The 57455-nt window shown below is 70.4% G+C and carries 51 protein-coding genes and 2 pseudogenes (1 of these 53 running past the window's edge); 30 read left to right on the top strand and 23 right to left on the bottom strand.

Annotated elements, in window-relative coordinates; all coding sequences use genetic code 11:
- Positions 1-156, top strand: the 3' portion of a protein-coding gene (gcvH, locus tag IF64_RS0105295) for a glycine cleavage system protein GcvH (RefSeq protein WP_030530872.1). It extends 219 nt beyond the left edge of the window; only the last 156 of its 375 coding nucleotides appear in the window; the start codon falls outside the window, past its left edge; the stop codon is at positions 154-156.
- Positions 157-159: 3 nt separating this feature from the next.
- Positions 160-1431 (top strand): serine hydroxymethyltransferase, encoded by a 1272-nt coding sequence (gene glyA / locus IF64_RS0105290; RefSeq protein WP_030530871.1) that lies wholly within the window; start codon positions 160-162, stop codon positions 1429-1431.
- 77 nt (positions 1432-1508) lie between these two features.
- On the opposite strand, the gene IF64_RS0105285 is transcribed toward glyA, so the two are convergent.
- The 4 genes from IF64_RS0105285 to IF64_RS0105270 form a co-directional block, all read right to left on the bottom strand.
- Positions 1509-2171, bottom strand: a complete 663-nt coding sequence (locus IF64_RS0105285; RefSeq protein ID WP_030530870.1) for an O-methyltransferase — start codon at positions 2169-2171, stop codon at positions 1509-1511.
- Between the two features lie 65 nt (positions 2172-2236).
- Entirely contained in the window at positions 2237-2458 is a 222-nt protein-coding gene (locus tag IF64_RS0105280; protein ID WP_030530869.1) for a hypothetical protein, read from the bottom strand.
- A gap of 131 nt (positions 2459-2589) precedes the next feature.
- Positions 2590-2892 (bottom strand): YrhK family protein, encoded by a 303-nt coding sequence (locus IF64_RS0105275; protein WP_030530868.1) that lies wholly within the window; start codon positions 2890-2892, stop codon positions 2590-2592.
- Positions 2893-2959: 67 nt separating this feature from the next.
- The gene (locus IF64_RS0105270) at positions 2960-4180 is read right to left on the bottom strand and encodes a Bcr/CflA family multidrug efflux MFS transporter (RefSeq protein WP_030530867.1); all 1221 of its coding nucleotides are present in this window, start codon (positions 4178-4180) and stop codon (positions 2960-2962) included.
- Positions 4181-4460: 280 nt separating this feature from the next.
- Between IF64_RS0105270 and IF64_RS0105265 the strand changes: the two genes are divergently transcribed.
- Both IF64_RS0105265 and IF64_RS0105260 read left to right on the top strand, forming a co-directional pair.
- Positions 4461-5369 (top strand): hypothetical protein, encoded by a 909-nt coding sequence (locus tag IF64_RS0105265; protein WP_030530866.1) that lies wholly within the window; start codon positions 4461-4463, stop codon positions 5367-5369.
- On the top strand, positions 5369-7144 hold the full coding sequence (locus IF64_RS0105260) for a GMC family oxidoreductase N-terminal domain-containing protein (protein WP_030530865.1): 1776 nt from the start codon (positions 5369-5371) through the stop codon (positions 7142-7144). Before IF64_RS0105265 ends, IF64_RS0105260 begins: the two co-directional genes overlap by 1 nt.
- A gap of 71 nt (positions 7145-7215) precedes the next feature.
- On the opposite strand, the gene IF64_RS0105255 is transcribed toward IF64_RS0105260, so the two are convergent.
- Positions 7216-7923 carry a hypothetical protein gene (locus tag IF64_RS0105255; RefSeq protein ID WP_145600386.1) on the bottom strand — a complete coding sequence of 236 codons (708 nt, stop codon included), beginning with the start codon at positions 7921-7923 and terminating at the stop codon, positions 7216-7218.
- Entirely contained in the window at positions 7914-8567 is a 654-nt protein-coding gene (locus tag IF64_RS25900) for a hypothetical protein (protein WP_145600385.1), read from the bottom strand. The genes IF64_RS0105255 and IF64_RS25900 overlap by 10 nt, the downstream gene beginning before the upstream one ends.
- A gap of 160 nt (positions 8568-8727) precedes the next feature.
- Here IF64_RS25900 and hrpA point away from each other — a divergent pair, with 160 nt between their 5' ends.
- Positions 8728-12639 carry an ATP-dependent RNA helicase HrpA gene (hrpA, locus tag IF64_RS0105245; protein WP_030530862.1) on the top strand — a complete coding sequence of 1304 codons (3912 nt, stop codon included), beginning with the start codon at positions 8728-8730 and terminating at the stop codon, positions 12637-12639.
- Between the two features lie 59 nt (positions 12640-12698).
- On the opposite strand, the gene IF64_RS0105240 is transcribed toward hrpA, so the two are convergent.
- Complete coding sequence (locus IF64_RS0105240; RefSeq protein WP_030530861.1) at positions 12699-13061, bottom strand: MerR family transcriptional regulator; 363 nt, start codon at positions 13059-13061, stop codon at positions 12699-12701.
- Positions 13062-13116: 55 nt separating this feature from the next.
- Between IF64_RS0105240 and IF64_RS0105235 the strand changes: the two genes are divergently transcribed.
- The 3 genes and pseudogenes from IF64_RS0105235 (at position 13117) to IF64_RS0105225 (ending at position 16030) form a co-directional block, all read left to right on the top strand.
- Positions 13117-14055, top strand: coding sequence for an NAD(P)-dependent oxidoreductase (locus IF64_RS0105235; RefSeq protein ID WP_051757494.1), 939 nt, complete (start codon positions 13117-13119; stop codon positions 14053-14055).
- Positions 14056-14118: 63 nt separating this feature from the next.
- Positions 14119-14702, top strand: a pseudogene (locus IF64_RS26440) (transposase family protein); the annotation flags it as partial.
- A 137-nt stretch (positions 14703-14839) separates the two neighbouring features.
- On the top strand, positions 14840-16030 hold the full coding sequence (locus IF64_RS0105225) for an HNH endonuclease signature motif containing protein (RefSeq protein WP_169741923.1): 1191 nt from the start codon (positions 14840-14842) through the stop codon (positions 16028-16030).
- Positions 16031-16069: 39 nt separating this feature from the next.
- On the opposite strand, the gene IF64_RS0105220 is transcribed toward IF64_RS0105225, so the two are convergent.
- Genes IF64_RS0105220 through IF64_RS0105205 form a run of 4 tightly spaced genes read right to left on the bottom strand, consistent with a single transcriptional unit; the run spans position 16070 to position 20203 of the window.
- Positions 16070-16990 carry a PfkB family carbohydrate kinase gene (locus tag IF64_RS0105220; RefSeq protein WP_030530858.1) on the bottom strand — a complete coding sequence of 307 codons (921 nt, stop codon included), beginning with the start codon at positions 16988-16990 and terminating at the stop codon, positions 16070-16072.
- On the bottom strand, positions 16987-18456 hold the full coding sequence (locus tag IF64_RS0105215; protein ID WP_030530857.1) for a purine-cytosine permease family protein: 1470 nt from the start codon (positions 18454-18456) through the stop codon (positions 16987-16989). Before IF64_RS0105215 ends, IF64_RS0105220 begins: the two co-directional genes overlap by 4 nt.
- Before the next feature lie 23 nt (positions 18457-18479).
- Positions 18480-19481, bottom strand: coding sequence for an ADP-ribosylglycohydrolase family protein (locus IF64_RS0105210; protein WP_030530856.1), 1002 nt, complete (start codon positions 19479-19481; stop codon positions 18480-18482).
- A complete protein-coding gene (locus IF64_RS0105205; protein WP_030530855.1) occupies positions 19478-20203 on the bottom strand; it encodes a GntR family transcriptional regulator in 726 nt (241 codons plus the stop codon). The genes IF64_RS0105210 and IF64_RS0105205 overlap by 4 nt, the downstream gene beginning before the upstream one ends.
- A 216-nt stretch (positions 20204-20419) precedes the next feature.
- Here IF64_RS0105205 and IF64_RS0105200 point away from each other — a divergent pair, with 216 nt between their 5' ends.
- Entirely contained in the window at positions 20420-21178 is a 759-nt protein-coding gene (locus IF64_RS0105200; protein WP_246134735.1) for an SDR family NAD(P)-dependent oxidoreductase, read from the top strand.
- Between the two features lie 34 nt (positions 21179-21212).
- Here the strand turns inward: IF64_RS0105200 and IF64_RS0105195 are convergent, their stop codons facing one another.
- Complete coding sequence (locus IF64_RS0105195) at positions 21213-22148, bottom strand: LysR family transcriptional regulator (protein ID WP_030530853.1); 936 nt, start codon at positions 22146-22148, stop codon at positions 21213-21215.
- A 93-nt stretch (positions 22149-22241) separates the two neighbouring features.
- Here IF64_RS0105195 and IF64_RS0105190 point away from each other — a divergent pair, with 93 nt between their 5' ends.
- The 6 genes from IF64_RS0105190 (at position 22242) to IF64_RS0105165 (ending at position 28404) form a co-directional block, all read left to right on the top strand.
- On the top strand, positions 22242-23651 hold the full coding sequence (locus IF64_RS0105190) for a CitMHS family transporter (protein ID WP_030530852.1): 1410 nt from the start codon (positions 22242-22244) through the stop codon (positions 23649-23651).
- Positions 23648-25024: an acyclic terpene utilization AtuA family protein gene (locus IF64_RS0105185; RefSeq protein WP_030530851.1), complete on the top strand. Its 1377-nt coding sequence runs from the start codon at positions 23648-23650 to the stop codon at positions 25022-25024. Before IF64_RS0105190 ends, IF64_RS0105185 begins: the two co-directional genes overlap by 4 nt.
- On the top strand, positions 25021-25362 hold the full coding sequence (locus tag IF64_RS0105180) for an AtuA-related protein (RefSeq protein ID WP_030530850.1): 342 nt from the start codon (positions 25021-25023) through the stop codon (positions 25360-25362). The genes IF64_RS0105185 and IF64_RS0105180 overlap by 4 nt, the downstream gene beginning before the upstream one ends.
- 76 nt (positions 25363-25438) lie before the next feature.
- A complete protein-coding gene (locus IF64_RS0105175; RefSeq protein ID WP_030530849.1) occupies positions 25439-26161 on the top strand; it encodes a ribonuclease domain-containing protein in 723 nt (240 codons plus the stop codon).
- 120 nt (positions 26162-26281) lie between these two features.
- Positions 26282-27493 (top strand): FAD-dependent oxidoreductase, encoded by a 1212-nt coding sequence (locus IF64_RS0105170; protein ID WP_051757492.1) that lies wholly within the window; start codon positions 26282-26284, stop codon positions 27491-27493.
- A 77-nt stretch (positions 27494-27570) separates the two neighbouring features.
- The gene (locus tag IF64_RS0105165; RefSeq protein ID WP_030530847.1) at positions 27571-28404 is read left to right on the top strand and encodes an HpcH/HpaI aldolase/citrate lyase family protein; all 834 of its coding nucleotides are present in this window, start codon (positions 27571-27573) and stop codon (positions 28402-28404) included.
- A gap of 48 nt (positions 28405-28452) precedes the next feature.
- Here IF64_RS0105165 and IF64_RS0105160 read toward each other — a convergent pair whose 3' ends face one another.
- From IF64_RS0105160 to IF64_RS0105145, 4 genes are read right to left on the bottom strand one after another with little or no spacing between them, the layout of a single operon-like run.
- Entirely contained in the window at positions 28453-29853 is a 1401-nt protein-coding gene (locus IF64_RS0105160; protein ID WP_030530846.1) for an MmgE/PrpD family protein, read from the bottom strand.
- Entirely contained in the window at positions 29850-30671 is an 822-nt protein-coding gene (locus IF64_RS0105155) for a cyclase family protein (RefSeq protein WP_030530845.1), read from the bottom strand. The genes IF64_RS0105160 and IF64_RS0105155 overlap by 4 nt, the downstream gene beginning before the upstream one ends.
- Entirely contained in the window at positions 30668-31516 is an 849-nt protein-coding gene (locus IF64_RS0105150) for an HpcH/HpaI aldolase/citrate lyase family protein (protein WP_030530844.1), read from the bottom strand. Before IF64_RS0105150 ends, IF64_RS0105155 begins: the two co-directional genes overlap by 4 nt.
- Positions 31513-32700: a CaiB/BaiF CoA transferase family protein gene (locus IF64_RS0105145; RefSeq protein WP_030530843.1), complete on the bottom strand. Its 1188-nt coding sequence runs from the start codon at positions 32698-32700 to the stop codon at positions 31513-31515. The genes IF64_RS0105150 and IF64_RS0105145 overlap by 4 nt, the downstream gene beginning before the upstream one ends.
- Positions 32701-32923: 223 nt before the next feature.
- Here IF64_RS0105145 and IF64_RS0105140 point away from each other — a divergent pair, with 223 nt between their 5' ends.
- The 9 genes from IF64_RS0105140 to IF64_RS0105100 all read left to right on the top strand — a co-directional run bounded on the left by IF64_RS0105140 (position 32924) and on the right by IF64_RS0105100 (position 42642).
- Complete coding sequence (locus IF64_RS0105140) at positions 32924-34165, top strand: ABC transporter substrate-binding protein (RefSeq protein ID WP_030530842.1); 1242 nt, start codon at positions 32924-32926, stop codon at positions 34163-34165.
- 2 nt (positions 34166-34167) lie between these two features.
- Positions 34168-35151, top strand: a complete 984-nt coding sequence (locus tag IF64_RS0105135; protein ID WP_051757523.1) for a branched-chain amino acid ABC transporter permease — start codon at positions 34168-34170, stop codon at positions 35149-35151.
- The gene (locus tag IF64_RS0105130; RefSeq protein ID WP_084705666.1) at positions 35148-36224 is read left to right on the top strand and encodes a branched-chain amino acid ABC transporter permease; all 1077 of its coding nucleotides are present in this window, start codon (positions 35148-35150) and stop codon (positions 36222-36224) included. The genes IF64_RS0105135 and IF64_RS0105130 overlap by 4 nt, the downstream gene beginning before the upstream one ends.
- The gene (locus IF64_RS0105125) at positions 36221-36958 is read left to right on the top strand and encodes an ABC transporter ATP-binding protein (protein WP_030530839.1); all 738 of its coding nucleotides are present in this window, start codon (positions 36221-36223) and stop codon (positions 36956-36958) included. The genes IF64_RS0105130 and IF64_RS0105125 overlap by 4 nt, the downstream gene beginning before the upstream one ends.
- Positions 36945-37646 carry an ABC transporter ATP-binding protein gene (locus IF64_RS0105120; RefSeq protein ID WP_030530838.1) on the top strand — a complete coding sequence of 234 codons (702 nt, stop codon included), beginning with the start codon at positions 36945-36947 and terminating at the stop codon, positions 37644-37646. Before IF64_RS0105125 ends, IF64_RS0105120 begins: the two co-directional genes overlap by 14 nt.
- Positions 37646-39031 (top strand): MmgE/PrpD family protein, encoded by a 1386-nt coding sequence (locus tag IF64_RS0105115; RefSeq protein WP_051757491.1) that lies wholly within the window; start codon positions 37646-37648, stop codon positions 39029-39031. Before IF64_RS0105120 ends, IF64_RS0105115 begins: the two co-directional genes overlap by 1 nt.
- Entirely contained in the window at positions 39031-39711 is a 681-nt protein-coding gene (locus IF64_RS0105110; protein WP_051757490.1) for an aspartate/glutamate racemase family protein, read from the top strand. Before IF64_RS0105115 ends, IF64_RS0105110 begins: the two co-directional genes overlap by 1 nt.
- Entirely contained in the window at positions 39708-41099 is a 1392-nt protein-coding gene (locus IF64_RS0105105) for an FAD-dependent oxidoreductase (protein ID WP_030530835.1), read from the top strand. The genes IF64_RS0105110 and IF64_RS0105105 overlap by 4 nt, the downstream gene beginning before the upstream one ends.
- Positions 41100-41172: 73 nt before the next feature.
- Positions 41173-42642 carry a dihydroorotase gene (locus tag IF64_RS0105100; protein WP_030530834.1) on the top strand — a complete coding sequence of 490 codons (1470 nt, stop codon included), beginning with the start codon at positions 41173-41175 and terminating at the stop codon, positions 42640-42642.
- Positions 42643-42663: 21 nt separating this feature from the next.
- Here the strand turns inward: IF64_RS0105100 and IF64_RS0105095 are convergent, their stop codons facing one another.
- From IF64_RS0105095 to IF64_RS0105075, 5 genes are all read right to left on the bottom strand, one after another.
- Complete coding sequence (locus IF64_RS0105095) at positions 42664-43464, bottom strand: IclR family transcriptional regulator (RefSeq protein ID WP_030530833.1); 801 nt, start codon at positions 43462-43464, stop codon at positions 42664-42666.
- 159 nt (positions 43465-43623) lie between these two features.
- Entirely contained in the window at positions 43624-44529 is a 906-nt protein-coding gene (locus tag IF64_RS0105090; protein ID WP_030530832.1) for a GntR family transcriptional regulator, read from the bottom strand.
- 29 nt (positions 44530-44558) lie between these two features.
- On the bottom strand, positions 44559-45605 hold the full coding sequence (gene pdxA, locus IF64_RS0105085) for a 4-hydroxythreonine-4-phosphate dehydrogenase PdxA (protein ID WP_030530831.1): 1047 nt from the start codon (positions 45603-45605) through the stop codon (positions 44559-44561).
- Positions 45602-46870 (bottom strand): four-carbon acid sugar kinase family protein, encoded by a 1269-nt coding sequence (locus IF64_RS0105080; protein WP_030530830.1) that lies wholly within the window; start codon positions 46868-46870, stop codon positions 45602-45604. The genes pdxA and IF64_RS0105080 overlap by 4 nt, the downstream gene beginning before the upstream one ends.
- On the bottom strand, positions 46867-47877 hold the full coding sequence (locus IF64_RS0105075; RefSeq protein WP_030530829.1) for a 2-keto-3-deoxygluconate permease: 1011 nt from the start codon (positions 47875-47877) through the stop codon (positions 46867-46869). The genes IF64_RS0105080 and IF64_RS0105075 overlap by 4 nt, the downstream gene beginning before the upstream one ends.
- 163 nt (positions 47878-48040) lie before the next feature.
- On the opposite strand from IF64_RS0105075, the gene IF64_RS0105070 reads away from it, so the two are divergent.
- Positions 48041-48733, top strand: a complete 693-nt coding sequence (locus IF64_RS0105070) for a DJ-1/PfpI family protein (protein ID WP_048808123.1) — start codon at positions 48041-48043, stop codon at positions 48731-48733.
- Between the two features lie 82 nt (positions 48734-48815).
- Here the strand turns inward: IF64_RS0105070 and IF64_RS0105065 are convergent, their stop codons facing one another.
- A complete protein-coding gene (locus tag IF64_RS0105065) occupies positions 48816-49934 on the bottom strand; it encodes an AraC family transcriptional regulator (RefSeq protein ID WP_084705665.1) in 1119 nt (372 codons plus the stop codon).
- Positions 49935-50197: 263 nt separating this feature from the next.
- Here IF64_RS0105065 and IF64_RS0105060 point away from each other — a divergent pair, with 263 nt between their 5' ends.
- From IF64_RS0105060 to IF64_RS0105050, 3 genes are read left to right on the top strand one after another with little or no spacing between them, the layout of a single operon-like run.
- Complete coding sequence (locus tag IF64_RS0105060; protein WP_030530826.1) at positions 50198-51325, top strand: NDMA-dependent alcohol dehydrogenase; 1128 nt, start codon at positions 50198-50200, stop codon at positions 51323-51325.
- Between the two features lie 52 nt (positions 51326-51377).
- The gene (locus IF64_RS0105055) at positions 51378-52337 is read left to right on the top strand and encodes an alpha/beta hydrolase (protein WP_030530825.1); all 960 of its coding nucleotides are present in this window, start codon (positions 51378-51380) and stop codon (positions 52335-52337) included.
- Positions 52334-53929 carry a flavin-containing monooxygenase gene (locus IF64_RS0105050; RefSeq protein ID WP_030530824.1) on the top strand — a complete coding sequence of 532 codons (1596 nt, stop codon included), beginning with the start codon at positions 52334-52336 and terminating at the stop codon, positions 53927-53929. Before IF64_RS0105055 ends, IF64_RS0105050 begins: the two co-directional genes overlap by 4 nt.
- A gap of 90 nt (positions 53930-54019) precedes the next feature.
- On the opposite strand, the gene IF64_RS0105045 is transcribed toward IF64_RS0105050, so the two are convergent.
- Complete coding sequence (locus IF64_RS0105045; RefSeq protein WP_030530823.1) at positions 54020-55489, bottom strand: MDR family MFS transporter; 1470 nt, start codon at positions 55487-55489, stop codon at positions 54020-54022.
- Between the two features lie 373 nt (positions 55490-55862).
- Here IF64_RS0105045 and IF64_RS0105040 point away from each other — a divergent pair, with 373 nt between their 5' ends.
- Both IF64_RS0105040 and IF64_RS27615 read left to right on the top strand, forming a co-directional pair.
- Complete coding sequence (locus tag IF64_RS0105040) at positions 55863-56726, top strand: M15 family metallopeptidase (protein ID WP_036875808.1); 864 nt, start codon at positions 55863-55865, stop codon at positions 56724-56726.
- A gap of 339 nt (positions 56727-57065) precedes the next feature.
- Positions 57066-57455: pseudogene (locus IF64_RS27615) on the top strand (hypothetical protein); the annotation flags it as partial.

Here is a 57455-nt window from a genome sequence, read left to right as displayed (position 1 = left end):
GGTGAGGTCACGGAGGTCAATCAGGCCGTCGTGGACAACCCGGAGTCCGTGAACTCCGATCCGTATGAACAAGGGTGGCTGTTCAAGGTCCGGTTCGAGAGCATGCCGGAGCTGATGGACGCCGCCGCCTACACCGCGCTCACCCAGGAGGGCTGACCATTGAGTTCGTTCGAAGCCGATCTGTCCACTGTAGACCCGGACGTCGCGGCTGCCGTCAAGGCGGAGCTCGGCCGTCAGCAGTCGACGCTGGAGATGATCGCCTCCGAGAACTTCGCGCCGGTGTCGGTGCTCGAGGCGCAGGGTTCGGTGCTGACGAACAAGTACGCCGAGGGCTACCCGGGCAAGCGCTACTACGGTGGTTGCGAGCACGTCGACGTCATCGAGAACCTGGCGATCGAGCGCGCCAAGGCGTTGTTCGGCGCCGAGCACGCCAACGTGCAGCCCCACTCGGGTGCGCAGGCGAACGCCGCGGCGATGGTGTCGCTGCTCAACCCGGGCGACACGATCCTCGGTCTGGACCTCGCCCACGGCGGGCACCTGACGCACGGCATGAAGCTGAACTTCTCCGGCAAGCTCTACAACGTCGCCGCCTACCACGTCGACAAGGAGACCGGCCGCGTCGACATGGCCGAGGTGGAGCGCCTCGCGAACGAGCACAAGCCGCAGCTGATCATCGCGGGCTGGTCGGCCTACCCGCGTCAGCTGGACTTCGCCGAGTTCCGCCGGATCGCCGACTCGGTGGGCGCGAAGCTCATGGTCGACATGGCCCACTTCGCGGGTCTGGTCGCGGCCGGACTGCACCCGAACCCCGTGCCGTACGCCGACGTCGTCACCACCACGACGCACAAGACGCTCGGTGGTCCGCGCGGCGGCATCGTGCTGTCCACGCAGGAGTACGCCAAGAAGATCAACTCGGCGGTGTTCCCCGGCCAGCAGGGCGGCCCGCTCGAGCACGTGATCGCCGGTAAGGCCGTGGCGTTGAAGATCGCGGCGAGCGAGGAGTTCGCCGAGCGGCAGCGCCGCGTGCTCGAGGGCGCGAAGATCCTCGCCGACCGGCTGTCGCAGTCGGACGCCGCGGACGCGGGCGTGCGCGTGCTCAGCGGCGGCACCGACGTGCACCTGGTGCTGGTCGACCTGGTGAACTCGACGCTCGACGGCAAGCAGGCCGAGGACCGGCTGCACGAGATCGGCATCACCGTCAACCGCAACGCCGTGCCGTTCGACCCGCGGCCGCCGATGGTCACCTCGGGGTTGCGCGTGGGCACGCCCGCGCTCGCCACGCGTGGTTTCGGGGCCGAGGACTTCACCGAGGTCGCCGACATCATCGTGCGCGCACTGCAGCCGAACGCCGACGACGCGGTGCTCGGCGAGCTGCGTGGCCGGGTGGAGCTGCTGGCCAAGAAGCACCCGCTGTACCCCGGCCTGTCCTGACCGGTCACAGCCGCGATCCGGCCCGCCTGCACCTCGGTGCGGGCGGGCCGGATGCGTTCCGGGGACCGCGGCGCTCGTCAGCCGGTGACGAGCGCCAGTGCGAATCCGTCGTAGCCCTTGCCGGCCACGGTCTGCAGTGCGGTGGCATCGACGCGGGGATCGGCCGCCATCAGCTCGAACATGTGCTGGGTGCCGCGCACGCCGGGGTCGTCGGAGGCGGGGTCGGCGATCGTGCCGCCCCGGACGACGTTGTCCACGACGAGCACCGTGCCGGGCCGCGCGAACTCGAGGGCCCAGCGGAAGTAGGCGGCGTTGTTGGCCTTGTCGGCGTCGAGGAACACCAGGTCGAACGGTGCGTCGTCGCCGAGGGTGGGCAGGGTGTCGAGGGCGGGGCCGACGCGGATGTCGACCCGGTCGCCCACGCCCGCGCGGTCGATGTTGCCGCGCGCCACGTCGGCGAAACGCGGTTCGGCCTCGAGCGTGATCAGTGATCCGTCGTGCGGGAGTCCGCGGGCCAGGCAGATGGCGCTGTACCCGCCGAGCGTGCCGATCTCGAGGACGGAACGGGCGCGGACCATCCGCACCAGCAGGGTGAGGAACCGGCCCTGCGGTGCGCTGACCGCGATGTCGGGCAGGCCCGCCTCCGCGGACACCCTGGCCGCGCCCTCGAGCGCCTCGTCGTACCCGAGCAGGTTGGTGGTCAGGTAGTCGTCCACCGTCGTCCACGTCCGAGGATCCATGGCACGCAGGCTATGCGCCTGCGGCAGCGCGCGCTCGCGCAATTGCGGCCTGTGCCGCCCGTGCCTCAGACGAGATCGCCCGCCTGGTCGGCGTCCGGTTGGGCGATCTGGACGACGGCGTCGCGCAGCGCGGCGCGGAACCGGCCGACGTCGAGCGGTCCGAGCACGGCCGTCTCCCCGGGCGGAGCGACCACGACGACGTGCTCGTCGCTGGTGAACACGGTGAGTTTGCGCTTGCGTCCCGCCAGGTCACGGCAGGGAACCACCCATTCGTTGTGTGCAGACACGCCGACCGCCTTCCTCCGATGCCGTTCGTGCTGAGCGGGGGTGGGACGCGGCGGCGACCACGCCATGACGCGGAAAGCACACGGATTGTCACGCCGGATTGTCACGCCGGATCGTGATGCCGGGGTGCCGGTCAAAAGTCGTGGGCCGCCTCCGTGGGGCCGTCACCGCTGAACCGCCGCAGGTGAACGCGCCTGCTGAGGCGGATGATCGGGCGGATGAGCAACTCGATGCTGCCGAGGAGGAACAGCCATGTCCCCACCGTCTCGGTCTCCGGGGAGAAGAACAGCACGCTGCCGACGACGAACCAGACCGCGATCAGCAGATCGTTGACGATGCTGGCCACCTCGTAGCGCCTGCGGACGATCAGTTCCTCGTTGCCGATACGGATGACGACCGGTCGCTGATCGTCCGCCCGTCCCGCCTGCTCCGTCATCGCTCTCACGGTGCCACCGCGGCGACACCCGTGCAGGCCGGCGAGGGCCGGGCGCCGCACGGCGCGCTCAGGCGCGGGGCCGCACCAGGGTGAGGAAGCTCGTGAGGCCGAGGGCCAGGAACACGGCCATGATCGCGGCCATCGGCACGGCGGAACTCTCGCCGAACAGCCCGACCAGCGGGGACGAGGCGCCCGCGACGATGAACTGCAGCACGCCGAGCAGCGCGGAGGCGGATCCGGCCTTGTCGGGGTGGTCGGCCATGGCCAGCGCGGTCGCGTTCGGCATGATCATGCCGCTGCCGCCGAGCACGAGGTAGATCGCGGGCAGGACCACGGCCAGGCCTAGGCCCGCGGCGGCGGCCACGGTGGCCACGACGGTGCCGGTCAGCGCGACCGTCAGCCCGGTGCGCAGCAGGCTCCGCTGGGAGAACCGGCCGACCAGCCGCGCGTTGACCTGGGTCATGAGCACCAGGCCGACCGCGCCACCGCCGAAGACGAAGCTGTAGGTCTGCGGGTCGAGTCCGTAGATGTCCTGCAGCACGAAGCTCGAGGCGGAGATGTAGGTGAACATGCCCGCGAAGGCCAATCCGACCGTCAGCGCGCAGCCGAGGAACACCGGGTGCCGCAGCAGGCCCAGGTAGGTGCGCAGTGCACTGCCGAGCCGGGCGGGACGGCGTTGCGCCGGTGCGAGTGTCTCGGGCAGCGCGAATGCGGCGACCAGGAACAACAGCCCGCCGAAGGCGGCAAGGACGGAGAAGATGCCGCGCCACGACGTGACGGCCAGCAGCTGCCCGCCGATGATCGGCGCCAGGATCGGCGCCACGCCCGAGACCAGCATCAGGGCCGAGAAGAACCGTGCCATGGCGACGCCGGAGAACAGGTCACGCACCGTGGCACGCGCGATCACGATGCCCGCCGCGGCGCCGAGCGCCTGGAGCGCACGCGCCGCGATCAGCACCTCGACCGTCGGCGCGAGTGCGCACAGCACGCTCGCGGCGATGTAGAGCGACACTCCCACCAGCAGTGGCGTGCGCCTGCCGTAGGCATCCGACAGCGGGCCCGCGACGAGCTGCCCGGCGCCGATACCGACCACGAACGCGGCGAGGGTGAGCTGGACCATCGCGTTGGCCGCCGACAGGTCCTCGGCCATCGCGGGCAGTCCGGGCAGGTACATGTCGATCGACAGCGGACCGAACGCGGTGAGACCGCCCAGGATGAGCGCGAACCGCAGTCGCCCGCTCCGGCTGAGCCGCGCTCCCGCATCGGCCTCGGGGGTCGGGGTGGTCACTGCGGTCACGGGTCCTCCGATTCGTGGTGGGTTCAGCTTGTCCGGTGTCGCGCGCCGCTGCCGGCTCCGGCCGCCGACACGCTCCCTGGGGTTCAAGTGCCTAGCAATGCTTACTATTCCCTCGGCCGAGGGTGAGTTTCGACGGGTGATCGGCCGCCCGTCGACGGATTCCGTGCGCCCACCGCACAGGCGTGCTTCGGCCAGCCGCGCCGGCAGCTGTGCTGGTAGTCACATCTCCAGCCAAGCCATCACGGCTCCACCCGTGTGCGGAGGTTCAACGATGAACGGCACGCCTGATTCCACCGTGGGCCTGGGCAGGAGGACCTTCCTCGCCCGGCTCGGCCTGCTCGGCGCCGTGGGTGCCGGCGGGCTGCTCACCCGCGAGACGCTGGCGCCGCAGGCGGCGGCCGCCGCCCCCGGCGACCCGCTGTCCGGCGTCGTCGAGGCGCTCAGACCCGTCCTCGCCGAGCTGGCGCGGGACACGCTCAACGGGCTCTCGGTCTTCACGATGCCGGGGCCCGACCCGTACTCGCGGGCGCAGGGCACCCCGAGCGACACCCCCGGCGCGATGGAGGCCTGCACCACCGACTTCCTCATCGACGCGCTCGACAACTTCGTCCCGATGCCCGACGAGGTGGTCCGGCCGGTCGCCACGGCGCTGGCGACGGGACTGTCGGACACGGGGATCGCCCTGCCCGGCACCGAGCTGGTGCCCGCCGAACTCGCCACCCTCGACAAGGCGCTGGCGACGGTACTGCAGGGGGACGCGACGATCCCGTTGTCGCTGCCCATCGCCGCACTGCTCAACCTCCTCGCCACGCAGGTGAACCCGGCAGCCGTGAACGGTCCGTTCGTCTCGCCGTTCGCGCGGCTGACCTACGCCGAGAAGGCACGGGCGTTCGCGTTGCTGGAGGGTGCGAACTCCGACCTCGTCGCGGTGCTCGACGTGCGGCTGCCCGAACCGCTCAAGGGGTCGGTCTCCGGACTGTTGAAGTTCGTCGGCGGCGCGCTCATCGAGTTCGCCACGTTCGGCTCCTACTCGGAGTACGCGGTGTTCGACGCGAAGACCAAGCAGTTGACCGGCCGTCCCGTGGGCTGGCGGCTGACCGGATACCAGCCGGACGGGCCCGTCGAGGGCTGGGACGAGTTCATCGGCTACTACCAGGGCCGCACGGAGGTGCACGACTGATGCGAGACGTGATCGTGATCGGCGCGGGCGGCGGAGGTCCCGTGGTCGCCAAGGAACTGGCCGCGAAGGGGCTCGACGTGCTTGTGCTCGAGGCGGGTCCGCGTCACGACAAGCCGCGTGAGCAGTGGACGACGTTCGAGAACGACGCCAACAACCCCCTCACCGGATATCTGCGCTGGGGACAGCAGGACCGGTCGAAGCCCGCGTGGTTCCGGGAATGGAGCCAGAACTCGTTCATGTGGCAGTTGTCCGGCGTCGGCGGGACGACCCAGCACTTCTACGGCAACTATCCGCGGGCGTTTCCCGGCGTGTTCAACGATTACGACGGCCCGGACGCTGCCGAGTACGACGTGAACCACCGGTTCCCGTTCTCCTACGGCGAGCTCGTGCCCTACTTCGAATGGGTCGAGGAGACCGCGCCGGTCATGACCGCCGCGATGGGCACCAGGGAGGAGGTGTTCTTCCGCGGCTGCGAGACGACGGGCCTGCCGGTGCAGACGACCAAGACCACCCACGGTCCTTCGTACCGGCCCCAGGAGAACGCGATCCTGCAGCCGGGCGGCACCGCGGGACGCACGTCGGATCCGAACCTGCTGTCGTACCCGCAGGCCACCGGCTGCACCTTCTGCGGCTACTGCTTCCAGGGCTGCATGCGGCCGGTCGGGGCGCCCCGCAACCAGTACGCCAAGCGCTCCACGGACAACAGCTACGTGCCGATGGCGCTCACCGCCGACGTGTGGGCCAGGGGAGGAAAGCCCGCCGAGCTGGTCACCGACGCGTTCGTCACCCGCGTCCATACCGAGTCGCGGGCGGGTACGGTGCGCGCCACCGGAGTGACGTGGCGCGACAACGGATCGGGCGAGGAGCACCGGGAGGACGCCGCGGTCGTGGTGATGGCGGGCGGGTGCACCGAGAACCCGCGGCTGTGGTTCAACAGCGGCCTGCCCAACCCGAACGGCTGGGTGGGGCGGGGCTACACGGACCACTCGTTCGACTGGGTCGTCGGGTCGTTCGACACCTACACCGGCAACCCCAAGGGCACCGGGTCGTCGTCGCGCCTGGACTTCCCTCCGTACGGCGGCATGGAGAACGTCGGCGTGCCGCCCGCGCTCAACGCGTTCGCGACGACGCTGTCCGACAGCGGAATCCGCGGGCAGTACACCAATGGCCGCGGGATGACCGGGCCGTGGGACGGTCCGGCGGGCAGGCTGATGGGACCGGACATGAAGGAGTTCCTCGCCGGCGGACTCGACCATGTCCTCGCGATCCTCGTCATCACCGACGACGACGTCGAGGCGGGGAACCGGGTCGTGCCGTCCGCGTTGCCCGCCGACGAGAACGGGCCCATCCCGAAGGTGCAGTTCCAGCCACGCACGCGCTCGGCCAGGACGCGCCGCAACCGGGAGTTCATGGCCCGCAAGACCGCCGAGGTCCTGCGTGGTGCGGGAGCGAAGTCGGTCTACCGCATCGACTGGGCACCGCTGCTGCTGCACGTCCAGTCCTCGATGCGGATGGGCGAGTCGGAGCGCGACTCGGTGCTCGACTCCGACGGTGAGGCCCGTGCGGTGAAGGGCCTGTTCATCGCCGACAACTCGGCGTTGGCGAACTCGCTCGGCGGTCCGAACCCGACGTTGACCACGCAGGCGCTGGCCACCAGGACCGCGGAGAAGATCTTCCGGCGCTACTTCGGCGGCGATCCGTGGGTGCGCAGCGAGTCGCCGGTCGTGTCCACCGATCCGCGGGTGAGCACCCGACTGGGGGAGCTGGGGCTGTAGCGGCCTCTCGGCCCGGTGGCGCTCTGCGGGGCTCACCGGGCCGACCCCGCTCGGCAGGGGAGCCGACCCGGTCAGAACCAGGCGGTGCGGATGTCGACCTCGCGCAGCGCGGACTCGGCGTCTCCGGTGCCGCCGGCGGTATCGGTGTCCTGCCGGTTGCCGATGGTCCACACCGGCGCCGACGTGTCGGGCATCCCGAACAGGTGGTCACCCTTGCCGCATGTGTAGGTCGGCTGCTCGGCCGGGTCGGTCGGGTCGGGACGCGGGGCGAGCACGCAGCGCCTGCCGTCCTCCAGCTGCAGGTACCAGGGCCGCTGGGTGATCTCCTCCGGCGGCAAGGGCCCGGCGTCCTCGACGAGGTGGATGCGCACCGCGTCCGTACTGTCCGGTTCGCGCAGGCACAGAGCCGTGTCGGGTGTCGGCCCCGGACGCACGTAGCAGGGGTCGTACAGCAGGTACCCCTCGGTCGTCATGCACCGCCTGGCCGTGGGATCGGACAGGTCGACGCCGGAGGCCGAACACTTCGCGTCGGCCTCGTCGGTGACGGTGAGCCGCGGTGACGGGGCGCCGTCCGGCGTGAACGGCTCCACCGTCACGCGCTGGGTCGCCGTGACCGGAGCGGCCTCGGGGTGCGCCTGCTCGGCCGCGTCCCCGCTGCACGCCGCCGTCATCAGCACGAGCGCCAGCACGGCCGTCAGCAGTGCGGACCGAGCCGGCGCCGCCGGCCGGGCAGGGGAGTGCCGGTGGAAGGTCATGCGCATCGGCCGCCTCAGAACCACGCGGTGCGGATCTGCACCTCGTCCAGTTCGGGTCCGGGCTCGATCCGCGTGTCCGCCTCACCGTGGCGGTTGGCGATCGTCCACACCGGGCGGCCGGTGTCCGGTTCGCCGTACAGGTAGTCGTTGCGGCCACACGCGTACGTGGGGATCTCCGCCGGGTCCACGCCCTCGTCGGGGCTGAGGTAGAGCACGCAGTGACGCCCGTCGCCGAGTTCGAGGAACCACGGCTTGTGGGCCGCCTCCTCCTCGGGGCGCGGGCCGTCGTCGGAGACGACGTCGAAGCTCACCGCCTGGCCGGTCGTCGGGTCGGCCAGGCAGAGCGCGCGGTCGGCGCCCGCCTCGGGGTGCAGGTAGCACGGGTCGTGCACGGGCTTGGAGGTGTCGGGATCGCCCTTCGGCACCGGCGCGCACCGGCGTGCGGCGTCGCTGTCCACGCTCACCCACGACTGCCAGCACGTGCCGTTTCCCTCGTGGACCACGTCGAGGCCGGAGGCCGGCCTGCCGTCCTGCGTGAACGGATACACCGAGACCTGTTCGGTCGCGTGCACCGGCGCCGGGTTCTCGACCGGATCGCTGCCGGGCGGCCCGGAGCATCCGCCGAGCACGACGAGTGCCATCGCGAGTCCCGGGAGGACCTTTCGCACGTCCCGCTGCCTTTCCGTGTCCGCGTGTCGGCCGGCCGCAGAGAGCCGGTACGGCCATGCGCAGCCTAGAGGGCGCCGGCCCCGCCACGATGGGGGCCCGCCGCGCGAGCCGATAATCACGTCGGTCGATCGCGGCCCGCCCGGTACGCTGGTGGGCGGTATGTCTGCACGTTCCCCCCTCGATGAGCTGCGCTCGCGCCTGTCCGGACTGACCCTGCGCGACGCCCACCGTGTGCGCCGCCGGATCGACGGTGCACGCAAGGCGCGCGGTGCCACCCCGGCGAAGACCGAGAAGATCGCCGCCGAGATCTCCGCCGACATCGACGCGGGCGAGGAGTGGGTGCGCAGGCGCAGGGCCGCGGTACCGCGCATCACGTATCCCGAACAGCTGCCGGTCAGCGCTCGTGCCGAGGACCTCGCCGAGGCGATCCGCGACAACCAGGTCGTGATCGTCGCCGGCGAGACCGGGTCGGGCAAGACGACGCAGCTGCCGAAGATCTGCCTCGACCTCGGACTGGGCGTTCGGGGGCAGATCGGGCACACGCAGCCGCGGCGTATCGCCGCGCGCACGGTGGCCGAGCGCGTCTCGTCCGAGGTCGGCAGCGAACTGGGCGGTGCCATCGGATACAAGGTGCGGTTCACCGACACCTCGAGCGACGAGACGCTCGTGAAGGTCATGACCGACGGCATCCTGCTGGCCGAGATCACGCGCGACCGCATGCTGCGCCAGTACGAGGTGCTGATCATCGACGAGGCACACGAACGCAGCCTCAACATCGACTTCCTGCTGGGCTACCTCAAGCAGCTGTTGCCGAAGCGGCCCGATCTGAAGGTGGTCATCACCTCCGCCACGATCGACCCGGAGCGGTTCGCGCGGCACTTCGCACGTCCCGACGGCACCCCCGCGCCCGTGCTGGAGGTGTCCGGGCGCACCTACCCGGTCGAGGTGCGCTACCGGCCCGTGGTCGACCCGGACGATCCCGACGCGGACCCGGACCGCGACCAGCCGCAGGCCATCGTCGACGCCGTGCGCGAACTGATCGCCGAGGGGCCGGGCGATGTGCTCGTGTTCGCCTCGGGGGAACGCGAGATCCGGGACGCGAGCGAGGCGCTGAACGCGCTCGAACTGCCCAACACCGAGGTGCTTCCCCTGTACGCGCGGCTGTCGGCAGCCGAACAGCACCGCGTGTTCCAGCGGCACACCGGAAGGCGCATCGTCATCGCGACCAACGTGGCCGAGACGTCGTTGACGGTGCCGGGCATCAAGTACGTCGTCGACCCGGGAACGGCCCGCATCTCGCGGTACAGCCACCGCACCAAGGTGCAGCGGCTGCCCATCGAACCGGTGTCGCAGGCGTCGGCGAACCAGCGTAAGGGCCGGTGCGGGCGCACCTCCGACGGCATCTGCATCCGGCTCTACTCCGAGGACGACTTCGACGCCCGTCCCGAGTTCACCGACCCGGAGATCCTGCGCACGAACCTGGCGTCGGTGATCCTGCAGATGACGTCGCTGGGACTGGGCGACATCGCCGCGTTCCCGTTCGTCGAGCCGCCCGATCGCCGCCAGGTCACCGCGGGTGTGCAGCTGCTGCAGGAACTGGGCGCGCTCGAACCGGGCGGCGGCAAGCTCACCGACGTCGGAAAACAACTCGCGCAACTGCCGGTCGATCCGCGCCTCGGCAGGATGATCCTGGAGGGCGCGCGCAACGGCTGCGTGCGCGAGGTCATGATCATCGCGGCCGGTCTGTCCATTCAGGATCCCCGGGAACGGCCCGCGGACAAGAAGGAGGCCGCCGCGCAGCAACACGCGCGGTTCCGCGACAAGGACTCCGACTTCCTCGCGTACCTGAACCTGTGGAACTACCTGCGGGACAAACAGAAGGAACTGTCGGGCAACCAGTTCCGGAAGATGTGCCGCGCCGAGTACCTCAACTATCTGCGCGTGCGCGAGTGGCAGGACGTCCACGCCCAGCTCCGCCAGCTGCTGAAGCCGTTGGGCATCACCCCGAACGACGTGCCGGGTGATGCGCAGCGGATCCATACGTCGCTGCTCGCCGGGTTGCTCTCGCACGTGGGACTCAAGGACCCAGAGAAGGGCGACTACCTCGGCGCGCGCGGTACGCGATTCTCGGTGTTCCCCGGCTCGGCACTGTTCAAGAAGCAGCCGCGGTGGATCGCCTCGGCCGAACTCGTCGAGACCTCGCGCCTGTGGGCGCGGGTCAACGCGCGGGTGGAGCCGGAGTGGATCGAACCGCTCGCCCAGCACCTGGTCAAGCGCACGTATTCGGAGCCGCACTGGGAACGCAAACAGGGCGCGGTGATGGCGAACGAGCGCGTGACGCTCTACGGCATTCCGCTGGTCGCGGGCAGGAAGGTCAACTACGGGCGGATCGACCCGGAGACCTCGCGCGAACTGTTCATCCGGCACGCGCTCGTCGAGGGCGACTGGGACACGCGGCACCGATTCTTCGCCGCCAACCGCGCGTTGCTCGACGAGGTCGAGGATCTGGAGAACCGGGCCCGCAGGCGCGACATCCTGGTGGACGACGAGACGTTGTTCGCCTTCTACGACGAGCGCATCCCCGAGCACGTGGTGTCGGCGCGGCACTTCGACTCGTGGTGGAAGAAGACGAGCCGGCAGGATCCGGACCTGCTGAACTTCGAGAAGACGATGCTGATCAACGTCGGCTCGGACGAGATCAGCGCCGCCGACTATCCCGACACGTGGGTGCAGGGCGAGCTGCGGCTGAAGCTGACGTACCAGTTCGAACCCGGCTCCGACGCCGACGGGGTCACCGTCCACATTCCCCTCGCGGTGCTGAACCAGGTCGGTGCGGACGGTTTCGACTGGCAGGTGCCCGGACTGCGGGAGGAACTGGTCACCGCGCTGATCAAATCGTTGCCGAAGTCGTTGCGCCGCAACTTCGTTCCCGCGCCGGACACCGCACGCGACGTGGTGTCGCGTGTGGACCCCTCCGAAGGCCCGTTGCTGGACGTGCTCGGCCGCGAACTCGAACGGCAGCGCGGCGTCGCCGTGCCGTACGAGGCGTGGCAGCCCGAGACGATTCCCGACCACCTGCGGATGACGTTCCGGATCGTCGACGAGAAGGGCCGCACGGTCGCCGAGGGCAAGGACCTCGAGGCGCTGCGGGACAAGCTCGGGGACCGCGTACGGGAGACGATCTCGAAGGCAGCCGACGACGTCGAGCGCGCCGGACTGACCACACCCGCGTTCGGCGAGCTGCCCGAGGTGTTCGAGGCCCGGCGTCGCGGCCACTCGGTGAAGGCGTACCCGGCGTTGGTCGACGAGGGTGAGACCGTGGCCGTGCGCATGCTGGACACGCCCGCACAGCAGGCGGCGGCGATGTGGACGGGCACGCGGAAACTGGTGCGGCTGAACCTGCCGTCGCCGATGAAGTACATCAACCGCAACCTGTCCAACACGGCGAAACTCGTGCTGGCGCGCAATCCGCACGGCAGTGTCCAGGGTCTTCTCGAGGACTGCGTCGACTGCGCGGTCGACAAGTTGATCGCCGAGGCGGGCGGCCCGGTGCGCGAGCAGGAGGCGTTCGTCGCGCTCACGAAGGCCGTCGGCCAGCGGCTGAACCCGACGGTGTTGTCCGTGTTGCGTGAGGTCGAGTCCGTGCTCACCGCCTACCACGAGACCGAGGCGACTCTGTCCGACATGGACGGACCGGCCATCGCCGAATCGCTCGCCGACGCACGCGCGCACCTGGACGAACTCGTCCACGACGGATTCGTCACCGAGACCGGCTACGACCGGCTGCCCGACCTGGCCCGTTACGTCCGCGGCATCGGCCGCAGGCTGGAGAAGCTCCCCAGCGACCCGGCACGCGACGTCGAACGACTCCGCGACATCGCCTGGCTACGCGACGAGTACCGCGCCGTGCTCGCCGAGGTGCCCACCGGCGCCGACCCCAGTCCCGAACTCCGCGAGATCCGCTGGATGATCGAGGAACTCCGGGTGAGCTTCTTCGCCCAGACCCTCGGCACCGCCTACCCGGTCTCCATGAAACGGGTCCTCAAAGCACTCGACAACGCGCCTCTGTAACGTCCGGCGAGTCGTCGGGTCCGTGGCGTTCCGGGTCGGAGGGGTGGCAGCGGCCGCCGCTACCGGTGCGCGGTGTGTGCGGCGGCGATGATGCCGGCGAGGGCGGTACGGGCGGATTCGAGCTCAGCGATGCGATCGGCGATGCGGGTCTCCTCCCGTTCGAACTCGGCGACGAGATCCGCACACGCCGGCACGAGGAAACCCTCGTCGTCCACCATGCACGGCAACACCTCACGAGCCATCTCGGTGTTGATGCCTGCGGCGAGGAGGAACCTGATCCGGCGGACCTGCTCGACGTCGTGCTCACCGTAGGAGCGGTAGCCGTTGGCGAGTCGTGACGGTTCCAGGAGCCCTTGTTCCTCGTAGTACCGCAAGGTCCTCGTGCTCACGCCCGCTCGACGGGCCAGTTCACCGATTCTCATCCCACACCGCCGAGGATTGACCTTCACGTGGACGTCAATGTCTAACGTAACAGGCATGACCTCTCGAACAGCTCCGCAGAGCGTCGCCGGTCCGAACTCGGAGGCCGTGACCGTCGTGGGGCTCGGACCCATGGGACGCGCCCTGGCGAGCGCCCTGCTCAAGGCAGGTCACCGCGTCACGGTCTGGAATCGCACCCCTGCCAAGGCACGCGAGGTGATCGCCAAGGGCGCCACGCTCGCCGGGTCTCCCGCCGACGCCTTGGCCGGAGCCGAGGTGGCGGTGTTCTGTGTGCTGGACGACGACGTGGTCGCTTCGGTCGTGGAGCGGGCCACCCAGGACGGTGGCGACCCGAGCGGGCTGACGCTGGTGAACCTCACCGCCGACAGCCCGGCCCGTACGCGCGACCTGGCCGCTCAGCTCGACGCGCTGGGCATCACGCTCGTGGACGGTGCCGTCATGACCACTGCCGGCAGCATCGGGACCGCGGCGACCCGCATTCTGTACGCCGGCCCGCGGGAGGCGTACGAGACCCACCGCGATCTGCTGGCTGCCTTCGGGGGCACGGCCCACCACCTCGGCGCCGACGTCGCGGCAGCGGCAACCTTCGACGTGGCCCTGCTGTCCCAGTTCTGGACGTCGATCGCAGGCCTGGCCCAGGCGCTCGCGCTGGCCCGTGCCGAAGGACGCGACGTGGGGGAGTTGGTCCCGCACGCCGTCGCGATGAGCCAGCTCGTCGTGGACCTGCTGCCCGGTCTGGCCGCCGACTTCGCCGCAGGACGCTTCTCGGGTTCGGACAGTGCGACCATCGACTCCCTGTCGACGAGCCTGGCGCATCTGCGGTCGGCGTTCGCTCGCTCCGAGGTCTCCACCCCGGTGCTCGACGCGATCCATTCCGTGGTCGACGACACCGCACGCGCCGGATACGGACAGGATGCCCCGATCAGGATCGCCGAGGCCTTCACAAACAGTGGTTCCGGTTCCGGCCGGTTCTAGTCGTACTCGGCGGGGACGTTGGTGACGTGTCGCTGCTTGTCATGGGAGGACCTTCCGTTCCGAGGGCCGGCCGGGCTGGCCGATCGCTCGTCGCGACCGCATCGCAGCCCACACCGGACACCACCGGCGGTCGAGCAGCTGGTGCTGCAGACGCGTCGGAAGGAGCGCCGCGGGCAGGACTGGATCGGAGCGGAGATCGGTGTCGCGCCGCGGACGGTCTCGGCGATTCTGCACCGCCATAAGGTGCCCAAGCTCGCAGACTGCGATCCGTTGACCGGCCAGGTGATCCGGGCGTCGAAGACAACCACCCTGCGCTACGAACGACCGGTTCCGGGTGACTTGATCCACGTCGATGTGAAGAAGATCGGCCGGATCCCGGACGGCGGCGGTTGGAAGGCCCACGGCCGCGGGACACGTCCCCATCACAAGCGCGGCCTGGGCTACGACCACGTCCACGCCGCCGTCGACGACCACTCGGGTTGGCTTACGCCGAGATTCTGGGCGACGAGAAGGGTCCGACCTGCGCCGGATACCTGTTGCGCGCCGCCGACTTCTTCGTCGACCATCGCGTCACGATCCGGCAGGTGCTCAGCGACAATGCCAAGAACTACACGCTCTCCCGTGACTTCACCAGCGCCATGGCAGCCATCGGTGCCGAGCAAAGCGCTCGGAGGAAACCCCCGATCAGCCGACTGTCATGCACCTACATGCCGGTCCTAGCCGAAAAGAACCATCACGCTATCGTGTGGTGTATTTCGTACACGTGTGCGGTAGATTTGTGGTTGTGAATGGTACTGGGGATGTGGTGTCCACTGCGCGGGTGCTGCGTGAGCGGCGGGCGCGGTTGGATGCCGACGAGGTGGAGTTTCTCGCCTCCGTTGCCGCTGACACGGAGGATCTTCCGGGGCTCGCTGAGGAGTTGGCTCCTGAGTTGCGGGTGTCGGTTCGCGAGGTCGAGAACCGGATTCACGCTGCGCTCGATCTGACTACGCGGATGCCTCGGGTGTTGGTCGCGATGCGGGACGGGCTGATGGATGCCTACGGGGCCCGGCGGGTCTTGCATGTGACCGCGCCGTTGTCCGACGAGCACGCTCGCGAGGTGGATGAGCTGTTGGCGGAGAAACTGGCTCGTGCTCCGGTGTCGACATGGCAACCGGTCAACATGGTCCGGCACGTATCGCGGTTGGTGCATCAGATCGATCCCGGCGGTGCGACTGCCCGTGCGCGGCAGGCGAACGCGGGACGAAAGGTCGAGCTTCTGCACGGCGAGCACGCCCAGTCCCGGCTGACCCTGGATCTGCGGTCCGAGGTCGCGTCGGCGTGTTATGCGCGGATGGACTCCATGGCCAGGCGGCTTCGCCGCAACGGCGAGACTCGCACGTTGGATCAGTTGCGTGCGGACATTGCTGCGGATCTGTTGCTGGGCAACGATCCCGGTGTGGCGGTGCCGGAGGCTGCGGCACAGGTGTACCTGCACATGCCCATCGACGCGGCCCTCGCCATCACCGACAACGGCTGCGAACTCGACGGCTACGGACCCGTTCCCGGCCCGGTCGCACGGGAGATCATGACCAACACGGCCAGCATCTGGCGCAAGGTCATCTGCGACCCGGCCACCGGCGGCCCGGTGGACCTCGGCCGGACCCGGCGGCGGCCGTCGGCGACGATGCGGGAACTGGTCCGGGTGCGGGACAGGGAGTGCACCGTGCCGTGGTGCCACAGGCCGGCGCGGCACTGCGACATCGATCATGAACGCGAATGGGCGGCGCACCAGGGCGGCACGTCCATCGACAACACCGGACCGCGTTGCCGCCGACACCACCGGCGCAAGAACGCACCCGGCTGGATCACCCGCTACGACCCGACCCACGGGACCACCGCGATCACCACGCCACGCGGAGCCACCCACACCGGACACCGCAGTCCGATCCTCACCCCGCGGGCGCAGGCAACGGACGAACCACCACCGTTCTGATGCGAATCGTCCGCCGAGAACGTCGCACCGTTGACGGCGTCACCGCTCGGCGAGGAACGCGTCGATCTCGCTCGCGGTCGGCGCCGTCGCGGGGCCACGGCGCAACACCGACAGTGCTGCGGCGGCGTTCGCCCGGCGCGCCGCGACCTCCAACGTCGAGCCCGCGAGCAGCTCCGCCACCAGCACGCCGCAATGCGTGTCTCCCGCTCCGTTCGTGTCGACCGGCGAGACCGGGAAACCCGGGATGCGCTCGACCGTTCCGTCCGACGCCACCAGGCACCCGTCCGCACCGTCGCGCACCACGACTGTCGACGACGGACGTAGGCGGCCGGCGAGCGTGGCCGCGGCCGTGGACAGATCCCGCGCGCCGGTCAAACCACGCGCCTCGCGGGCGTTGGCACTCAGTACATCCACCCGCGACAACGTCGCATCGAGCACCTCGTGAGGGATCCGAGGTCCCAAGGGGCCCGGATCCAACAACACCGTTGCACCCGCCGCGGACGGCAGCCAGCCCTTGAGCGCCGCCCGGTTCGGTCCGTGCATCAGGCTGTAGCCACTTAGATACACAACATCTCCGGTGCCCGCCTCGACCGGCGCGAGCCGTTCGGCCGTCAATCCGGCCTCCGCGCCGCTACCCGTGACGAACGTACGTTCTCCGGAGCCGTCCACCACCGCGACACAGACGCCCGTATCGCCCTCGTCGCTTGGCGGGCCCGCCAGGCCGACGCCCTCCCCACGCAAGGCCGCCCGAACCCGGTCTCCGAACGGACCCGAGCCGTGCGCGCCCGCGTACACGACCCGCGCCCCCGACCGCGCGGCGGCGGCCATCACGTTGAACCCGCCGCCCGGCAGTAACGTCGTCTCCGAGGCCAACACGTCCCCACCCGGCTCGGGCAACGCGTCGACGCGCATGACGAGGTCGAGAATGACCTGTCCGGTGTGGACCAGCCTGCCCGTCACCGCACGTCCTCCTTCGTGGGCCGGCCTCCGCGTGCACCACCGAGCGCCGCATACAACCCACCGGCCACGACGAACGCGACGATCCAGCCCAAGCCGTTACGCCCCAGCCAACTGTCGGCCCACACACCGCTGAACCACACATCGCCCTGCGGCCCGGCGACGATGAACTGGTAGCCGACCACGATCGCCACCGCCCACGCTCCGAGCGCGCGAGGTTCGACGCCGCCGCGGTACCAGTACGAACTCGACCGGCTCAGATCCATCAGGCCGGCCGCGTCGTATCGTTGGCGTCGCATCATGTCGACCAGGAACACGCCGACCCATGCGGTCGTGGGAATCGCCAGCAGATTGATGAACGCGATGAACGGCGTGTAGAAGCTGTCGGCGATCAACATGAAGTAGATGGCGCCGAGGGTGGTCACGACGACGTCGAGTACGACCGCGTACACCCGTTTCGTGCGGATGCCCAACGTCAGGGTCGTCAATCCCGCCGAGTACACCGACAGGTGGTTCGACAACAGCAACCCACCGAACGCGGCGATCAGATACGGAACCGCCATCCACGGAGGCAGCATGTCGCGGATCGCGGCCACCGGATCACCGGCCTCGGCCAACGTGGGATCGCCCGCGGACAGCAGGCTGCCCAACGAGATCAGCAACACCAACGGAATACCCGCCCCGGCGGCCGCGGACGCCACGAGCGACCCCGCGCGCACCGACGGCCGCTGATAACGCGACATGTCCGCGGACGCATTCGCCCAGCCGATACCCGTACCCGCCGCGATCGTCCCCACCCCGGCGATCATCGCGCCGACGGACGCGGGCTGCGCTGCACCGACCGCGGCCCAGTCGACCGTTGCGATGAGGTTGCCGGCCACGACGACGTTCAGCGCGCCGAAGATCCAGGTCGACCACCGTTGTACCGCGACCAACACTCGGTGGCCGAGCCCCGACACCACCACGGTGGCAAGGACGAACACGCCGATGCACACGAGCGTCAACGCCGGAGCGTTCTTCGCTCCCGCCTCCGTGCCGAACACGATGGCGCACAACGACAGCAACGCGAAAGCCGCCGTCGTCGTGTTCACCGTCTCCCAGCCGAGCCGCGAGATCAACGACACCAGTGTCGGACCCGCGTTGCCGCGGACACCGAAGACCGCACGCGACAACGTCAGTCCCGGAGCGCCGCCCCTGCGTCCCGCGATCGAGATGACTCCCACGATCGCGAACGACCCGACCGCGCCGAGAATCGCCACGAGAACGGCTTGCCAGAACGCGAGGTGCTGAATCGCCACGAGGGTCGCGCCGAGCGGCAATCCCAGGATCGAGATGTTCGCGGCGAACCACACCCAGAACAACTGCATCGGATGACCGGTGCGTTCGTCCTCGGGAACCGGCTCGATGCCCCGTGTCTCGAGGACACCCTCGCCGGGTTCGTCGACCCCGGCGTCGGTCGCAGTGCTCACGGCAGCCTCCTTGCTGTGTGCGCTCAGCTGTGGCGCAGTTCGAGAAGTCCCTCGACGACACCGCCGAGGTCGAGATCGTTGACCTTCCGCACCACGGCGGTGAGGTCGGTGGGCAACCCCGATGTCCCGTGCCGGGCACCGAGAATGGCTCCGCAGACGGCGGCCACCGTGTCGGTATCGCCACCGAGTCGAGCAGCCAGCGTCAACGCCTCCAGCGGCCGGTCACCCAAGGCCTCGGCGAGCGCGAACGCGGCCACGACGGACTCCTGTGCGGCCACCGACGTGCCGATGACCTCCGCGACCGCCGACGGCAGCGTGTCGTCGTCCAAGGACCGCACCCAGCCGCGGGCCCAGCGGATGCGCGGGGCGATCTCCCCGCCGGCCGCCCATGGTGCCCGCGCGGCGCCCTCGGCGGCCGCGCGTTCGGCATGGTCCATCGCGGAACCGAGGTCCGCACCGTCGATCCCCGCCGACACCGCGGCCGCCACAGCAGCGGCCGCGGCGATTCCGAGGCTCGTGTTGTGGGTGAGCCTGCTCGCGCCGACGACCGCGTCCAGGAGCGGCTCGAGATCGGGTTTCGTCGCGATGGCGACCGGCGTGATCCGCATCGCTGCACCGTTCGTCGTGCCCGTACGGCCCGCCTCGTCCGGGGAGACCCCGGATTCGAGCTGTTCCAGCGCTCGCTTCGTCGACGGTCCGAGCAGATCGGCCAGGTTCCGGCGGACCATGTCCGCCTCCCAGTCGAGCAACGCACGGGCGAACGCGTGCGGCTCGATCCGGCCGCGGCCCTGAACGAGCAGACGTGCGACCAGGACGGCCTGTTCGGTGTCGTCGGTGACCGTGCCCGCGGGAAGTCCGGGGGAGATGGGCTGCTGCTCGACGGCGTCGCACAATCCCTCGAGCCGTCCGTAATGGAGGGCGATGGCCTCGCGGGACATCGACTGGGTCGGCATGCCGAGTGCATCACCGAGCGCGAGACCCTCGAACGCGCCCAGCGCGCGGTCACGCAGATCTGCGCCGCTCATGCGGTACCGAACGTCAGGTGGAACTGGAACCGAGCAGGGTCCAGGAGGCTGATGACGTGCTCGACGAGTCCCCCGGTGGAGTCGGTGCTGGTCCGCGCCGCCCGGAGGAACAACTCGCCCTCCCTGCGCTCGAGCAGTTCGGCTGTGTGTGCGGTCAGCGGCTCGGTGCTGATCCACTGTTCTCCCCGCGCCGCGCGTAGTCCGGCCGCGGCGAGGGTCGCGGTGAGCGAGTCGTCGACCAGTCCGCGTTGTGGCAGGTCCGCGAGTTCGCCGGACGCGGGCAGCAGGGATACCTCGTAGGACACCGGTCCCGCAGCCCGGTCGCGCCGGAGCCGGCGGACGGCGACGAACTCCTCGACCCCGAAACGGGTGCTCAACTCCTGATCCGTCGCCTTCTCGATGTCGAGCAGTTCCGCCCGGACGTCGAAACCCGAGCGCGTGAGGGCCGTTGCCCAGCCGACGGTCTGGTCCAGTTCGACGCCATCGAACGTGACGAACGATCCGACGCCCGTCTGCGTGGTGATGAGCTCGCGGCGCTGCAGCTCGGACAGTGCGCTGCGTACCGTCCCGCGGCTGACCTCGAACCGCTGGGCGAGCTCGTGCTCGGCGGGGAGCTGGTCGCCACGGGTCAGCACGCCCGCATGGATCTGCCGGGACAGCTCGTGCACCAGCCGGTCCCGCTTGCTGAAGCTCACCGGACGATCCTGATCAGTCCTGTACATACCTGTACAATAGGTATTAGGGCGACGTACGACAAGCGGCCCTCCCGGAACCGGCTCACCTCGGCGTCGGATGCCACATGGTCCGAACGGGGCATCCGTTAGGGGAGTCGCGATCGCGCGCCTGTCCCGTCAGGGTGTGGTGGGCGCAACGGCCTGGCCGGTGGCCCACCCAGGACACCGACACCGTCCGGCGCTGCGGCGCCGGGGATGGGAGGCATGATGGCCACCTACGACGTGGCGAACCGATCGGCGATCGTGACCGGAGCCGGCAGCGGCATCGGCGAGGCCGTGGCCGAGGTGCTGGCGGCCAATGGCGCAGCCGTCGTGGTCGCCGACCTCGACGGCGAGGCGGCGCGAGCCGTGGTGGAACGACTCACGGTCGAGGGAGCCACCGCCGTGGCACTGCAGGGCGATGCATCCGATGTGGACTTCCACGCGGAGGCCGTGGCCGAGGCCGAGCGGTTGGCGCCGCTGCGCATCGCCGTCAACAACGCGGGAATCGGTGGCGGTGCTGCGAACGTGGCCGAGTATCCGCTCGACCAGTGGCGTAAGGTCCTGGGCGTCAATCTCGACGGAGTGTTCCACGGCCTGCAGGCCCAGATCCCGGTGATGGCAGGGCACGGCGGAGGCAGCATCGTGAACATGTCCTCGATGCTCGGGTCGGTGGGCTTCGCGGGGAACTCGGCGTACGTCACGACGAAGCACGCGCTGCAGGGCCTCACCAAGAACGCCGCGATCGAGTACGGCGCACAGGGTGTCCGCGTGAACGCCGTCGGCCCCGGCTTCGTGCAGACCCCCGCCGTCGCGGCCGCGCTCGACGAGGCCACCCAGAAGGACCTCGCGGCCAAACACGTCCTGGGCAGGATGGCCCGCCCGGACGAAGTGGCCCAGCTGGTCGCGTTCCTGGCCAGCGACGCGGCCAGCTTCGTCACCGGCAGCTACCACCTCGTCGACGGCGGCTACACCGCCACGTGACCTGCCCCCGGCACCACGTGGGCGGTCCGGGCCTTCAGTGCCGTGGCGCCCAGCGCGCCCCCGTCGGCAGGGGCAGGTCGCGATCCGCAGCGGCGAGCAGGGTGTCCCGCAGGGCACGGGCGGGCCGGGACAGCGGGCGCGCCGGATCGTGGACGAGGCGGATGTCGCGTTCCACGACCGGCGCAACCGCGCGCCGGTGCAGCCCCGCGAAACCCATCATCGGCACCACCAGCGCAGGCACCATCGACACGCCCAGGCCCGCGGCGGTCAACCCGGCCACAGCGCCGATGTTGCGGGCCTCGGTGACCGGGCCGACCTCCACCCCCGTGTCGGCCAAGGTGCGGTCGACGTAGGCGCGGATACTCGTGCTGTGGTCGAAGGCCACGAACGGCTCACCGGCCAGATCGCGCCAGCTCACCCGTTTCCGCCGATCGAACCGATGACCGGGCGGGAAGACACAGACGAAACGGTCCACGGCGATCCTCGTGGTCGCCAACCCCTCCGGAACCGTCGGTGACACCGTCAACGCCATGTCGGCGGTGCCGTCGACCACCCGCGCGAGCACCTCGTCGGACAGCCCGTCCCGCACCGACACCGTGACCTCCGGCAGCTCCCTGCGCAGTTCGGCCACCACCGACGGCACCATGCTGCCCGCCAACGACGGCAGCGCCGCAATCGTCACCGCACCACGCGTGCCCGCGAGATAGCCCTCGAAATGGTTCAACGCGGCGTCGAAATCGGCCAGCAGGCGCCGCGCCAGCCGCAGGAACTCCGCACCCTCGACCGTCGGCCGCACCTGCCGCGTCGTGCGTTCGAACAACGACACCCCGACGCGATGTTCCACCTCGAGCACCGCTCTGCTCAAAGAGGACTGTGCGATGTGGAGCGTCCGGGCCGCCGCGCTGTACCCGCCCGCATCGGCCACGGCGACGACGACCCGCAGATGCCGCACCGAGAGGTCTATGCTCACAGCACATCAATCTATGCGGAATCAATGCTGGACGCTAGACGGCGGCTGCCCCAGACTCTGCGGCGACCGTGCAACGTGGAGAGGTCCGGGACAATGTTGTCTTTGCTGGGCTTTGCGACCGTCGGCGTGATTCTGGCGCTGTTGCTGACCAACCGGGTGGCCGCCGTGGTGGCACTGGCCGGCGTGCCCATCGTCGCCGCGCTGGTGGCTGGGTTCGCGCCGGCGGAGATCGGCGAGTTCGCGGGGGAGGGCATCGCGGACGTCGCCGGAACCGCCGCCATGTTCGTGTTCGCCATCGCCTTCTTCGGGGTATTGCGCGACGCGGGCATGTTCGACCCGGTGATCAGAAGGATCGTCGGCTTCGCCGGGGACTCGCCCGCGACGGTGTGCGCGGCGACGACCGCCCTGGCCTGCGCCGCCCACCTCGACGGCGCGGGTGCGACGACCTTCCTCATCACCATCCCGGCGATGCTGCCCATCTTCGACCGGCTCGGCATGAGCAGGCTGCTGCTCACCACGTGCGTGGGCCTCGGCGCGGGAGTGATGAACGTGCTGCCCTGGGGCGGGCCCACGGCACGCGCGGCGTCGACGTCCGGGGTTCCGGCCAACGAACTGTGGGTGCCGCTGATCCCCGCGCAGATCGCCGGGGTCGTCGTCGCCCTCGTCATTGCGTGGCTGCTCGGCAAACGGGAGAGCAAACGCATCGGCCTGGTGCAGCAGCCGGCGACGATCGCCGCGGGTGGAACCTCCGCCTCGTCGCCGAGCGTGCAGAGCCCCGACGCACCCGCCGACGACCCGGCAGGTGGTGACGCGGCAGGTGGCGCGGCAGGTGGTGACGCGGACACCGACGGCGACGAGGCCGGCGACCTCCGGCGGCCGCGGCTGTTCTGGTTCAACGTCGTACTCACCGTGGCGGTCGTCGGATGTCTCGTCGCGGCCGTGGCCACGCCCGAGGCGGTGTTCCTGGCAGGCCTCGTCGTGGCGCTGATCGTGAACTACCCGGGGCTCGCGCGGCAGACCGCGCGCATCGAGGCGCACGCGAAGGGCGCGATGCTGATGGCCACGACCCTGCTGGCCGCCGGCGTGTTCCTGGGCATCCTCGAGGCCAGCGGCATGATCGAGGCCATGGCCACCACGGCGGCCGAGGCGATCCCGTCCGGACTCGCGCCCGCGCTGCCACTGGTCATCGGCGTGCTCGGCGTGCCGTTGAGCCTCGTGTTCGGCCCGGACGCGTTCTACTTCGGCGTGCTGCCCGTGCTGAACGGGGTCGGCGAGCAGTTCGGGATCAACGCCGCCGACCTCGCGCAGGCGGCCCTGATCGGCGAGGAGACACTCGGCTTCCCGATCAGCCCGCTGACCGGGGCGTTCTACCTGCTCGTGGGACTGGCCGGCGTGGACATCGGCAAGCACATCCGACGTCTGCTCGGCTGGGCGTGGATCACGAGTCTGGTCATGCTGGCCGTCGCGTTCGCGACCGGAGCCATCCCGGTGTGGGCGGCATGAGCGCCGGCCGTACCGTGCGGCTCGGCGCGGGTGCCGGATTCGCCGGCGACCGCATCGATCCCGCCGTCGAACTCGCCCAGCACGGCGCGCTGGACTACCTGGTGTTCGAGTGCCTCGGCGAGCGGACCGTCGCGGCGGGACACACCCGCAGGCTGGCCGATCCGCACGCCGGATACGACCCGCTGCTGGCCGCCCGCCTCAGGGCCGTGCTGCCGCACTGCCGGGACGCGGGCACGACGGTCGTCACCAACTCCGGCGCGGCGAACCCGGAGGCCGCAGGAGTCAGGGCCGCAGAGGTGATCCGCGAACTGGGCCTGCCGTCCCGCGTGGCGACGGTGACCGGCGACGACGTCCTCGACGCCGTGCGCCGCCGCGATCCCCGGGTGTGGGAGACGGGCACACGGCTGTCGGAGATCGGCGAGGAGCTCATCTCGGCCAACGCCTACCTCGGCGCCGAGCCGGTGGCGCAGGCGCTCGCGTCCGGGGCCGACGTGGTGGTGACCGGCCGGGTCGCCGACCCCGCGCTGTACCTCGGACCGCTGCTGCACGAACACGGCTGGGACCGCGGCGACCCCACCCTCCTGGGCCGGGGCACCCTCGTGGGCCACCTGCTCGAGTGCGCAGGTCAGCTCACCGGCGGCTACTTCGCCGATCCGCTCACCAAGCCGGTGCCCGACCCGGCCCACCTCGGGTTCCCGTTCGCCGACGTCGGGCCGGACGGCAGCGCGGTGTTCGGCAAGCTCGCCCGGTCCGGCGGCCGGCTCGACGCCCGAACCTGCGGCGAACAGCTGCTGTACGAAGTGGACGATCCGGGCGGCTACGTCACGCCCGACGTCGTCGCGGATTTCAGCGGTGTCACCTTCACCGAATCCGGACCCGACCGCGTTGTCGCGAGCGGGGCCACGGGACGGGCCCGGCCCGACACGCTGAAGGTGACGCTCGGATTCCGCGGCGGATGGCTCGGCGAAGGGCAGATCACGTACGCGGGCCCGCGGTGCCTGGACCGTGCGCGGCTGGCTGCCGACATCGTGCGCGAGCGGCTCGTGTCCGTGCACGGTCTCGACGAGACGGCCGTGGAGGTGGAGTACATCGGTGCGGGCGCCGCCTTCCGCGGACTCGGTGGACTCGCCGGACTCGGTGGACTCGGCGGACCTGCCGCGCAGGCCGTGGACCCGGTCGAGGTGCGGCTGCGCGTGGCGGCGCGGGTCGCGGCGGAGGAAGCGGCGTCGGTCGTCGGATGGGAGGTGGAGTCCTTGTACACCAACGGTCCCGCCGGTGGTGGGGGAGCGCGCCGGGAACACAGGGAGATCGTCGCGGTCCGCTCGTGTCTGCTGCCTGTCGAGGACGTGCGTCCGGTGGTGACGGTGCTGTGACGATCCGCGTCGACGACCTGGCCGACGTTCGCGCGGGCGACAAGGGCGACACGTTGATGCTCGCCGTGTTCCCGCGCGGCGACGAGGAGTTCGGGATCCTGCGCGAGCGGCTCACCGCCGAGGCGGTCGGCGGCCATTTCGCGCCGCTGGTGACCGGGCCGGTGCACCGGCACGTCGTGCCCGGCCTGCCCGCGCTGGTGTTCCGGATCCCGGGAGTGCTCGGCGGTGGCGTCACCGGCTCGGCCACGCTCGACGGCCACGGCAAGACGTTGAGCTACCACCTGCTGACCCTCGAACTGCCTCCCGGTCCGGACGGGGACCCAGTGGTCAGGCGATGACACCTTCGTCGGGTATTCGGTGAATCGTTCATTTTCGGTCTAGGCCGTTGTCACACCCGCGAGCTACCGTCCGCGCATGGGCAACCACAGATCACGCATCGTGACCATGCTCCTCGGTCTGCTCGTGGCGCTCGCGGGCGGCTTCGGCCTGACGGCACCGGCCGTCGGCGCCGAGCCGGCACCCGTGGCCGTCGCACAGGCGGAATGCGGCGACACCTCCGGGTTCGACACCACGCCGCTGGGCGAGCTGCCCCCGGAGGCGACCGACACCTACGACCTCATCCAGAGCGACGGCCCGTACCCGTATCCGGAGGACGACACCGTCTTCCAGAACCGGGAAGGGATCCTGCCCGACTGCGAGGAGGGCTACTACCACGAGTACACCGTCGAGACGCCCGGTCTCGACCACCGTGGCGCTCGGCGCATCGTCGCCGGTAGCGGCGGTGAGTACTTCTACACCTCCGACCACTACGAGAGCTTCACCCTGATCGAGACCGGCGACGGCGGCGGATCGCCCGACCCGGAACCCGCGCCCGAATGCGGTGACACCTCGGGCCTCGAGTCGGTCGCGCTGTCGTCGCTGCCGGCCGAGGCGCAGGACGCCGTCGCCGACGCGCAGGGCGGGGCGACCGGCACGACCTACGAGAACCGTGAGGGCGTGCTGCCGGACTGCGAGGCCGGCTACTACCAGCTGTTCGAGGCCGGCGCCGAGGATCGCGTGATCGCCGGTGACGGCGGCGAGATCTTCTACACCCCGGACCGCTACGCGACCTTCCAGGCGGTCGACACCGAGTCCTGATCGGAACTCGAACTCCCACGCGGGGGTGCGATGCCACGCCGGCGTCGCACCCCCGCGTCGTCGTGTCGCCGTCGTATCGTCGGCGGCGGGCGAGTACCGGAACCCTGCGGAAGGAGCGTCGTGGCCGAGCACGTGGTGATCGTCGGCGGAGGCATCGCGGGTACCGCGGCGGCATTGGCGCTGCGCACGGCGGGCATCGCCGTGACGGTGCTCGACGCCCGGCCCGCCGACGACGATTCCGGCGCCGTCGTCCGCATCAACCCGAACGGGATGGACGCGCTGCGGGCCGTGAACGCGCACCAGACGATCCTGGCCGGCTCGTTCCCGCTGGTCCGGACTGAGCGGATCGGCGCGGACGGCGCCCGCGTCGGGTACGCCCTCGCCGCCGATCCGGCCTCCGACCGAGGACTGCCGCGGGTGCTGCACTGGTCGCAACTGGCCGCGCGGCTCAGGGCGGTGGCACGCGATCGCGGAGCGGTCTTCCGGCACGGCGTCCGGGTATGCGACGTCCACGAATCCGGTGGTGACGCCTCCGGCGGGCCCGTGACGGCTGTCCTGGAAGGTGGGCAGACCGTGCACGGTGACGTCCTCGTCGGTGCCGACGGGGTGCATTCGCTGGTGCGCAGGCGGATCGACGCGGAGGCGCCCGCGCCGCAACGCCTCGGCACCCGGACGGTGTACGGCTTCGCCGCCGACCCTCCGCGTGAGCCCCCGCCTCCGGAGGTGCTCCGGTCCTACCTCGGGCCGAAGGCGTTCCTGGCCGCCACGCGCGACAGCCTCTCCGGCGGATGCTTCTGGTTCACGAGTCTGCCGGCCCCGGAACCGGCCTCGCGGGGCACCGGGCCACGGGACGTCGACGGCCTGCGCACCGAGCTGCTGCCGTGGTTCGCCGAAGGGACGTTCGCGGCCGATCTGGTGCGGGCCTCCGAGCGCATCCTGTCCTTCGACGACCACGCCCTCGACCACCTGCCGCGGTGGTCGACCGGCCGGACGGTGCTCCTCGGCGACGCCCTGCACGTGGCTCCTCCCGCCTCGGAGCAGGGTGCCGCACTGGCCATCGAGGACGGCGTCGAACTCGCCCGGTGCCTGCGCGATCACCCGGTGCCCGCGGAGGCGTTCGCCGTGTTCGAACGATTGCGCAGGAGCCGCGTCGAAGCCGTCGTCGCGCGGGGCAGATTGGGTACGAGCCGCGCCCACCACCCGCTGCGCCGCAGGCTTCGCGCGCTGCGCGATCGTGGTCGCAGGCTGCTGGACTGGCAGCGGCGTCCGCCCACCGGCGGGGGTTGGACCTACGACCACCACATCGACTGGGCCGCCCGGGCCGGTGGGTGATCGCACACGCCGGTGTCCTTCCGGGCGGCCGGCGTGCGTGGTTGTATCGCGTCGGACTCATCGAGGAGGACGTGGCAATGGGCGAGCCCGCGCGACTGGCGGCGGCCGTGAGCTGGTTGTTCGTACCGGCATCCCGGCCCGAACGGTTCGAGAAGGCGATGGCGTCGGGTGCCGACGCGGTGGTGATCGACCTCGAGGACGCCGTGCCCCCGGCCGACAAGCCTTTGGCACGGGAGAAGCTGACGGCCCACTGGCCACGCCCGGAATCCGGGTCAGGGCCCGAACTCGTCGTCCGCGTCAACGACCTGCGCAGCGCGGAGAGCGCCGAGGACCTCGCCGCGTGCCGGGAGCTGGCACCCACCGCCGTGGTGCTGCCCAAGACCGAGAGCGCCGACGACGTGCGTGCCGCGGCCGAGGCGAGCGGAAGGCCCGTGCTCGCGCTCGTCGAAACCGCGCGGGGACTCATCGGCCTGCCGGACATCGCCGCCGCCGACGAGACCGTGCGCCTGCTGTTCGGCAACATCGACCTGGCCCTCGACCTCGGAGTCACGGCCGATGCCGCGCTCGACGCGGCGCGGTCGGACCTCGTCCGCTGGTCGGCCGCGTCGGGACTGCCGCAGCCCGTCGACGGGGTGACCACGGCGATCAGCGACCCGGCGGCCGTCACCCGCGCCGCCGAAACGGCGCTGGCGTGGGGATTCGGCGGCAAGCTCTGCATCCATCCGAGCCAGCTCCCGCTCGTCGCCGCGGCGTTCGCCCCGACCGAGGAGGAGTTGGCCTGGGCCGGGCGGATCCTCGACGCCGTCGACGGCGAGGACACCGGTGCGGTGCTGGTCGACGGGGAGATGGTCGACCGCCCCGTCGTCGAACGGGCCCGGCGCATCGTGGCGCGCACCCGCCCCGCCCGCTGAGGCCCGTGCCGGGACTTGCGGGCCCAGTCGGGGCCCGCAAGTCCGTCTTCAGGCGCCGGTGAGCTGTGACGTCAGCACGCCGAGGTCGGAGAGCTCGGCGAGGCCGTAGGTCAGCTCGGTGATCCGCTCGGTCCGCTCGGCCGGCACGGCCCTGGTCGCGTTGAGCCGGAACTTGGTCGCCAGTTCCTCCGCCGACAGCGGATTGCCGTGCCCGCCGCGGTTGGCGTTCACGCGCTCGGTGAGCTCGGTGCCGTCGGCCAACCGCACCCGCAGTACCGCGGGGAACTGGTGCGGGAAGATGCCGTCGCACTCGGCGTCCGGGACGCACGTGACCTTCGCGGCGAGCGCGAGCCGTGCCGGATCGGCCGCGGCGTCGTCGGTGAAGTCCTCGTGGAACACCCCGAGCCCGCCCCCGCCCAGCAACGCGGCCGCGACGGTGTACGGACCGGAGAACGCCGCGTGATAGCCGGACTTCGGCACCGCCTTCTCCTCGGGCGGCTGGCCGATCGTGCGCAACACCGCCGTGGGCGCGCCCAGCTCGATGCGCTCGACGGCCGCGGGGTCGACGCCGCGTTCGCGCAGCCGAAGCGCCGCGTCGATCCCCGCGTGCGTGAAGTGGTTGCACGGGTAGGGCTTGAAGAAGATGGTCGGCAGTTCCCACCGCTCACCGAGACCGGACATGAGGGCGTCGAGGTCGACCCGGTCACCGCAGAACGCCTGGAGCATGCCGAACCGTCCTTCGAGGACGGTGGGCGGTCCGGTGATGCCGGTGCGCGCCAGCCCTGCCGCCGTCACGGCCGCATGGGCCGCCCAACCGCAGTGGATCCGTTTCACCGTGCCGCCGGTGCGGTTCGCCTCGAGCAGTCCGGAGCCCATGCTCGCCGCGATCCCGACCGTATCGGCGATCCCGTCGGTGTCCACACCGGACAGCATGGCGGCCGCGACGGCGCCGCCGACGGCACCGCAGATGGCCGTGGCGTGCAGGCCGTTCTCGAAGAACACCGAGTTGCCCAGTTCCGAGTCGTACCCGGCCATCCCGAGCCGGACGGCGACCTCGACCCCGACGCCGATCGCGTCGAGCAGGGCCGCGCCGTCGGCGCCCCGCGACTCCGCGACGGCCAGTGCCGCGGGCACCACCGAGGCCGACGGGTGCAGCACCGAGGGGAGGTGGGTGTCGTCGAAGTCGAGCGAGTGGGCGAGCGTGCCGTTCATCAGGGCGGCGCTCGGTTCGGGCAGGAGGCCGCCGCCGATCGCGGTGGCCCGCCCCGCGCCGCCCCACTCGCGCACGAGTTCGCCGACGGCTCGGGCGGGTGGTTCGGACGTCGCGGCGAGGCTGTTGCCCAGCACGTCGAGGACCCGCCGGGCGACGTCGTCCCGCAGATCGGTGGGCAGGCCGTGCTCGCGGGTGGTGGTGGCCAGCTCAGCGAGCCGGCGAACGAGCGTGCTCATGCGCTCACCGCCGCGAGCGGACGGATCGGCGACCCGGTGCCGCCCGTGATGCGCAGTGGGGCGAGCAGGAAGGTGAACTCCCGCACGCCCGCGTCCGCGACGTCCTCGAGGTTGAGGTGTTCCATGATGAAGATCCCGGACTCGACGAGCAGTACCCGGTGCACGGGCAACACGGCGTGTCCGGCACCCGCGGGGATCTGCTCGTAGGCAGTGGTGTCTGCGCCCGTGGCCACGATGCCGCGCTCGGCCAGCCACTGCGCCGCCTCCACGGTCACGCCCGGCACGCCCGTCTCCTTGCCCATGTACGTGACCGGGTCGCCGAAGTTGCGCGCCCAGCCGGTGCGCACGAGCGCCACGTCGCCCCGGTCCGGTTCGGCGTCGGCGAGTTTCGCGGCCTCGGCCAGGTCGTCGGCGGTCACGCCGTAGCCCGCGGGCAGCGTGGGCACCCCGTGCACGGCGGCGACGTCGAGCAGCACGGCGCGGCGCAGCAGGCCGGGCAGGTTCTCGGCGCCGTGGGTGGTGAACGTGCCGCCCTGCTGTGCCTCGGCCGCGTCGACACCGCCGTGCAGTTCACCGCAGTGGCTGACGTGGGACAGGGCGTCGATGTGGGTGCCCACGTGACCACCGGTCACGATGATCTCGTTGGCGGCCGACCCGCCGTCGGGCCGTTCCATGTCGCCGTGCCTGCGGATCAGGGTCATCCGGAACCCCGGGTGGTTCGGCGAACAGGGCATGCCCGTGAAGAACGGCTGCCCGAGTTCGAACAGCCGCACGCCGCCTGCGACGGCGGACAGCAGCGGGTCCTGGGAACGTGTCATGACGTCTGGCCTTCCTTGACGTTCGGGTCCTCATCGGCCGCGAGCAGCCACAGCGCTCGCTCGACGACCGCCTTGTCGACGAAACGGCCCGTGGAGTCCACCCACGCCGCCTCGCCCGTCTCGCGCACGGTGTCCACAAGCGACCGTGCCCATGCCACGTCGTCCGGATCGGGGCGGCATGCCTCGTGGACGACGGGGAGCTGTGCCGGGTGGATCACGGACCGGCCGAAAAAGCCCGCCCTGCGGCCGTTCTCGGTGTCGGCGCGCAGGCCGTCCAGGTCGCGTACCGCCGTCCACACGCTCTGGGGTGGGCTCGGCAACCCCGCGGCCCGGGCGGCGACGACCACCCGCGACCGGGGCCAGGCCAGCGCCTCGCTCGTGGTCACACGGAGGTCGGCGGACAGGTCGGCCTCGCCGAGCGAGATGCCGGCCACCGACGGATGGGCCGTGGCGAGCGCGTAGGCGTTCTCCACACCGAGCGCGGACTCGAGCACCGGGTACACGGCCGTGCCGAGCGTGTCGGCGATACGGCGCAGCTGTTCCGGCTCCTCGCACTTGGGGACGCGCACCCCCGCCGGGTCGGCGCCGGCCAGCGCCGCGAGGTCGGCCGTGGCGTGCGGGCTGTCGGGGGCGTTGATCCGGACGTAGGCGCGCCGCCGGTCGGGGAGCGAGGCCAGGGAGGCCAACGTCTCGAGCACGTGCCGGCGCGCCCGATCCTTGGCGTCGGGGGCGACGGCGTCCTCGAGGTCGAGGATCACGGCGTCGGCGTCGGAGGCGAAGGCCTTCGTGACGCGCTCAGGGCGGTCGGCGGGCACGTAGAGCCACGACCGCACCGGGGCGGTCACCGGACCACGCCCTTCTCGCGCAGCTGCTCCATCCGCTCGGCGGTCACGCCGTACCGGCCGAGCACCTCGTCGTTGTGTGCACCGACGGGCGCTCCGGTCCACTCGATGGAGCCGGGCGTGTCGGACATCCGAAACAGCACGTTCTGCATGCGGACGGGACCGAGCTCGTCGTCGGGCAGCGTGGCGATCGTGCCCAGCGCCTGAAACTGCGGATCCTCGACGATGTCGGCGGCCGTGTAGATCGGCGCGATCGCCGCCTCGGCCTTCTCGAACTCGGCGATCACCTCGTCGCGCTCGCGCGCGGCGATCCACGAGCCCACGGCCTCGTCCAGCTCGTCGGCGTGCTTGGCGCGTTCGGCGCCACTGGCGAACCACGGCTCGTCGATGAACTCCGGCCTGCCCACCAGGCGCATCACGCGCTCGGCGATGGACTGGGCGCTGGTGGAGATCGCGACCCAGCTGCCGTCCTTCGTGCGGTAGGTGTTGCGTGGCGCGTTGTTGCTCGACCGGTTCCCGGTGCGCTCCTGGAGGACACCGAGCTGGTCGTAGGCGATGATCTGCGGGCCGAGCAGCGTCAGGATCGGCTCGATGATCGCCATGTCGACCACCTGCCCCTGCCCGGTGTGGTCCCGTGCGCGCAGGGCCGTCGTCACGGCGAACGCGGTGGCCAGTGCAGCGATGCCGTCGGCGAGGCCGAACGGCGGGAGCATGGGCGGCCCGTCCGGTTCCCCGGTGATCGCGGCGAATCCGCTCATCGCCTCGGCGAGCGTGCCGAAACCAGGGCGCTTGGCGTACGGGCCGATCTGGCCGAACCCGGTGACGCGGGTGAGCACGATCCCCGGGTTGATCGCGCGGAGCTCGTCGTAGCCGAGGCCCCATCGTTCGAGCGTGCCGGGCCGGAAGTTCTCGATGACCACGTCGGCGTCGGCGACCATCTCGCGGAAGATCGCCTGCCCCTCGGGTGAGCCCAGGTAGAGCGTGACGGCTTTCTTGTTGCGTCCCAGCAACTTCCACCAGAGGCCGACGCCGTCGCGTTGTGCGCCGTGGTTGCGGACCGGGTCGCCGTTCGGGTGCTCGATCTTGATGACCTCGGCGCCGTAGTCGGCGAGCGTGGTGGCTGCCAGTGGGCCTGCGAACAGCGTGGCCACGTCGAGGACGCGGATTCCCGACAATGCGCCCGTCATGGGGCGGTACCTGCCTTCCGTCTCGCGTTTCGTTTAGAGGAACAACGAAAACGCTGTGTTTCGCGAGTGATGCTTCCCCCTGGTCACCAAGTTCGCACTGTTCATCGCTGTCGGTCAAGTTATGCGTAGTTATTGACCTGTGCATGCGGTCGGTGTCACGATGGCCCAACGTCGGAATGATGTTTCTCCAAGCGGAACATCGATCAGGGACAGAGGATCAGAGATGATCGTTCGCAAGCTGATCGCGGCTGCGAGTACGGGCCTGCTGCTCGTCACCGCGGGCTGCGGGGGCTCCGCGCCGTCCGGTGCCGCGGGGGACGCCGCGGGCAGCGGCAGCGGCCCCGTGCGGATCGGGGCACTCCATCCCGTGAGCGGGTCGATGGCCGTCGACGGGCTGCAGATGCGGCGCGGAGCGCAACTCGCCGTCGAAAAGATCAACGAGGCGGGCGGCATCGCGTCTCTCGGCGGCCGCGACGTCCAGCTCACCACCGCCGACACCCAGGGCAAACCCGAGATCGGCCAGAGCGAGGCGCAACGGCTGATCTCCGGCGGTGCCGTGGGTCTGGTCGGCACCTACCAGAGTTCGGTCAGCAGCAACGTCTCCGTCGTCGCCGAACGTAACGAGGTCCCGTTCGTGATGGACGTGACCGCCGCCGACGAGATCTTCCAGCACGGCTACCGCTACTCGTTCCGCGTGCAACCGGGCAACGGGGCGATCGCGACGTCGGCCGCCGAGTTCCTCACGAAGGTGTCGGAGCAGGCGGGCAAACCGGTGCGCAAGGTCGCGATCATGCACGAGCAGACCGACTTCGGAACCGGCGCGGCCGACGCGTTCACCGAGGCCGCCACGGATCTGGGCCTGGAGGTCGCACCGCGGATCAGCTACGACGCCACGACGGCCTCCGACTTCACCTCCCAGATCACCCAGGTGAAGGCCTCCGGTGCCGACGTGCTGGCGGTGTCCGGCTACTACAGCGACAGCCTGCTCATCGCGCAGGCGATCAACGCGGTCAAACCCGATCTCGACGCCGTGTGGGGAGTGTCGAACGGTGCCTACGACCAGCCGAAGTTCGTCTCCGACGCAGGGCCGATCGGCGAGAACTACTTCAGTACCAACTATCACTTCGACGCGCAGAACCCCGAGACCCGGCAACTGCGCGAGGAGTACCAGCGCCGGTACGGCGCACCGATGCGAACCGGTGCGGTACTGGCGTACGACGCGGTGCAGACCATCGCCGCCGGTGTTGAACACGCGGGCAGCACCGATCCGGTCGCGGTCCGCAACGCCATCGCGAAGGTCAAGGTGGATCCGTTGACGGTGGGCGACGGTCCGGTCCGATTCGGACGCGACGGCGAGAACGTCAACTCCGCTGCCGTGCTCATGCAGATCCAGAACGGACGGGTGAAACAGGTGTACCCACCCCGGAAGGCCGAATCCGACCCCGACTACTCGGTGGCGTGGTGACGATGACGGCGACGATCGACAGCGAACCGCGGGCCTCGGTCAACCTGGCCGTGCTCAAACGCGCCGGCATGGTCGGTGTGCTCGTCGCGGCGGCCGTGGTGTTCGCACTCCTGAAGTCGGGCAGCGGCATCGTCGTGTGGCAGTCCGTGGTCACCGGGCTGCTGACCGGCGGGCTCTACGGACTCATCGCGATGGGCCTGACGCTCATCTTCGGTGTCCTCGACATCGTGAACTTCGCCCACGGTGCGATGCTGGCCGTGGCGATGTTCATCTCCTTCGGCGTCGTCCAGGCCACGGGACTGCATCCGTACCTGACGATGCTCGTCACGGTCCCGGCCCTGTTCCTCGTTGGTGCCGCCGTCCACCGTGGACTGCTGTCCGGTTCGGGAGGGGCGACGCTCGAGAATCAGCTCCTCATCACCCTCGGGCTTTCGCTGCTGCTCGAGAACGGCCTGCTGATGTTCTTCGGCGCCGAGCCGAAGAACGTGACCCTGCCAGGCGAGACCCAGTTCGGCGTCTTCGGTGCGGTGGTCTCGGGATCCCGGTTGTACGCGTTCCTCGGTGCGATCGCACTCGGCCTGCTGCTCTACTGGATGCTGCAGCACACGCGGCTCGGTACCGCGGTGCGCGCCGTGGCCTCCAACGGTCCCGGAGCCGAACTCGTGGGCATCAACGTCCGCCGTATCCACACGCTGACGTTCGCGATCGGTGCCGCCTGTGCCGGTGCCGCCGCGGCACTGGCCGTGCCCCTGCTGTCGGTGACACCGACGCTGGGGGAGCAGTTCAACATCACCGCGTTCGTGGTCGTGGTGCTCGGCGGCATGGGCAATGTGGTGGGCGCGCTCGTGGGCGGTCTGCTGATCGGGCTGGTCGAGCAGCTCACCACGATCTACCTCGACGGTCAGGGCTCCCTGCTCGGCGTGTTCGTGGTGTTCGTGCTCGTGCTGTTCCTCCGGCCGCAAGGATTGTTCGGGAGGCGAACATGACCGACACCGCCACGACCGGTGCCGCGGGCGCGACCCGCGCCACGGCCGCGCAGGCGGGAACGGCTCCGCCGCTGCGGCCCCAGAACCGCCAGTTGCTGATTCTCGCGGTCCTGGTCCTGCTGGCGATCCCGCTGCCGCTGATCCTGCCGCCCGCGCAGGGCGCCGTGGCGGTGCGGATCCTGATCTTCCTGATCATGGCGGTCGGCTGGAACATCATGAGCGGCTTCGGTGGGCTGTTCAGTTTCGGCCACGCCGCCTACTTCGGACTCGGTGCCTACACGAGCGCGTACCTGCTCGTCGAACACGGCGTCTCGCCGTGGGTCGGCATGGCGGCCGGCATGGCGGTGGCGGCCGCGGTCGCCATGGTCATCGGCTACTTCTCCTTCCGCTACAACCTCAAAGGTGCCTACTTCGCGCTGGCGACGTTCGCCTTCGCCGAGATGCTGCGGCTCGTCACCACCAGCACCGACGCCGTCAACGGCGCCGTCGGCTACCAGGTGCCGCTGATCCAGGGTTCGTCGGTGTGGCAACTGCAGTTCCCCGCCGGATCGCCCGCCTACTTCTGGATCGCGCTGGTGCTGGCGGGGCTGGCGGTCGCGGTGAGCATCCTGTTCCGGCACTCCCACGCGGGCCGGTACGTCGTGGCGATCAGGGACGACGAACTGGCCGCGGCCTCGGTCGGTGCACCCGTGATGCGCCACAAGCTGCTCACCGTGGCGCTGTCGGCGGCGATCACCGCCATCGCCGGTGCCTTCTACACGCAGTACTACCTGTTCATCGATCCCCAGTTGGCCTTCGGCTCGTCGGTCTCGATCGAGGCGATCGTCACCGCCGTGATCGGCGGTATCGGCACGATCTGGGGTCCGGTGGTCGGCGCGGTGATCGTCGGTTCGCTGTCGGACGTCACCGCCACCCTGTTGGCGACCCCGCCGGAGTTCCTCGGATTCCTGCAGGGCAGGAGCGGTCTCGACGTGATCCTCTACGCCGTCATGCTGATCCTGATCGTCCGGCTGATGCCCAAGGGGATCTTCGGGACACTCGCCGGCAAGATCTCGGAAAGGCGGCGGCGATGAGCCTGCTCGAACTGGCCGGTGTGGGAAAACAGTTCCGCGGCCTGCGCGCACTGTCCGATGTGGATATGTCGGTCTCCGAAGGGGAGATCGTGGGCGTGATCGGGCCGAACGGAGCGGGCAAGACGACCCTGTTCAACGTCATCTGTGGGGCGCTCAAACCCGACAGCGGAAGGGTGCGCTTCGCCGGGGACGACGTCACCGGACGCCGGCCGGAGGTGCTCGCCCGCGCCGGAATGGTGCGCACGTTCCAGCTCATGCGCCCGTTCGCGTCGATGTCCGTCGCCGAGAACGTGAGTCTCGCCGCGCAGCACCACACCCGTGGTGCGGCCCGGCTGCGCGGGCACGCGATGGACGTGGTCGACCGGGTGGGCCTTGCCGAGTGGGCGCACCGGCCCGCGACCGAACTGCCGACCGCGGGCCTGAAACGCCTCGAACTGGCCAGGGCTCTCGCGGCGGGCCCGCGGGTGCTCCTGCTCGACGAGGTGCTCGCGGGCCTGCTTCCCGCGGAACGCGAACCGGTGCTGGACCTGTTGGCCGAGCTGCGCGAACGCGACGGCACGACGCTCGTGTTCATCGAGCACATCATGGCGGCGGTGATGCGCCTGTCCGACCGGGTCGTCGTGCTCGACCAGGGCGCGGTGCTGGCGACCGGTACGCCCGACGAGGTCACGGCGGACCCGCGCGTGATCGACGCCTACCTCGGGGAGGAGCCGACCACCCATGCTGACGCTTGAGAAGCTCTGCGCAGGGTACGGCCGCATGCGGATCCTGCACGAGGTCGATCTGCACGTCGGCGCCGGCGAACTCGTGGCCCTGGTCGGTGCCAACGGTGCGGGCAAGACGACGACGCTGCGCGGCATCTGCGGCCAGCTCGCCCCGCAGTCGGGCCGCATCACCTTCGACGGTGCCGACACGGCGGGCCGCAGGCCCGACGTCCTGGTGCGGGACGGCCTCGTCCACGTGCCGGAGGACCGTGCGCTGTTCGGCACCCTCACGGTCGAGGAGAACCTGCGGATGGGCGCCTGGACCGCGTCGGCCGACGCGGCGCGCACGCGCCTCGAGCAGGTGTACGAGTTGTTCCCGATCCTGGCCGAACGGCGGGACCAGGTGGCGCAGACCTTCAGCGGTGGCCAGCAGCAGATGCTCGCGATCGGCAGGGCGTTGATGGCCGGGCCCCGGCTCCTGCTGCTGGACGAACCGTCGACGGGGTTGTCGCCGAAGCTGACGTGGACGATGCTCGATGCGGTCCGCGAGATCCGCGACACCGGCGTGTCGGTGCTGCTCGTCGAGCAGAACGCCAAGCAGGCACTCGCGATCGCCGACCGGGCGTACGTGATGGAGAGCGGGTCGGTGGTGCTCTCCGGCGGGGGAGCCGAGCTGGCCGACGACGAACGCGTCCGCAAGGCGTATCTGGGGTTGTGATGGGGCAGAGGTCGGCGCAGGCGGCGACGGAGGAACTCGGCGCGTGGGCGTCCGGGGTGGACGCCGCCGACGTTCCGCCCGAGGTGCTCGAGCGCCTGGGTCTCGTGACGCTCGACGTTGTCGGGGTGGCCGCGGTCGGTGCGGGGCTGCCCGAACAGCGTGCCCTGCGACGGGCGTGGGAGCTGCCGGTCGGGCCCGCGCCGCTGTTCGGCACCGGGCGGACGGCACCGGCCGACGCCGCGGCCTGGCTGACCGCCGTCGCAATGGCGTGTCTCGAACTCGACGAGGGCAACAAGTACGCCAAGGGCCACCCGGCCGTCCATGGGTTCCCCGCGGTCCTGGCGCTGGCGGCCGCGCGGGATGCCTCGGGTGCCGACACCGCCGCGGCGCTGCTGGTTGCCTACGAGGTGGCGGCCCGGTTCGGCAGGGCCACGAGCCTGCGTCCCGGCGGGCATCCCCACGGCAACTGGGGCGTGGCCGGTGCCGCGGCCGGGTGCGCCCGGTTGCTGGGACTGGGACCGCAGGCGTGTGCCGCGGCCGTCGACACGGGTGCCGGCATGCCGATCGCGGGCCACTTCGACTCGGCGACGACCGGGAACCCGGTACGGGACGCGTGGGTGGGCGCGGCCAACACCGCAGGTCTGGCCGCCGCGCGGATGGCTGCCGCGGGCCTGGCACGCAACACCGGCACGGCGGAGCTGTCGCTCGGCGCACTGCTCGGCGAGTTCGACCCGCGGGCCCTGACCGAGGACCTCGGCACGCGCTGGCACATCACCGAGGGCTACTTCAAACGGCACGCCTCGTGCTCGTTCACGCACCCGGCCGCCGACGCGATCCTCGAACTCGCGCGGGACGAGCCCGTCGACCCGAGCGCGGTCGAGGAGATCGTCGTCGAGACCCACGCGCTCGGTGCGGGACTGTCCGGAGTGGACTGGGACAACCGGTTGTCCGCGATGTTCTCCACGCCGTTCGTCGTCGCGGCGACCGCGCTCGACGGTGTCGTCGGACCTCACACCTACCGCGCCGGCCGTATCGACGACGCCGACGTCCGCCAGCTCGCCCGCCGCGTCACGGTGGTGGCCGCCGACGACCTCACCGCCCGGCTGCCCGCGGAACGGGCCACCCGCGTGACGATACGCGGCACCGACGGCACCACCCGTCGCTGCGAGGTGCCGAATCCGGTGGGCGACGCCGCGCACCACCCGTTCGACGAGGACGCCGTCGTCGCCATGCTCCACGAGTGGCTTCCCGGCGAGGAGGACTTCGTCGCCCGGCTGCGTCGGTTCAGCCGCGAGCTGCCCACGCTGGCCGCCACCGGCGAGCCGCTGCGTGGCCTGGACGGCACCGCAACACCCAGCGCGGCACCGAAGGAGGAACGAGCGTGATGCGAGCGTTCGCCGTGACCCCCATCCACCTGCCGGACGAGGAGATCCGCAGGCGGCAGGAGCGCTACGACCGGTTGTCGCCACCGGGCCTGCAGGTCGTGCTGCGCGACGTCGGGGCCGGTGCACCACCCTCCCTGGACACCGACGCCGCGGTGCGCCGCTCCGAGGAGGCCGTTGCCGTGGCGCTGCGCGACGCACGTGCGGACAGCGCGTGGGACGCCGCGTTCCCGGACTGCGTGCTGGACCCGGCGGTGCCCGCCGCGGTCGGCGGGGGCGACGTGCCGGTCCACGGTCTGCTCAAGCTCTCCGCGGGGCATCTGGCGGCACGGGGTGAGCGGTTCGGCGCGGTCGTGCGCAACGAGGCGATCGGCGCCGAGCTCACCCGGCGGCTGGCGGCCTACGGCCTGACGGCGCACTCGGCGGGGGTCGAGGTGCTCGACCTGCCGTTCGACGCGATCGCCGACACCGCCACCTGGAACGCCGCGCTCGGCGAGGCGGTGGCCCGGCTCGCCGAGCGCGGAGCCACCGCGGTGCTCAACGGCTGCTCGGCCGTCGACGTCGAACCGGCCGCACTGGCCGCCCGCATCGTCGATCCCACGGCGGTGGCGCTACGGCTGCTGACCGTCGACGAAACGCCGGCCGGTGCGGCCGAATCCGTGGAAGGAGCAGTGCGCGCATGACCGCACAGCCGGACGCGTCCGGTCCCGATCTCGTCGTCGCCGGGGCGGGAGGCGGGCTCGCGGGCGCACTGCGCGCGGCGGAGCAGGGGTTGTCCGTGCTCGTCGTCGAGGCCAGCGAGCACTTCCGTCGCGGCAACAACACGTCGATGTCCACGGCGATGTTCCCCGGCGCCGGATCACGGTGGCAGGCCGAGGCGGGCATCGACGACACGCCGGAGACGTTCGTCGCCGACATCATGGCCAAGACCGGGGGCGCCGCGGAGCCGCGCCTGGCCCGCACCCTGGCCGAGGTGAGCGCCCCACTCGTGGAGTGGCTGGCCGACTCCGCGGGACTGCCGTTGTCACTCGTCACCGACTTCAACTATCCCGGTCACGCCGTACCGCGCTGCCACACGATTCCCGGCAGGCACGGTTCCGGCGTGATCGACCATCTCGCCCGTGCCGTCACCGCGCATCCGAACATCGAGCTGCTCGTTCCCGCGCGGTTGAGCGACGTCCGGCTCGACGACGACGCGGGCGGCGCCGTTCGCGCGGTCGTCGTGACGTACCCGGACGGCACCGAGGAGGAGATCCCCACGCGGGCGGTGCTGCTGGCCACCAACGGCTTCGGCGCCGACCGCACGCTCGTCGCCGAGCACCTGCCGGAAATCGCCGACGCGCTCTACCAGGGCAGCGACCGGTCGCTCGGGGACGCACTGCGGATCGGCACGTCGCTCGGTGCCGCAGCCGGCTTCCTCGACGCCTACCAGGGACACGGGGCGGTGGGTGCCAAATCGGGCACGCTCGTCGGCTGGGCGAGCATCATCCACGGCGGCATCCTGGTCGACCTCGACGGCATGCGCTTCGGCGACGAGACCCGCGGCTACTCCGAGTACGCCGCCGCGCTGGCCGCACGGCGCGGCTCGACCGGTTGGATCGTGCTCGACGAGACCGCCTACGACCGGTGTCTGCCGTTCCGCGACTTCCAGGACAACGTCGAGGCGGGCGCGTTCGTGTGGGGCGCCGACGCGGCGGAACTGGCCGAGGCGACCGGACTTCCCGCCGACGCACTGGCCACCGAAATCGCCGAGAGCGCCGCAGCCGCCCGTGGCGAACGGAGCGACACCCACGGCAGGACGCACTGGGAGCGGCCGCTGTCCGGCAGGCTCGCCGCGATCCGCGTCGTCCCCGCCCTGTTCCACACCCAGGGCGGCTTGATGGTCGACGAGCACGCCGCGGTCGTGCGCGCCGACGACCGGCCCATCCCGGGGCTGTACGCGGCGGGCGGCGCTGCGGCCGGCATCTCGGGCCACGGCGCAGCCGGTTACCTGCCGGGCAACGGGCTCCTGCCCGCCTTCGGCCTGGCCTGGCTGGCCGCCGACGACGTGGCCGGGCGGCGTTCGCAGTAGCGCTCTTTCCTCGCCCCGGCGTGGATCAGGGGGCGAGCACGCGGAACACGTCACAGAGTAAGGAGAACGACAGATGGCGACGACGGAACTGCTGATCACGAACGTCCGGGTGGTACGCCCGGACGACGCGGACGAGGCGGCACCGGAACCGACCGACATTGCGATCAACGACGGCACGATCGTGCGCGTCGCCAGTGGACAGTCGCGCGAGGACGCTGCGACCGTCGTCGACGGGCGCGGACTGCTGGCGTTCCCGGGCGTGGTCGATGCGCACCAGCACTGGGGGATCTACAACGAGTTGTCCACCGACACCCGCACCGAGAGCCGGGCCAGCGCGCAGGGCGGCGTGACCACCGCGCTGACGTACATGCGCACCGGGCAGTACTACCTCAACAAGGGCGGCCCGTACCGCGAGTTCTTCCCCGAGGTGCTCTCGGCCGCGTCCGGGAACGCCTACGTGGACTACGCGTTCCACCTGGCACCGATGATGTCGCAGCACATCGACGAGATCCCGTACCTGGTCGAGGAACACGGCGTCACCTCGTTCAAGATCTTCATGTTCTACGGCAGTCACGGCCTGCACGGGCGGTCGACCAGCCAGAGCGACTTCCTCATGATCCCGCCGGAGGAGCGTTACGATCTCGCGCACTTCGAGTTCGTCATGCGCGGCATCCAGGCGGCCCGCGAGGCACTGCCCGACTACGCCGACCACCTGTCGCTGTCGCTGCACTGCGAGACGGCCGAGATCATGACGGCCTACACCAAGCTCGTCGAACAGGACGCGTCGCTGTCCGGACTGCGCGCCTACAGCCGTTCGCGCCCGCCGCACTCGGAGGGCCTGGCGGTGACGATCGCCTCGTACCTGGCCCACGAGACGGGACTGCCGAACATCAACCTGCTGCACCTGTCGTCGGAGAAGGCGCTCGACGCGGCGCTGCGCATGGCGACGACGTTCCCGCACGTGGACTTCCGCAGGGAGATCACGGTCGGCCACCTGCTGGCCGATGTGGACACCGCCAGCGGCATCGGTGGCAAGGTCAATCCGCCGCTGCGGGAGCGGGAGGACGTCGAGGCGCTGTGGCGGCACGTGCTCGCCGACGAGGTGGACTGGGTGGTCAGTGACCACGCGTGCTGCCGCGACGAGCTGAAGTTCGGCGAGGACCGCGACGACGTGTTCGTCGCCAAGTCCGGTTTCGGCGGTGCGGAGTACCTGCTGCCGGGCCTGGTCGGGGAGGGCGCCAAACGGGGCCTGTCACCGCAGCGGGTGGCGAAGCTGACGTCGTGGAACCCGGCGCGGCGCTACGGCCTGGTGAACAAGGGCACGATCGCCGAGGGCTACGACGCCGACATCGCGCTCGTCGACCCGGACGTGTCGTGGACCGTGCGGGCGGCCGACTCGGAGTCCACTCAGGAGTACACCCCGTTCGAGGGCTTCGCCATGACGGCGAAGGTGACCGACACGTTCGTGCGCGGCCACCACGTGTTCGCCGACGGCGCCGTGCAGGGGAAGCCGCAGGGGCGTTATCTCCCGCGCGGACGTTGACCGCCACGAGCGGGGCTCGCGTCAGCCGGCGTGCGCCCCGCTCGGACCGTTCGTCCAGTTGCGAATGATCTCGGTGGTCGCATCGCGGACGAGATGGCGGTACCGCTCGATCTTCTCCGGGGTGAAGCGGTATTCGGGGCCGCACACACTGATCGCGCCCTGCACCTCCCCGTCCGGTGTGACCAGAGCCGCGGCGACCGAGCCCGCACCGCTCTGCCGTTCGCCGAGGGAGACGGCGACCCCGTCGGCTGCGATGGCCTCCAGCTGTTCGGCCAGCAGCGCGCGGTCGGTGACCGTGCGGTCGGTGAGGGAGGAGAGCTCGCCGGAGAGGACGGCATCCCGGCGCCAGGCGGGCAGCTGCGCGAGGATCGCCTTGCCGGACGAGCCTGCGTGCAGGGGAAAACGCGTGCCGATGTCGACGGTCATCTTGATCTCGGCGCGGCTCTCGAACTGTTCCAGGTAGACGCGTTCGTCGCCGACGAGCCCGGACAGGGTCGTGGTCTCGCCGGTTTCGTCCCTGAGCCTGCGCAGCACGGGAGCGGCAGCCGACCGGGCATCGAACCGCCGGAGTGCGCTCGCGCCGAGTGCCACGGCGGCGGGTCCGAGCCGGTAGCCCGTCACACCCGGGTCGGTCGCCAGTACGTCACGGGACACGAGCGACTGCAGGATGCGGTAGACGACCGCCTTGGAGATGCCGAGCTGCCTGCTGATCGTGCTGACGCCCAGATACTCGGGGCCGCCGGTGAACAGCAGGAGCACGTCCGCGACGCGCGCGGCCGCCTCCGTTCCCGTGCCTGACGATGTGATACTGCTCTCGGCCACGGCTTCGTTTCTGTCGGAGGAATGCGTCCGCAGAAGTGTCTCACCAGGTGAAATCGAGCGTCAAGCGAGGCCACGAACGGGTGACAGCGAACGGTCGTTCCGCTCGGCGGAAACGCGCGCGCGTCGGTCCCCTGGCGTGCGCCGCGGCGTCGGGTCGGCTCAGCCGAGGATACGGTTCAGCTCGGCGAGCAGGGTGCGGGCACGGTCCAGATCGGCAGGGCCGAGCTCGGCGGCACTGTCGACGGGTCCGTCCGGAGGCGTGCGGTCCTGGCCGTCCACATCGGCACGGCCGGTGCCGTCGGCCGGGGTTCTGCCGGGCGCGTCGAGGCGCAGCGTCTCCATCGTCTCGGAGACGTCGATGTCGAAGGCGACCCGGTCGGCGCGATGCCACGCGCTGAACCATTCGAGGGGCCGGTCGTCCTGATCGGTCGTGCCGCCTTCGAGTAGCAGGAGTGGCCCGCCCGGTTCGGTGTGCAACTCGGCGGCGAGCTTGTCGTCGGCCGCGACGGCGTGGACCTGCCGCCTGCCGCGCATCGGGCGCAGTCCGTACGTGCGGGTCAGCAGGCGGTGCAGGGAGGCGTCGGTCAGGTGGTCGGCCTCGAGCCCTGGCACACGGTCGGCGGGCAGCCACGTGCGCACATAGGACAGTGGGTCGCCGTCGACGAGGCGGACGCGTTCGAGTCGCAGTGCGTTCGAGGTCCCGAGGAAGTCCCGAACCGCCGACGGGGGACGCGCGGGCACGAGCTCGCGCACGGAGGTGCGCAGCGCATGGCCCCGTCGCGCGAACTGTTCGAACATGCCCGTCGCGCGCTGCACCAACCTGCGGTACTCCGCGGGCGGGGCCACGATCGTCGGCCTGCCCTGACGGCGGATCACCAGCCCGTCGGACGCCAGCCCGGACACGGCCTGCCGGACGACGCTGCGCGCGACGCCGAACCGTTCGCACAGTGCGGCCTCGCTGGGCAGTGCGTCGCCCGGCGGGATGTCGTGGCCGAGGATCTCCTGGCGCAACGTGTCCGCCACCTGCTGGTGCAGAGGTGCGCGGGTGCTGCGGTCGACGCCCATGACGGTGCAGTCTACGAAGCGGGCCGGCCTCAGGAGGCCGAGCCTGCCTTGGCCGTCTCCCACACCTGGTGCCATCCGGGAGCGAGCTCGGCGGCCCTGCGGGTGGCCAGTACGAGACTCGCCTCCCTGGCGGCGCCCGTGCCGGCGATGTCGAACGCGGTGCCGTGGTCGACCGACACGCGCACCACGGGAAGGCCGACGGTGATGTTCACGCCGTCGTCGCCGTACACCGCCTTGAACGGTGCGTGTCCCTGGTCGTGGTAGCAGACGACGACGAACTTCCACTTTCCCTTGACGGCCTGCGGGATCAGCGCGTCCGCGGGCAGCGGGCCGACGGCGTTGATGCCGGCGTCCTGCGCGCGCTGCACCGCCGGGGCCAGCACATCGGCGTCCTCGTCGCCGAAGAGCCGGTTCTCGCCCGCGTGCGGGTTGAGCCCCGCGACTCCGATGGCCTCGTCCGGCCTGCCCAGTGCGCTGGCGAACGAACCGACGAGCCGCAGGACGTTGTCGGTGCGCTCGGCGTCGACGCCGGTGATCGCGTCCCGCAGCGACACGTGCGTGGTGAGGTGGAAGAAATACAGCTCACCCGCCGAGAGCACGAGGCTGAAGTTGTCGACACCGAACTCGTGCGCCAGCAGCTCGGTGTGCCCCGGCCACTGGTGTCCGCCCGCGTGCATGGCGGCCTTGTTCAGCGGTGCGGTCACGATGCCGTCGACCTCGCCCGAGCGCGCGAGCGCGCACGCGCGCATCACGAACCGGGCTGCGCCGTCGCCGGCGTCGGCGCTGAGCTCGCCGTAGGGCACGTGGGCGAGCGACGGTCCATCCTGGACGACCTCGATCGTGCCGGGCTCGTTCGTCGCGTCGGCAGGCCGGTCGACGACGCGCACCACGCCGGCGTCGCGGCCCAGCACGTCGGTCACGGCGCGGCGCAGTGCGTCGGCGTCCCCGACCACCACCGGGCGGCAGAGGCCGCGGAGCTCGTCGTGGTCGAGCAGCGTCCGTGCGGTGATCTCCGGTCCGATGCCGGCCACGTCACCGAGGGTCAGGGCCAGTGTGGGCACCTGCGACTGGTTCAACGGGTACTCCTTTTCCTGCGGACCGCGCGTGCGGCCCTGATCAACACGTCGGGTTCGCCGAAGCCCCCGGCTTTCGTCGCGACGGGCAGCCGGTCGGCCCATCCGCCGACGACGGAGCCGACCGCCACACCCTGCCCGACGTCGGCGTGGCCGGTGTCGAGCCGGATGCCGGTGCCTTCGAGGCGTTCGAGCAGCGCGCGGGCGCCGTCCCCTCCGGTGACGACGATCCCGGCGGGACAGCGGGCCTGCATGAGGTGGGCGGCCGCGTCGGCGAGCCGGTGGGCCACGAGGTCGGGCGGGACATGGGGTGGGACATGGGGTGGGACATTGCCGTCGGCGCCGCTGCCGCGTTCGGGGGCGCTCAGCACGATGGTGTCGGCCGTGTCGGCGGCACGCGCCGTGGCCGTCACCGTGTCGGCGAAGGCCCGCCACGCCTCGTCGTCGAGTACTGCCGACGGATCGGGCTCGTGGTGCTCGGCACCGTCGTCGACGAGCGCACGGATCTGCCCGCGCGCCGCCGAGTGCAGGCTCGTGACCACCACGAGCACGGGTGCGCCCTGCCGGTGGTCCGGCTCCGCTGGGGGCGGCGGGGCGTGGGCGGGACGTTCGGGCCGCCGGAGCCGGGCGAGTGCTCCGGCCAGTCCCGCGGCGCCGACCGGCAGCGCGCGGTCGCCGAGTTCGTCCACCGCCCGTGCGATGCGGTCGAGATCGGCGTCGGTGGCCGCGTCGACGACCACGATCCGGCCCGCTTTCCGGAGCCGGGCCGCGTGCGCGGCAGGTCCCTCGTCGGGGTCGAGCCGCAACGACGGGGCGCCGAGCAGGGTGGGCACGTGGCTCTCGGTGACGGGCGTGACGGGGTCACGGCCGACCGACGTCGCACCGACCGGCGTGCCGTCGACGTACAGGACGCCGTCGGTCATGGTCCGGCCGACGCCGGGGAAGGCGGGGCACACGACGGCGACCACGTCCGGATCGGACGCCTCGAGCAGTGCCTCGATCTCGGCCCTGATCGGCCCGCGCAGTGTCGAGTCGATCTTCTTGAACACGTGCGTTCCCGGGGTCTGGGCGACGGCGGCCCGGACCCGCGCCGCGGCGTCCTCCTCGGAGCAGGCCCGCGAGTCGGTGCTGACGGCGACGACCTGCGCGTCCCCGTCAGCACCGCGGCGCAGGCGCAGTTCGGCCGTCCAGCCCTCCTGCGCGAACTGCACCGCCGTGTCGCCCGCTCCCGTCACGTCGTCGGCCACGATCACCGTGTCGGGTCTCATGTGGCCTCCGCCGGTGTCTCCGGTTCGGTCGGGTTCTGCGTGGTGAGTGCCCCGGACCGCTTCAGCATGAACGCCGCGATGATCGGCGCCAGGATCGCCGTGACGAGTGCCGAGGCGGCGATCTGCGCCGTGGCGGTGCCGACGTACTGCTGGAACGTCGGATCGGCCGCGGCGACGACCGCGGGGGTGGCGATCGCGTTGCCCGCGGTGGTGCCTGCGGCGAAACCGATGCCGGACATCGCGCCCCTGCGCAACAGGAAACGGTAGCCGAGGTAGACGAAGAAGCCGGTGAGCGGCGCGACGATCACGCCGAGCACGAGGCCGCTGACGCCACCGGTGACGATGTCGCCGAGATCGATGTCGGTGCCCAGTGCGAAGGCGAAGAACGGGATCACGATGTTCGGCACGGGCGCCACGATCCGGCGCCACTGGGCGTCGATGTTGCCGACGAGCACGCCCAACAGGAACGGCACGATCGCGCCGACGAGGGCCAGCAACGGGATGTCGCCGAGTCCGGAGGCGCCCAGGAACAGCAGCGTGAGGAACGGACCGTCGTTCACGGCGCTGGCGAGGTAGGCGCCGCGGTCACGTTCGTCGCCGTACTGACCGGTGAAGGCGAGCCACAGGCCACCGTTGCTGTTGTCGACCGCCGCGAGCAGCGCCAGCAGCGAGATGCCGAAGATGCCGTCGATGCCGACGAACAGGCCGAGCAGCACGGCCAGGCCGGCCGGGATGAGGCTCTTGGTCAGCAGGAGCGTGCCCGCGGTCGCGAGGATCGGACCACCGGTGCGCGCGCTGACCTGGGTACCGGTGGCGAAGATCAGCAACGCGATCAGCGGTAGCGCGCTGTCGGAGAACAATGCCGTCGTGAAGCTGCCGATCTCGAGTGCGCCGGGCGCGAACGTCCCGATCAGCGCGCCGAGGATCAGCGGGATCAGCATCAACCCACCGGGGATCCGCTGCATCGTGGCGAACAGCGGAACTCGCGACGTCTCCTGTGTGCTCACGCCGGCCTCCTTGTCGGCTCCCCGGCACACGACCGTGCACCGGTACTTGTACGCATAAGCTGTACGGACAAGATGGCACACTACGCCGTCCAGGTGAACCCCTGATCCCCGGGTGCCGACGTCTGCACCGGGGCCGGCCCTCCCGGCCGTGCAGACTGGGGACATGACCGATTCGTCGCCCCCGTTCCGGGCGGTCGCCCTGCTGTTGCCGAACCTGACGCAGTTGGACCTGACCGGCCCCGCACAGGTGTTGTCGTCGCTGCCGGAGGTCGAGCTGCAGCTCGCGTGGCGCACGACCGACCCGGTGCGGTGCGACGGCGGCTGGTCGATCGTGCCCACGGTGAGCTTCGACGATGCGCCCCAGGCGGACCTGCTGCTCGTCCCCGGAGGGCAGGGCGCCTTCGAGGTGCTCACCGACGAGGTGGTCCTGGAGTTCGTCCGCGCGCAGGCCGCAGGGGCACGCTGGGTCACCTCGGTGTGCACGGGCTCGTTCGTGCTCGCGGCGGCGGGCCTGCTCGCGGGACGACGGGCGACGAGCCACTGGGCGTCGCTGCCGATGCTCGCCGAGTTCGGGGCGGTCCCGGTACGCGAACGGATCGTGGCCGACGGCAACGTCATCACCGGCGGCGGTATCACGGCGGGAATCGACTTCGGACTGGCACTCGCCGCGGAGGTCGCGGGCGAGGAGGCGGCACGGCGGGTCCAACTGCGTCTGGAGTACGACCCCGCGCCGCCGTTCGATGCAGGCTCACCCGACCGCTTCGGAGCCGACGCGGCCGCGGAGATCGCCCGCGCGAGTCAGGAAGCCCGCAGGCCCCTCGTCGACGCGGCACTCCGGCACCTGCGCCGCACCTGAGGACATGGTGTGGACCTGTACGGCGGGGCCGCTCCGTCGACGTCGTTGAAGTGGGGACGTCGTCGAAGCGGGGCCGGTGGGGTCACGGGGTGGCGGTCGGGTTGTCCCAGCGGCGCCGAGCCCGCGCGAAACTCGACCATTCCTGATATCCGAGTCGGCGGGCGATCTCGTAGCGGGGGATCGACGGGTCGTGGAGGAGGTTCTCGGCGACGACGCGGCGAACCTCGTCGAGCACGGCCCGGAACGTGGTGCCCTCGCTCTCCAGTCGGCGCCGCAGTGTCCGCGGCGCGTAGTGCAGCCGGTCGGCGACCGTTTCGAGGCTGAGGTCGAGCGAGGTCTGATCGAGCAGGAACGCTCGCACCCGCGCCGCGACTCCGGTCCGATGTAGACGTTCCGCGCGGAGACGTTCGCATTGGGCAGCCATGAGTTTCGCCGTGTGCCGGTTCGCCATCGGCGGCACCCGGTCGAGATAGGACGCGTCGAACACGAGCTCGGTGCGCGGCCGGTCGAACGACACGGGCACCCGGAAGTAGTCGTGATACACCGCCGGGGCCGCCGCGGCCCATGCGGGAAAGGCGAACCGGACCTCGCGCAGGGGCACGCGAGGCGCACCGGGGAACAGTTCGCGTTGGATCTGCACGGTCGCGGCCACGTCCCGCTCGACGGCGAACCGCCGCACATCCGGTGGCACGTCATCGGCCTCCATCGCCAGCACGTAGTCACCGTGGTCGCCGACGTGGGCCGTCATCGTGGAGAACGCGAACGTCAGCAGGGCATAGCGCAGGCCCTGCTGCACGGTCTCGTGGACCGACGAGCACGCGGCGAGCAGATAGCCGAAGTGTCCGTAGGCGGTCAGGTGGTATCGCGCGCCCAGTTCGACGCCGAGACCCGGACGGTCGTCGAAGGCCTCGACCAGATTGCGGATGACGGTCAGTTCCTGGTGCGCCTCGATCAGTTCGACCGGATCGGGCAGCAGTTCCGGGTCGATCCGTGACCCGCGGAGGAGGTCGCCGGGCGGGCAGCCGTGCTCGGCCGCCCAGTCGAGCAGGATCGACACCCCCACCATCGTGCGCGGGTGGTCCCAGGAGTCGGCGATCGCGGCGATGACGCGGTTGGAGTCCTCCGGGGCCGGCATGCGGCGTGTGGCGGCGGGCGGTCCCGCGATCGGCGGGACCGCGTCGGCGGCGACGCCGGACTCCATCTGGCCAGTTTCGCCGAGCCGTGACACGGCCGTCAACACGTCCGGACTCCCAGGTCGCGCGGCATGTCCCGGTCCGTGTTCACCGCTGCCCCGATCCGGACGGTGGCCGGAACGGTCGGGTTGTGGCCGCGACGGCGCTATGGCGGTGAGCCGCCGTGCTCGTACGTTGATCCGTGACCGGCGTCACAGTGCTGTGGCCGGCTGGTTCGCGGTCGCACCGGACCGGATGACGCACCTGTTCATCGGCGCACAGGAGGCATCGCATGAAGGTGAAGGCGGCAGTTCTCGAGGAGATCGGCGCCCCGTGGCGGATCTCCGACATCGATCTCGGCGACCCGGTGGCCGGTGAGGTGCAGGTGTGCCTCGCCGCGTCGGGTCTGTGCCATTCCGATGCCCACCTCGTCTCGGGCGCCAGCCCCGCGGCGTTCCTTCCCGTCGTGGGCGGACACGAAGGTGCCGGGGTGGTCACCAAGGTGGGGCCCGGCGTGCGCGGACTGGAGGAGGGCGATCACGTCGTGCTCGCGTTCATCCCCGCGTGCGGGACGTGCCCGGCGTGCGCGTCGGGGCTGCAGAACCTGTGCGACGAGGGTGCCGGTCTGCTGACGGGCAGGTCGATCGCCGACGGCACGTTCCGGGTGCACGTCGGTGGTCGTCCGGCGGTGCAGATGTGCCTGCTGGGCACGTTCTCGCCGTACGTCACGGTCAACCAGGCGTCCGTGGTGAAGATCGAGAAGGACGTACCGCTCGACAAGGCCGCCCTGCTCGGGTGCGGGGTGTCGACGGGATGGGGATCGGCCACGGAGATCGGCAACACGCGCCCCGGCGACACCGTGGTCGTCATGGGCGTCGGCGGGGTCGGCATCAACGCGGTGCAGGGCGCCGCGTTCGCCGGGGCGCGGCACGTGATCGCCGTCGACCCGGTGGAGTACAAGCGCAAGATGGCGATGCACTTCGGGGCCACGCACACGTACGCCTCCGTCGAGGAGGCCACCGAGGAGCTGCCCGACCTGACGTGGGGGCGTAACGCCGAGCTGGTCGTCATCACCGTCGGCGAGATCCGCGGCGAACACATCCAGCAGGCGCTGGGCATGACCGCCAAGGGCGGCCAGGTCGTCGTCACCGGCATGGGCGACTTCCGTGATCTCGACGTCCAGCTGAACCTCTTCGAACTCACCCTCATGCAGAAACGGGTGCAGGGAGCCATCTTCGGCGGCATCGGACCACGCGAGCAGATCCCGAAATTGCTGCAGCTGTACCGCGCGGGCCACCTCAAACTCGACGAACTCGTGTCGACGACCTACCGACTCGAGGACATCAACCAGGGGTACCAGGACCTCGCCGACGGCAAGAACCTGCGCGGAATCATCACCTTCTCCGACTCCGACCACTGAGGACACCGACCACTGAGTGGACACCGCTGACCGAGGACACCGAGGAGTAGCCATGCCTTTGGACACCGCGTCGCAGGCCTTTCTCGCGCAGCTGGCCGAGTCCGGGACGCCCCCGATCCACGAGTCGACGCCGGCGATCGCGCGGATGAGCGGCCCGATCTTCGCCGGCATGAGCGGGCCGGGTCCGGACGTGGCCCGGGTGCGCAACGTCAAGCTCGACGGCGGGGACGGCGGAACGTTCCGCGTGCGCGTACTGGAACCGCACGGCACGCCGCAGGCCGTCATCGTGTACTTCCACGGCGGCGGGTGGGTGATCGGCGACATCGATCTGCAGTACGACCACGTCGGCCGCCGGTTGGCGACCGAGACCTCGTCCACCGTCGTGCTCGTCAACTACCGCAAGGCACCGGAACACCCGTTTCCGGCCGCCGTCGAGGACAGCTACACGGGACTGCGATGGGCGGCAGCCCACGCCGACGAGATCGCACCGCCGGGGGCGCCGCTGATCGTGGCGGGCGACAGTGCGGGCGGAAACCTCGCAGCGGTGATGACCCTGCGCGCTCGTGACCACGGCGGACCGGACATCGACTACCAGGCACTCGTCTACCCGGTAACCGACTGTGACTTCGACACGTCGTCCTATGTGGACCCGGAGAACCAGCTGTTGCTGAACAGGGAGACGATGCGCTGGTTCTGGAACCACTATCTACCCGACGAACGGGCCCGCACGAAGCCGGAGGCCTCACCGTTACGGGCGGCCGAGCACGCCGGACTGCCACCCGCGCTGGTGTACGTCGCCAGGTACGACCCGCTGCACGACGAGGGCGTCGCCTACGCACGCGCACTCGAGCGGGCCGGCGTCCCCGTCGCGCTCGAGGAGGCCGCCGACCAGATGCACGCCTTCTTCCAGATGGCCGCCATCTTGCCCGGCTACGAGGCCGGTGTCCGCCTGGTGTCGCGGCACATCAACGAGTTCGTCGCCGAACACGGAAAGGTGGGTGCAGTGCAGTGACCGAACGGGTCGACCACGACGTCGTCGTCATCGGAGCGGGCTTCGCCGGGTTGTACCAGCTGATCAGGCTCCGCGAGCTCGGCTACGACGTGCGCGTGCTCGAGGCCGGCGACGACGTCGGCGGCACGTGGTACTGGAACCGGTACCCGGGTGCGCGATGCGACATCGAGTCGATCGAGTACTCCTACTCGTTCGACGAAGCCCTGGAGCAGGAGTGGAACTGGAGCGAACGGTACGCGTCGCAACCGGAGATCCTGGAGTACATCCGGCACGTCGCGGACCGCTACGACCTGCGCCGCGACATCGAGTTCGGCACCACCGTGGAATCCCTGGCCTGGGACGACGAGGCCGAACGGTGGATCGTGACCGGCGCCGACGGCCGGCAGCGCAGCGCGCGGTACGTCGTCGCGGCCACCGGATGCCTGTCGGTGCCCTCCCGGCCCGAGTTCGACGGGATGGCGGATTTCTCGGGCGAGCTGTACTGGACGTCGCGGTGGCCGCACGACGGCGTCGACCTCGAAGGCAAGCGGGTCGCGGTGATCGGAACCGGGTCGTCGGGGTTGCAGACGATCACGGAGATCGCTCCCGTCGTGGGGTCGTTGACCGTCTATCAGCGGACGCCGTCGTACGCCGTGCCCGCCCACAACGGCCCCGCGGCGCCGCGGCTGGAACAGGTGAAACCGGCGTATCCGGCGTTCCGCGAGGAGAGCAGGCTCGCGCGGCTCGGCTTCCACTGCGACGAGGAGGGCGCGGGCTACTACGCCGAGACCGACGGCGCCGACGTGACCAGGGAACTGGACCGGCGATGGTCGGACGGCGGGTTGTGCTTCACGCAGGCGTTCCGCGACGTGCTGTTCGACGTGAAGGCCAACGAGACGCTCGCCGACTACGTGCGCGACCGCATCCGCGAGAAGGTGCGTGATCCGGAGACCGCCGAGAAACTCATCCCGCGGTCCTACCCGATCGGCGCGAAACGCATGTGTGTCGACACCGGCTACTTCGAGGTCTACAACCTGCCCACGGTGTCGCTTGTGGACATCGGGCAGGAGCCGATCCACCGGTTCACCGAACGGGGAATTCGCTCGGGCGAGACGGAGCGGGAGTTCGACGTGATCATCATGGCGACCGGCTTCGACGCGATGACCGGCGCGCTGTTGGCGATGGACGTACGCAACGGCAGCCGGACGTTGCGGGAGAAGTGGGAGGCGGGACCGCGCACCTACCTCGGTCTCATGACGGAGGGATTCCCGAACCTGTTCATGATCACCGGACCGCAGAGTCCGTCGGTGCTGTCGAACATGATGACGTCCATCGAGTACCACGTCGACTGGGTGACGCGGGCGCTCGAACACCTGCGATCCCGTGGGCTGCACCGGATGGAACCGGATCGTGCGGCCGAGGACAACTGGGTGAACACGACGAACGACATCGGCGATCTGACGCTCATGCCACGGGCGGCCTCGTGGTACATGGGCGCGAACATCCCGGGCAAACAACGGGTGTTCATGCCGTTCGTCGGAGGGGTGGGGACGTACAAGCAGATCGGCGACGGCGTGGCGGTCGCCGGCTACCACGGGTTCGAACTGGCCTGAGCAACCCGCGGCTCACGCCGTGAACGGCTCCGCCTCGCCGGAACGGCCGCCGCGGTGCGGGGCACGCCTGCGCGCGCCCCGCACCGGCGGTCAGTGGACGGGAGCGCCACCGTCGGCGTGTGCCTTCTCCTTGCTGAGGAACAGCGACGTCACGACGGCGGCCAGACCGATGACACCGGCGACCATGAAGGCGACCCGCAGCCCGTCGGAATCGGGTCCGGGAGCGCCGGCCGCGCTGCCGACCGCGGCGACCGTCACGAACACCGCCGTGCCGAACGCGCCCGCCACCTGCTGCAGGGTCGCGAGAATGGCGCTGCCGTGCGAGTGCAGATGCTCGGTCAGTGACCCGAGAGCCTGGGTCATCAGCGGCGTCATCATCAGGCCGAGGCCGGTCATCATGATCACGTGGTAGACGACCACGGTCACCATGGACGAATCGGGCCCGAGCGTCGTGTACAGCCAGAGACCGCCCGCCATGGCGATCGTCCCGGGAATCACCAGCGGCCGTGGCCCCACCCGGTCGTACAGCGCACCGACCGGACGGCCGAGCAGGCCCAGCACGAGTCCACCGGGCAGGACGGCCAGGCCGCTCTCGAACGTCGACGCGCCGATGACGGTCTGCAGGTACAGCGGCAGCAGGATCGACGCCACGCCGAGCAGGCACATGAACAACAGGCCGGTCAGCGTGAGCGAGACGACGAAGTCGCGGATCGTGAACGGACGCAGGTCGAGCAGCGCCCGGTCGGCGCGCTGGAGGGAGAGCTGCCTGCGCACGAACACCACCAGGGCGGCGGCGCCGACGACGATCGGCAGCCACGGCGGCACGAGGTGTGCCCCGCCGCCACTCTCGCCGATCGACGACAGTCCGTAGAGCAGTCCGCCGAACCCGAGCGCCGACAGGATCACCGACAGTACGTCCAACGGCACCCGGCGTGTCTCACTGTGCAGCTGCAACCACTTCGCACCGATCAACAGCGCCGCGACCGACAGCGGGAGCACGAGCCAGAACATCCAGCGCCAGCCCAGGCCGGACAGGATCGCCCCGCCGATCGTGGGGCCCAGTGCGGGCGCGACCGCGATCACGATGCCGATGGTGCCCATCGTCGAACCGCGGCGTTCCTCGGGCACGAGGCGCATGACCGACGTCATGAGCAACGGGATCATCACCGCGGTGCCGCACGCCTGGATCACGCGACCGGCCAGCAGTACGGCGAACACCGGCGCCAGTGCCGACACGAGCGTGCCCGTACTGAACAGCGTCAACGACGTCAGGAACACCTGCCGCGGCGTGTAGCGCTCCAGCAGGAACCCGGTGATCGGGATGATGACCGCCATCGTCAGCAGGAAGCCGCTGGTCAACCACTGGGCGGTCGTCGTCGCGACGTGCAGCTCGGTGCTGAGGTCGCGCAGCGCCACGCTCAGGATCGTCTCGTTGAGGATCATGACGAAGGCGGACGCCACCAGCATGCCGATCAGCAACATCGCCTTCGGCTCCGCGGTGTTCCGATCATGCTGCCCAGGTTCGTCCGACCGTGCGTCGGCGTGGGCAGTGTCTGTCATGGGTCCCCCTTCGTGAACGGAGTGAACGGTGCCGACCCCACGAGCGCTGTGGTGCGGCCGCGGGCGCGCGTCGACCCGACGCCCTGGAGGCTCCAACGCGCGGAAGGTCGAAACTATGCCCGCCGTTCGACGCGGCAAACGTACGGCGTACGGCGAACGACGGCGCGACAAGGCCGCGGCGTCGTTCCTGGATGAGTCTAGGTTGGCACACCGACGGTTTGGCGAGCCAGCCGGTTTCGCGGTACGCGAAGTTCGGTGACCTGTGTCTCATTCGCGGCGTACGTCACGAGAGGTCCCGCGAGGGGTCCACAGTGGAGCTTCTGCGGCATTCGGGTGTCTTGCCCGGCCGCACCCGCGGTGCTAAGAATCGCGCATGACGGTGACTTCACGGTGGAAACGGGTCGTGTCCGGGCTTGTCGCGGTCGTCGCACTCGGTGCGGCACACGCCGGTACGGCGGCGGCCGACGGGATCAACGGCGACGGTACGAGCGGCGACAGGACGAGTGGCGACGCAGTAGGGGAGCGGCACGCCGATCGCGCTCCGGAGTCGTTCGTCGCGCTCAGTGACGTCGACCCGACGATCCTGCATGACATCCGTTACGTCACCCACCACAACTTCGTCGGCAGGCCGGTCCGCGGCTACCAGGAACCGTTGTGCCTGCTGACCGACGAGACCGCCCAGGCCCTCCGCCGCGCCCAGCAGGCAGCCCTGTCCCGCGGCTACACCCTCAAGGTCTACGACTGCTTCCGCCCGCAGCGATCCGTCGACGACTTCGTCCGCTGGGCCCAGCAGGACGGCAACGACCGCATGCGCGCCGAGTTCTACCCGCGCATCGACAAGTCCCGGCTCTTCCCCGAGGGATACATCGCCGAACAATCCGGGCACAGCCGCGGCAGCACCGTCGACCTCACCCTCGTCGAACTGCCCGCCACACCCCAACGTCCCTACGTCCCCGGCGAACCGCTCACCGAATGCTTCGCACCCCACGACGAACGGTTCCCCGACAACTCCATCGACATGGGCACCGGCTTCGACTGCTTCGACGACACCGCAGCCACCGAATCCCCCGACGTCACCGACGAGGTCCGCGACAACCGCTTCCTCCTCCGCGACATCATGGCTGACGCCGGCTTCGACGACTACCCCGTCGAATGGTGGCACTTCACCCTCTCCGACGAGCCCTACCCCGACACCTATTTCGACTTTCCCGTGTCCCGGAAATCTCTGAGTCGGTGATCGACTGATGTGATTGGGGCGGCTGGGCAGGTCTCTGGGATGGCGTTTTTCCGCTTCGCACCATTCCGTCGAACCTGGCTTTTTGTTTATCACGCTGCAGGCAGGGCGCAAGGTTGGGTTTTGGGTGTTCCGTTGGGGTGGTTTGTTGCGCCCTGCCTGCAGCGTGATGGTTTGGGGCCAGGTCGACGGGATGGCGCTTCGCTTACCGGGGGCGACTCTATTGGGTGATGGTGGGTCGCCAGTGTGTTCGGTAATGTTTTAAGCGTGAATGGTTCTGGGGGAATTTCTGATACCGCCGCCTCGGTGCGGTCTCGGCGGGCTCGGGTTGATGCTGACGAGATGGTGTTTCTTGCTTCTTTGGTTTCTGATGAGGGGGAGTGGCGGGGGTTGGCTGAGGAGTTGGCGCCTTCGCTTCGGGTGTCGCCTTTAGAGGTGGAGAGGCGGATCCGTAATGCCGTCGACTTGTCTCGGCGGATGCAGGTGGATGCGTTGTTGAGCGACAAGCTCGCCTCGGCTCCCGCCACGTCGTGGCAGCCTCGGAATTTGGCCCAGCACGCGGCTCGACTGGTCGAGAAGGTCGATCCGGGTGGGCAGGCGGAGCGGGCTCGGATGGCCCGGGCTGGGCGGCGGGTGGAGCTTGATCACGGGCCCAACGCGCAATCCCGACTCACCGCCGAGCTGCCCTCCGAGGTCGCTTCCGCCTGCTATGCCCGTGTTGATGCGATGGCA

The sequence above is a fragment of the Prauserella rugosa genome (genome assembly GCF_000719975.1).
GTDB lineage: Bacteria > Actinomycetota > Actinomycetes > Mycobacteriales > Pseudonocardiaceae > Prauserella > Prauserella rugosa.
Note: the sequence above shows the minus strand (reverse complement) of the source record. Positions and strands in the feature narration are given on the sequence as shown.

Coding starts and splice junctions, on each gene's coding strand:
- IF64_RS0105100 (WP_030530834.1), top strand. CDS start 41,173: ATGGCGACGACGGAACTGCTGATCACGAACGTCCGGGTGGTACGCCCG.
- IF64_RS0105120 (WP_030530838.1), top strand. CDS start 36,945: ATGCTGACGCTTGAGAAGCTCTGCGCAGGGTACGGCCGCATGCGGATC.
- IF64_RS0105165 (WP_030530847.1), top strand. CDS start 27,571: ATGGGCGAGCCCGCGCGACTGGCGGCGGCCGTGAGCTGGTTGTTCGTA.
- IF64_RS0105055 (WP_030530825.1), top strand. CDS start 51,378: ATGCCTTTGGACACCGCGTCGCAGGCCTTTCTCGCGCAGCTGGCCGAG.
- IF64_RS0105145 (WP_030530843.1), bottom strand. CDS start 32,700: ATGACGGGCGCATTGTCGGGAATCCGCGTCCTCGACGTGGCCACGCTG.
- IF64_RS0105070 (WP_048808123.1), top strand. CDS start 48,041: ATGACCGATTCGTCGCCCCCGTTCCGGGCGGTCGCCCTGCTGTTGCCG.
- hrpA (WP_030530862.1), top strand. CDS start 8,728: ATGTCTGCACGTTCCCCCCTCGATGAGCTGCGCTCGCGCCTGTCCGGA.
- IF64_RS0105125 (WP_030530839.1), top strand. CDS start 36,221: ATGAGCCTGCTCGAACTGGCCGGTGTGGGAAAACAGTTCCGCGGCCTG.
- IF64_RS0105040 (WP_036875808.1), top strand. CDS start 55,863: ATGACGGTGACTTCACGGTGGAAACGGGTCGTGTCCGGGCTTGTCGCG.
- IF64_RS0105190 (WP_030530852.1), top strand. CDS start 22,242: ATGTTGTCTTTGCTGGGCTTTGCGACCGTCGGCGTGATTCTGGCGCTG.
- IF64_RS0105235 (WP_051757494.1), top strand. CDS start 13,117: ATGACCTCTCGAACAGCTCCGCAGAGCGTCGCCGGTCCGAACTCGGAG.
- IF64_RS0105065 (WP_084705665.1), bottom strand. CDS start 49,934: ATGGAGTCCGGCGTCGCCGCCGACGCGGTCCCGCCGATCGCGGGACCG.
- IF64_RS0105105 (WP_030530835.1), top strand. CDS start 39,708: ATGACCGCACAGCCGGACGCGTCCGGTCCCGATCTCGTCGTCGCCGGG.
- IF64_RS0105185 (WP_030530851.1), top strand. CDS start 23,648: ATGAGCGCCGGCCGTACCGTGCGGCTCGGCGCGGGTGCCGGATTCGCC.
- IF64_RS0105265 (WP_030530866.1), top strand. CDS start 4,461: ATGAACGGCACGCCTGATTCCACCGTGGGCCTGGGCAGGAGGACCTTC.
- IF64_RS0105045 (WP_030530823.1), bottom strand. CDS start 55,489: ATGACAGACACTGCCCACGCCGACGCACGGTCGGACGAACCTGGGCAG.
- IF64_RS0105200 (WP_246134735.1), top strand. CDS start 20,420: ATGATGGCCACCTACGACGTGGCGAACCGATCGGCGATCGTGACCGGA.
- IF64_RS0105205 (WP_030530855.1), bottom strand. CDS start 20,203: ATGTACAGGACTGATCAGGATCGTCCGGTGAGCTTCAGCAAGCGGGAC.
- IF64_RS0105275 (WP_030530868.1), bottom strand. CDS start 2,892: ATGACGGAGCAGGCGGGACGGGCGGACGATCAGCGACCGGTCGTCATC.
- IF64_RS0105090 (WP_030530832.1), bottom strand. CDS start 44,529: ATGGGCGTCGACCGCAGCACCCGCGCACCTCTGCACCAGCAGGTGGCG.
- IF64_RS0105130 (WP_084705666.1), top strand. CDS start 35,148: ATGACCGACACCGCCACGACCGGTGCCGCGGGCGCGACCCGCGCCACG.
- IF64_RS0105240 (WP_030530861.1), bottom strand. CDS start 13,061: ATGAGAATCGGTGAACTGGCCCGTCGAGCGGGCGTGAGCACGAGGACC.
- IF64_RS0105260 (WP_030530865.1), top strand. CDS start 5,369: ATGCGAGACGTGATCGTGATCGGCGCGGGCGGCGGAGGTCCCGTGGTC.
- IF64_RS0105115 (WP_051757491.1), top strand. CDS start 37,646: ATGGGGCAGAGGTCGGCGCAGGCGGCGACGGAGGAACTCGGCGCGTGG.
- IF64_RS0105155 (WP_030530845.1), bottom strand. CDS start 30,671: ATGACACGTTCCCAGGACCCGCTGCTGTCCGCCGTCGCAGGCGGCGTG.
- IF64_RS0105140 (WP_030530842.1), top strand. CDS start 32,924: ATGATCGTTCGCAAGCTGATCGCGGCTGCGAGTACGGGCCTGCTGCTC.
- IF64_RS0105210 (WP_030530856.1), bottom strand. CDS start 19,481: ATGAGCGGCGCAGATCTGCGTGACCGCGCGCTGGGCGCGTTCGAGGGT.
- IF64_RS0105160 (WP_030530846.1), bottom strand. CDS start 29,853: ATGAGCACGCTCGTTCGCCGGCTCGCTGAGCTGGCCACCACCACCCGC.
- IF64_RS0105110 (WP_051757490.1), top strand. CDS start 39,031: ATGCGAGCGTTCGCCGTGACCCCCATCCACCTGCCGGACGAGGAGATC.
- IF64_RS0105135 (WP_051757523.1), top strand. CDS start 34,168: ATGACGGCGACGATCGACAGCGAACCGCGGGCCTCGGTCAACCTGGCC.
- IF64_RS0105285 (WP_030530870.1), bottom strand. CDS start 2,171: ATGGATCCTCGGACGTGGACGACGGTGGACGACTACCTGACCACCAAC.
- IF64_RS0105175 (WP_030530849.1), top strand. CDS start 25,439: ATGGGCAACCACAGATCACGCATCGTGACCATGCTCCTCGGTCTGCTC.
- IF64_RS0105060 (WP_030530826.1), top strand. CDS start 50,198: ATGAAGGTGAAGGCGGCAGTTCTCGAGGAGATCGGCGCCCCGTGGCGG.
- IF64_RS0105080 (WP_030530830.1), bottom strand. CDS start 46,870: ATGAGACCCGACACGGTGATCGTGGCCGACGACGTGACGGGAGCGGGC.